Origin of the sequence: Microcoleus sp. K4-B3 (genome assembly GCF_036704615.1) — a bacterium.
GTDB lineage: Bacteria > Cyanobacteriota > Cyanobacteriia > Cyanobacteriales > Microcoleaceae > Microcoleus.
Map to the genome: position 1 here is coordinate 1 of NZ_JAUBSF010000043.1, position 50,766 is coordinate 50,766.

At 46.1% G+C, this 50,766-nt stretch carries 46 protein-coding genes, 1 tRNA gene and 1 pseudogene; 24 read left to right on the plus strand and 24 right to left on the minus strand.

Annotated features, from left to right (window positions below; translation table 11 throughout):
- The first annotated feature begins 187 nt into the window (after positions 1 to 187).
- Positions 188 to 535, plus strand: coding sequence for a hypothetical protein (locus tag QUA78_RS18325; protein ID WP_333305078.1), 348 nt, complete (start codon positions 188 to 190; stop codon positions 533 to 535).
- Between the two features lie 175 nt (positions 536 to 710).
- Here QUA78_RS18325 and QUA78_RS18330 read toward each other — a convergent pair whose 3' ends face one another.
- Together QUA78_RS18330 and QUA78_RS18335 are read right to left on the minus strand one after the other, a co-directional pair.
- Positions 711 to 1,268: a single-stranded DNA-binding protein gene (locus tag QUA78_RS18330; RefSeq protein WP_333305076.1), complete on the minus strand. Its 558-nt coding sequence runs from the start codon at positions 1,266 to 1,268 to the stop codon at positions 711 to 713.
- A 162-nt stretch (positions 1,269 to 1,430) separates the two neighbouring features.
- A complete protein-coding gene (locus QUA78_RS18335) occupies positions 1,431 to 3,974 on the minus strand; it encodes a mannose-1-phosphate guanyltransferase (protein WP_333305073.1) in 2,544 nt (847 codons plus the stop codon).
- Between the two features lie 575 nt (positions 3,975 to 4,549).
- On the opposite strand from QUA78_RS18335, the gene QUA78_RS18340 reads away from it, so the two are divergent.
- Positions 4,550 to 4,747, plus strand: a complete 198-nt coding sequence (locus tag QUA78_RS18340) for a hypothetical protein (protein ID WP_333305070.1) — start codon at positions 4,550 to 4,552, stop codon at positions 4,745 to 4,747.
- Between the two features lie 7 nt (positions 4,748 to 4,754).
- Entirely contained in the window at positions 4,755 to 5,492 is a 738-nt protein-coding gene (locus QUA78_RS18345) for a class I SAM-dependent methyltransferase (RefSeq protein WP_333305068.1), read from the plus strand.
- A 242-nt stretch (positions 5,493 to 5,734) separates the two neighbouring features.
- On the opposite strand, the gene QUA78_RS18350 is transcribed toward QUA78_RS18345, so the two are convergent.
- Both QUA78_RS18350 and QUA78_RS18355 read right to left on the minus strand, forming a co-directional pair.
- Positions 5,735 to 7,462 (minus strand): hypothetical protein, encoded by a 1,728-nt coding sequence (locus QUA78_RS18350; protein WP_333305066.1) that lies wholly within the window; start codon positions 7,460 to 7,462, stop codon positions 5,735 to 5,737.
- Between the two features lie 687 nt (positions 7,463 to 8,149).
- Positions 8,150 to 8,629 (minus strand): NUDIX domain-containing protein, encoded by a 480-nt coding sequence (locus QUA78_RS18355; protein ID WP_172185172.1) that lies wholly within the window; start codon positions 8,627 to 8,629, stop codon positions 8,150 to 8,152.
- A 145-nt stretch (positions 8,630 to 8,774) separates the two neighbouring features.
- Between QUA78_RS18355 and QUA78_RS18360 the strand changes: the two genes are divergently transcribed.
- The 4 genes from QUA78_RS18360 (at position 8,775) to QUA78_RS18375 (ending at position 10,588) form a co-directional block, all read left to right on the plus strand.
- The gene (locus tag QUA78_RS18360) at positions 8,775 to 9,476 is read left to right on the plus strand and encodes an alpha/beta fold hydrolase (protein WP_333240144.1); all 702 of its coding nucleotides are present in this window, start codon (positions 8,775 to 8,777) and stop codon (positions 9,474 to 9,476) included.
- A gap of 238 nt (positions 9,477 to 9,714) precedes the next feature.
- The gene (locus tag QUA78_RS18365; protein WP_333305064.1) at positions 9,715 to 9,921 is read left to right on the plus strand and encodes a hypothetical protein; all 207 of its coding nucleotides are present in this window, start codon (positions 9,715 to 9,717) and stop codon (positions 9,919 to 9,921) included.
- A 50-nt stretch (positions 9,922 to 9,971) separates the two neighbouring features.
- The gene (locus tag QUA78_RS18370; RefSeq protein ID WP_333053935.1) at positions 9,972 to 10,202 is read left to right on the plus strand and encodes a type II toxin-antitoxin system Phd/YefM family antitoxin; all 231 of its coding nucleotides are present in this window, start codon (positions 9,972 to 9,974) and stop codon (positions 10,200 to 10,202) included.
- Entirely contained in the window at positions 10,199 to 10,588 is a 390-nt protein-coding gene (locus QUA78_RS18375) for a PIN domain-containing protein (protein ID WP_333047789.1), read from the plus strand. Before QUA78_RS18370 ends, QUA78_RS18375 begins: the two co-directional genes overlap by 4 nt.
- Before the next feature lie 185 nt (positions 10,589 to 10,773).
- Here QUA78_RS18375 and QUA78_RS18380 read toward each other — a convergent pair whose 3' ends face one another.
- Together QUA78_RS18380 and QUA78_RS18385 are read right to left on the minus strand one after the other, a co-directional pair.
- Positions 10,774 to 11,121 carry a hypothetical protein gene (locus tag QUA78_RS18380; RefSeq protein WP_333305061.1) on the minus strand — a complete coding sequence of 116 codons (348 nt, stop codon included), beginning with the start codon at positions 11,119 to 11,121 and terminating at the stop codon, positions 10,774 to 10,776.
- A gap of 50 nt (positions 11,122 to 11,171) precedes the next feature.
- Positions 11,172 to 11,654: a tetratricopeptide repeat protein gene (locus QUA78_RS18385; RefSeq protein WP_333305059.1), complete on the minus strand. Its 483-nt coding sequence runs from the start codon at positions 11,652 to 11,654 to the stop codon at positions 11,172 to 11,174.
- 198 nt (positions 11,655 to 11,852) lie between these two features.
- Between QUA78_RS18385 and QUA78_RS18390 the strand changes: the two genes are divergently transcribed.
- Positions 11,853 to 13,235, plus strand: coding sequence for an NB-ARC domain-containing protein (locus QUA78_RS18390; protein ID WP_333305057.1), 1,383 nt, complete (start codon positions 11,853 to 11,855; stop codon positions 13,233 to 13,235).
- Positions 13,236 to 13,401: 166 nt separating this feature from the next.
- On the opposite strand, the gene fba is transcribed toward QUA78_RS18390, so the two are convergent.
- The 5 genes from fba to QUA78_RS18415 form a co-directional block, all read right to left on the minus strand.
- Positions 13,402 to 14,481 carry a class II fructose-bisphosphate aldolase gene (gene fba / locus QUA78_RS18395; RefSeq protein WP_333398955.1) on the minus strand — a complete coding sequence of 360 codons (1,080 nt, stop codon included), beginning with the start codon at positions 14,479 to 14,481 and terminating at the stop codon, positions 13,402 to 13,404.
- 193 nt (positions 14,482 to 14,674) lie between these two features.
- A tRNA-Lys gene (locus QUA78_RS18400) sits at positions 14,675 to 14,746 on the minus strand.
- A 67-nt stretch (positions 14,747 to 14,813) separates the two neighbouring features.
- A complete protein-coding gene (locus tag QUA78_RS18405; protein ID WP_445302422.1) occupies positions 14,814 to 15,683 on the minus strand; it encodes an aldose epimerase family protein in 870 nt (289 codons plus the stop codon).
- 134 nt (positions 15,684 to 15,817) lie between these two features.
- A complete protein-coding gene (locus QUA78_RS18410; protein ID WP_333307012.1) occupies positions 15,818 to 17,896 on the minus strand; it encodes a CapA family protein in 2,079 nt (692 codons plus the stop codon).
- Positions 17,897 to 17,908: 12 nt separating this feature from the next.
- Entirely contained in the window at positions 17,909 to 18,064 is a 156-nt protein-coding gene (locus QUA78_RS18415) for a hypothetical protein (RefSeq protein ID WP_333307009.1), read from the minus strand.
- A gap of 766 nt (positions 18,065 to 18,830) precedes the next feature.
- Here QUA78_RS18415 and QUA78_RS18420 point away from each other — a divergent pair.
- Entirely contained in the window at positions 18,831 to 19,142 is a 312-nt protein-coding gene (locus QUA78_RS18420; protein ID WP_006633466.1) for a DUF6679 family protein, read from the plus strand.
- A 328-nt stretch (positions 19,143 to 19,470) separates the two neighbouring features.
- Here QUA78_RS18420 and QUA78_RS18425 read toward each other — a convergent pair whose 3' ends face one another.
- Positions 19,471 to 21,093, minus strand: coding sequence for an MBL fold metallo-hydrolase (locus tag QUA78_RS18425; RefSeq protein ID WP_333305093.1), 1,623 nt, complete (start codon positions 21,091 to 21,093; stop codon positions 19,471 to 19,473).
- Between the two features lie 49 nt (positions 21,094 to 21,142).
- A complete protein-coding gene (locus QUA78_RS18430; RefSeq protein ID WP_333305081.1) occupies positions 21,143 to 21,421 on the minus strand; it encodes a hypothetical protein in 279 nt (92 codons plus the stop codon).
- Positions 21,422 to 22,640: 1,219 nt separating this feature from the next.
- On the opposite strand from QUA78_RS18430, the gene QUA78_RS18435 reads away from it, so the two are divergent.
- From QUA78_RS18435 to QUA78_RS18475, 9 genes are all read left to right on the plus strand, one after another.
- On the plus strand, positions 22,641 to 23,009 hold the full coding sequence (locus tag QUA78_RS18435; RefSeq protein ID WP_333398956.1) for a hypothetical protein: 369 nt from the start codon (positions 22,641 to 22,643) through the stop codon (positions 23,007 to 23,009).
- A 264-nt stretch (positions 23,010 to 23,273) separates the two neighbouring features.
- Positions 23,274 to 23,567, plus strand: coding sequence for an IS110 family transposase (locus tag QUA78_RS18440; RefSeq protein WP_333305084.1), 294 nt, complete (start codon positions 23,274 to 23,276; stop codon positions 23,565 to 23,567).
- A gap of 178 nt (positions 23,568 to 23,745) precedes the next feature.
- Positions 23,746 to 24,285 (plus strand): IS110 family transposase, encoded by a 540-nt coding sequence (locus QUA78_RS18445; RefSeq protein WP_333305095.1) that lies wholly within the window; start codon positions 23,746 to 23,748, stop codon positions 24,283 to 24,285.
- Between the two features lie 428 nt (positions 24,286 to 24,713).
- Positions 24,714 to 25,904, plus strand: a complete 1,191-nt coding sequence (locus QUA78_RS18450) for a glycosyltransferase (protein WP_333305087.1) — start codon at positions 24,714 to 24,716, stop codon at positions 25,902 to 25,904.
- A gap of 74 nt (positions 25,905 to 25,978) precedes the next feature.
- Entirely contained in the window at positions 25,979 to 27,397 is a 1,419-nt protein-coding gene (locus QUA78_RS18455) for a glycosyltransferase (protein WP_333305089.1), read from the plus strand.
- 30 nt (positions 27,398 to 27,427) lie between these two features.
- Complete coding sequence (locus tag QUA78_RS18460) at positions 27,428 to 27,958, plus strand: hypothetical protein (RefSeq protein WP_333305091.1); 531 nt, start codon at positions 27,428 to 27,430, stop codon at positions 27,956 to 27,958.
- Complete coding sequence (locus tag QUA78_RS18465; protein ID WP_333398957.1) at positions 27,937 to 28,746, plus strand: ABC transporter permease; 810 nt, start codon at positions 27,937 to 27,939, stop codon at positions 28,744 to 28,746. Before QUA78_RS18460 ends, QUA78_RS18465 begins: the two co-directional genes overlap by 22 nt.
- The gene (locus QUA78_RS18470) at positions 28,747 to 30,819 is read left to right on the plus strand and encodes a Wzt carbohydrate-binding domain-containing protein (protein ID WP_333398958.1); all 2,073 of its coding nucleotides are present in this window, start codon (positions 28,747 to 28,749) and stop codon (positions 30,817 to 30,819) included.
- A 167-nt stretch (positions 30,820 to 30,986) separates the two neighbouring features.
- On the plus strand, positions 30,987 to 33,413 hold the full coding sequence (locus QUA78_RS18475; protein WP_333304509.1) for a sulfotransferase: 2,427 nt from the start codon (positions 30,987 to 30,989) through the stop codon (positions 33,411 to 33,413).
- A 56-nt stretch (positions 33,414 to 33,469) separates the two neighbouring features.
- Here QUA78_RS18475 and QUA78_RS18480 read toward each other — a convergent pair whose 3' ends face one another.
- From QUA78_RS18480 to QUA78_RS18510, 8 genes are all read right to left on the minus strand, one after another.
- Positions 33,470 to 34,690 carry an NAD(P)/FAD-dependent oxidoreductase gene (locus QUA78_RS18480; RefSeq protein WP_333304510.1) on the minus strand — a complete coding sequence of 407 codons (1,221 nt, stop codon included), beginning with the start codon at positions 34,688 to 34,690 and terminating at the stop codon, positions 33,470 to 33,472.
- Between the two features lie 7 nt (positions 34,691 to 34,697).
- A complete protein-coding gene (locus tag QUA78_RS18485; RefSeq protein WP_333304511.1) occupies positions 34,698 to 35,066 on the minus strand; it encodes an aspartyl protease in 369 nt (122 codons plus the stop codon).
- Positions 35,063 to 35,380 carry a hypothetical protein gene (locus tag QUA78_RS18490; protein WP_333304512.1) on the minus strand — a complete coding sequence of 106 codons (318 nt, stop codon included), beginning with the start codon at positions 35,378 to 35,380 and terminating at the stop codon, positions 35,063 to 35,065. Before QUA78_RS18490 ends, QUA78_RS18485 begins: the two co-directional genes overlap by 4 nt.
- Before the next feature lie 151 nt (positions 35,381 to 35,531).
- Entirely contained in the window at positions 35,532 to 36,230 is a 699-nt protein-coding gene (locus tag QUA78_RS18495) for a hypothetical protein (RefSeq protein WP_333304513.1), read from the minus strand.
- Positions 36,231 to 36,421: 191 nt separating this feature from the next.
- The gene (dxs, locus tag QUA78_RS18500; protein ID WP_333304514.1) at positions 36,422 to 38,329 is read right to left on the minus strand and encodes a 1-deoxy-D-xylulose-5-phosphate synthase; all 1,908 of its coding nucleotides are present in this window, start codon (positions 38,327 to 38,329) and stop codon (positions 36,422 to 36,424) included.
- Between the two features lie 245 nt (positions 38,330 to 38,574).
- Positions 38,575 to 39,180: a DUF6887 family protein gene (locus QUA78_RS18505; protein ID WP_333304515.1), complete on the minus strand. Its 606-nt coding sequence runs from the start codon at positions 39,178 to 39,180 to the stop codon at positions 38,575 to 38,577.
- Positions 39,177 to 39,359, minus strand: coding sequence for a DUF6888 family protein (locus QUA78_RS32925; protein ID WP_445302388.1), 183 nt, complete (start codon positions 39,357 to 39,359; stop codon positions 39,177 to 39,179). The genes QUA78_RS18505 and QUA78_RS32925 overlap by 4 nt, the downstream gene beginning before the upstream one ends.
- 168 nt (positions 39,360 to 39,527) lie before the next feature.
- A complete protein-coding gene (locus QUA78_RS18510; protein ID WP_333304516.1) occupies positions 39,528 to 39,743 on the minus strand; it encodes a hypothetical protein in 216 nt (71 codons plus the stop codon).
- Positions 39,744 to 39,875: 132 nt separating this feature from the next.
- On the opposite strand from QUA78_RS18510, the gene QUA78_RS18515 reads away from it, so the two are divergent.
- Positions 39,876 to 40,088: a helix-turn-helix transcriptional regulator gene (locus QUA78_RS18515; RefSeq protein WP_332958208.1), complete on the plus strand. Its 213-nt coding sequence runs from the start codon at positions 39,876 to 39,878 to the stop codon at positions 40,086 to 40,088.
- Between the two features lie 17 nt (positions 40,089 to 40,105).
- Positions 40,106 to 40,318, plus strand: a complete 213-nt coding sequence (locus tag QUA78_RS18520; protein WP_333304517.1) for a helix-turn-helix transcriptional regulator — start codon at positions 40,106 to 40,108, stop codon at positions 40,316 to 40,318.
- A 122-nt stretch (positions 40,319 to 40,440) separates the two neighbouring features.
- On the opposite strand, the gene QUA78_RS18525 is transcribed toward QUA78_RS18520, so the two are convergent.
- Positions 40,441 to 42,588, minus strand: a complete 2,148-nt coding sequence (locus QUA78_RS18525; RefSeq protein ID WP_333304519.1) for a thioredoxin domain-containing protein — start codon at positions 42,586 to 42,588, stop codon at positions 40,441 to 40,443.
- A 1,316-nt stretch (positions 42,589 to 43,904) separates the two neighbouring features.
- Here QUA78_RS18525 and QUA78_RS18530 point away from each other — a divergent pair.
- Positions 43,905 to 44,570, plus strand: coding sequence for a PEP-CTERM sorting domain-containing protein (locus tag QUA78_RS18530; RefSeq protein WP_333304521.1), 666 nt, complete (start codon positions 43,905 to 43,907; stop codon positions 44,568 to 44,570).
- A 961-nt stretch (positions 44,571 to 45,531) separates the two neighbouring features.
- Positions 45,532 to 46,449: a cyanoexosortase A gene (gene crtA / locus QUA78_RS18535; RefSeq protein ID WP_333398959.1), complete on the plus strand. Its 918-nt coding sequence runs from the start codon at positions 45,532 to 45,534 to the stop codon at positions 46,447 to 46,449.
- A gap of 236 nt (positions 46,450 to 46,685) precedes the next feature.
- On the opposite strand, the pseudogene QUA78_RS18540 reads toward crtA, so the two are convergent.
- Positions 46,686 to 46,931, minus strand: a pseudogene (locus QUA78_RS18540) (DUF255 domain-containing protein); the annotation flags it as partial.
- A 127-nt stretch (positions 46,932 to 47,058) separates the two neighbouring features.
- Between QUA78_RS18540 and QUA78_RS18545 the strand changes: the two are divergent.
- Both QUA78_RS18545 and QUA78_RS18550 read left to right on the plus strand, forming a co-directional pair.
- Positions 47,059 to 48,633 (plus strand): outer membrane protein assembly factor BamB family protein, encoded by a 1,575-nt coding sequence (locus tag QUA78_RS18545; protein WP_333307030.1) that lies wholly within the window; start codon positions 47,059 to 47,061, stop codon positions 48,631 to 48,633.
- Positions 48,630 to 49,274: a 2TM domain-containing protein gene (locus tag QUA78_RS18550; RefSeq protein ID WP_333307028.1), complete on the plus strand. Its 645-nt coding sequence runs from the start codon at positions 48,630 to 48,632 to the stop codon at positions 49,272 to 49,274. Before QUA78_RS18545 ends, QUA78_RS18550 begins: the two co-directional genes overlap by 4 nt.
- 189 nt (positions 49,275 to 49,463) lie before the next feature.
- Here QUA78_RS18550 and QUA78_RS18555 read toward each other — a convergent pair whose 3' ends face one another.
- Positions 49,464 to 50,363, minus strand: coding sequence for a hypothetical protein (locus tag QUA78_RS18555; protein ID WP_333307026.1), 900 nt, complete (start codon positions 50,361 to 50,363; stop codon positions 49,464 to 49,466).
- Between the last annotated feature and the right edge of the window lie 403 nt (positions 50,364 to 50,766).

The window sequence follows — 50,766 nt, forward strand, 5'->3', positions numbered from 1 at the left end:
ACCCTCATTCTCTCCTGGCGCGGTGGCTCTAGTTCTTCTTTTGCCACCGTTCTCTCTTTTTTAGTCTAAACTCCAGTTAGAGAGAAGCAAGACCGATGCAGAAATACGTCCTAAGAGTTTTGCGATCGCCCCTAGCGTCAGGTATGATTCTTGTTAATTATTGCGCTCCGCTCAAGAGAAAAAATTTATGTCAGATATGTCCGGTCAAGACCCCTCGGAAATTAAAATGGCGACGGTTGATGAAGAACAAAAAGGCGCAACGTTTAGCGGTACGGTCATCCTTGCTATCGATGTCGAGGGTAGTGGGGAAGTCCTTTTCTTCAGAGACTTTTTGATTGAAGATTATAAAGGCGAACTTACCGCTTATCTGGCAACAGATGGCAATATAACGAAAAGCATCGATCTAGGCGAACTTAAGCATAAGAGCAGCAGCTTTAAGCTGCCAATTCCGCTGGGGACGGATACATCACCCTACAATACAGTCGTGCTGCGCGACGAAAAAAGCAAGAAAAAAATTGTGACGATCGAGCTGTAAAATTTGCAATTTAGCTCGTAGTTCAGCCAAATTCGTTAGCGCAGCCCTCGAAGAGGATCGCCCTTTTTTTCCTGAAGTACGCGCGTGCGAAGCTATCCCGTAGGGAATCGCCCTTAAATTAAGGTGCGTCACTTTCGATCCAACAGTCGAGTTGTAAAGTGATGCACCCTAATTTTTAAAACGGAATCGGATCGTAATCTGGATTTTCCGGCTCGTTAGAGGAACCTGACGGGCGATCGGACTCAGAATTTGACGGCTGATGCGAGTTCCAATCCGAACTAGACGTGCGGTTAGCGCCGCCTGGAGCGCTGTTAGGACTGCGGCCGCGCGAACTCATAGGAACCACGTTGCTCGGCACATTAGCAGGCGCGCTGTCGCGAATTTGAGCCGGTTCGGGGGCGGTTCTACTTGGGGGAGCAGCACTCATTGCATCGGCGCCGACACTGTAAATCCTTTGAGCTGTCAGTTCAGCGCGCTTTTCTTTAATACCGTCTCTTTCGATCGTATTCATGCTCAGCCGTCCCTCAATAATCACGCGATCGCCCTCGTGATATTTCTCGTGAATTTCTTGAGCAAAATTTCCCCATCCTATCACCTTCAAATGTTCGGGCGGATCTTCAGGTTTTGGGCCTGGAAACTGCACCAGCATCTCAGCGATTTGAAGTTGATTGTCAGGAGTATAACGGAGTTGCGGTTGTTGAATTATTTCCGCCATCAAAATGCAGCTATTCATAACTTAAATGGGAATTGGGAATTGGGCATTGGGAATTGGGCATTGGGCATCGGGTTAGTTGTTAGTTGTTAGTTGTTATTTATTGTTAGTTATTGGTTAAAATGACTCAATAATAACCAATAACCAATAACTAACAACAAATAACTAACAACAAATAATCAATTACCCGTTACCAAATTTATCTTGGCGAACCGCCGCCTCAGCTTGACTGACAAAATCGTGAACGAGGGTGCGGTACTCCTTCAAAGTTTCAGATACCCAATCTCGATCCTCGCTGTTGGCGAAGATATGAACGGTCGGTTCGCTCGCATCGGGCAAAACTAATACCCAATTGTCGTCGCTGTAGTTAAAAATCTTCACTCCATCTATTAATTCTAAACGATCGGGCGAATGAGTTTCTACTAAATGTCGCATCAGCGAACCTTTGATAGTCCAAGGACAGCGGACGCTGTAACTGCGGTGGGTGACGCGGGGAAGTTCGGCCTTGATCTGTCCGAGCGATCGCTCCTGAATCGTCATCATTTCTATCACTTTAGCAATGCAGAACATTCCGTCAAATCCGGGATGCAATTGCGGGAAAATAAAACCCATAAGACCGCTGCCACCCAAAACCACATTCGGGTTCCTGTTAGCGGCTTCCATCAAAGCAGTTGGGTTCGCCTTCGTGCGGATTACCTTGCTTTGATAGCGGCGGGCGATCGCCTCCACAGCAGAAGAGGCATTCACCGGCACTACTACTGTACCTTTGGGCTCAGAAGTCAGCATCAAATTTACCATCAACGCCGTCAGCATTTCCCCGCGAATCGCTATCCCAGACTCATCTACCAAAATGAGCTGTTCGCCGTTAGCCGACACCTGCACTCCAAAATTAGCGCTGAGTGCTTTCACCACCCGGCCGAGTTGGTCGAGCAAATATTCCCGTTCGCCGTTGCTTAGAGAAGTCTGCTTGAGACTGGCATTGAGCACCACCGCATCGCAGCCAAACTTAGCGAGCATTTGCGGCAGAATTGCTCCGGAAACTGCGTAAACGTAATCGATTACCACCTTAGTATTGCTGTAGCGTATTGCCTCAACATTCATCTGCCGCTCAAAAATGCGGTTGTAAACGTCGAGAGCTTGGTTAAAGTACGACATCTCTCCAATTTCCGGAATTAGAGCCCGCCGCAAATCTTCCTTAAAATAAGCGCCCTCGATTTTTTTCTCAGCCCCTTTAGTAATATTGATGCCTTTGATATCGAAGAATTCAATTAGAATGTGGTCGGAGCGATCGGGCGAAATGCGAACGTGAATGCCGCCAGCAATCGACAGCGTAGACGAAACCGTGCGCGCGATCGGAATTGCCGTCGATTCCAAATTGATCACATTAATTCCTACCGACATCAAACCCGCAATCAAAGACCTTGAAACCATCCCCGAAATGCTCCGCTGGTCGCGAGAAACCGATACCGAAGTCCCAGGTTTCAAAGTCGAGCCGTAAGCCGCGCCCAATTTCACCGCAAATTCCGGGGTAACATCCACATTTGCCAGTCCTTGAACGCCGCGCTGACCGAACAAATTCCGCTTAGCTTGTTCTCCCCAAATTAAATTTTGATTTAACAGAGCGCCGGATTCAATATTTTTGCTCGGCCAGACGCGCACGCTTGGCCCCACTTGCGCTTCTTCTCCCACGATTGACATGGAACCGACGATCGCACCTTCCAATACATGAGCGCGCCTGTCTACGCGGGTACTCCGGCAAATCACGCAGGCCCTAAGGTGAGCGTCTTCGCCGACAATTGCTCCGTTCCAGACGATGGGACGTTTGAGGTTGGCATCGGCCCCGACTGTCACGTTATCTCCGATCACCGTACCGGCATCGATTTTAACTCGGGCTCCAATCCGACAATTGTTGCCGATCATGGCCGGTACTTCGACGATCGCGCTATCGTCAATAAAAGTATTCTGACCTACCCAAAGTCCCGATCGAACTTGGTTGTAGTAGGTCAAATCCAGTTTGACCTTTCCCCGCAGCGCGTCGTACTGAGCTTCCCGGTAAACATCAAGCTGGCCGACATCGCACCAGTAACCCTCGGCGATGTAACCGTACATCGGCTCGTTTTTTTCCAGCAGCAAGGGAAACAAGTCTTTCGAGAAGTCGCACTCTTTATTTGCAGGCAGGTAGTCCAATACTTCCGGTTCTAAAATGTAGGTGCCGGTATTGACGGTATCGGAGAAAATTTCACTGCTAGAAGGCTTTTCCAGAAAGCGGCTGATGCGGTAATTTTCCTCGGTAATCACGACCCCGAATTCCATCGGATTGCGAACGCGAGTTAAAATTAACGTGGCTTTGGATTGCTTGCTGCGGTGAAATTCGATCGCTTCCGTCAAGTCGAAGTCTGTGATGCTGTCGCCGCTGATGACCAGAAAAGTTCGATCGAGCAATTCAGCAATATTTTTGACGCAACCAGCCGTACCCAGCGGTTGGTCTTCCTCCACAGCGTAAGTCATTTGAACGCCAAACTCTGCCCCGTCAGTAAAATATTCGCGCATGACATCGGGAAGGTAGTGCAGCGTCGCAATAATTTCCGTAATCTGATGCCTTTTTAGCAAATTGATAATGTGTTCTGCGATCGGGCGATTGAGAATCGGCACCATCGGTTTGGGCAAATCGCACGTCAGGGGTCTGAGCCTCGTTCCCGACCCCCCAGCCATCAGCACTGCACGCATAAAATCCTCCTTGCTTAGAAAGCTCTCTACCGTCATTGTCCGCTAGAAAAAGTTTGCCTGCTGTAATTCGTGGGCCGCCGGCTATCAGTTCTTAGTTAAATATCTTCGAGTAGTTACACGTCTGGGAAATCCCGTTCGACCAGGCCGTCCCCCAACAGCAACCGATTTCAACCCAATTAGAACTTGCGGCGTCGCACCAATCCCCCGGTCGAGTTCGGATTTGTAGGGGATGTTGGGTAATACCAGTTTAAAAAAAGAATGCAACTGTAGGTCAGCTCCAAACCCTTATCTCATAAGTCATTCCCAATTCTTTAATTCTTCAATTCTTCAATCTAAAATGGTATGCGTCCTCAGAATCATCGACTTTTGGCAGAAGTCCCTTCTTGCTTGCTCGGTGAAAGCTATTTTGGGGGTGTTATTTTTAAGTTTGTGACCGGCGGGGATTTTGAAGTCTCTTTCTGAAGGTGGAATTGCTACAGGTATCGGTGCGGCTTGGCGTCTGATAAATGATAGATTAAGAGTAGCGCTTTGACTAGCTGACCCAAAATCCTATCCATTGCTTAGGGGTTTTTTAAATGAGTACGTTAATTAGCTTGGCATTGCTAGTCGCTTACGGCGGCGGTATTTGGAAATTTTGGAATGGTTTCGATCGCACTAACTTCGACAGAAGTTTTGCAAATCGCCTGAAGCTGTCCCTGCTCTGGCCCGCGTTAATTTTTAATAAGCCTTACCGCCAAAACTTTACAAAAGCTCTCAAAGCCTCTAAAAGGTAATTCAAGAATGTCTAAAAAGTCCGATCGCCCAGTCGCGGGCCAGGAGCAGACTTGGTTTGCTAAAGGAAAATCAGATAGCTGGCAAGTTTTACTGTCGCAAGTGGCCTCTCGGTTCGATCGCGAATACCGAGGAGAAGCTTTCGCTTTACCCGAAGAAGTCGAAGCAATGCCGATTTTCTTGGAATCAGTCGCAGGAACTCTCCAAGCAAAAACAGTTTCTCCCTTCTGGAAAATTGCCAAACCTCAAAAAAATCAGCGCTGTTTAGACATTGGCTGCGGAGTCAGCTTTCTCATCTACCCTTGGCGGGATTGGGAAGCATATTTTTACGGTCAAGAAATCAGCAGCGCAGCGCGAGACGCTTTAAACGCTCGCGGCCCTCAGCTCAATTCTAAGCTGTTCAAAGGCGTAGAATGGGCTCCCGCTCACCAGTTGAATTACGAAGAGGCTCAGTTCGATTTATGTCTCGCTACAGGCTTTAGCTGTTACTATCCCATAGACTATTGGAGTATTGTTATGGGAGAAGTAAAGCGGGTACTAAAACCGGGCGGCCATTTTGTTTTTGATGTCCTCAATCCCAATTCTCCTCTAGCAGAAGATTGGGCAATTTTGGAGACTTATCGAGCCGGAGAAGTATTTTTAGAGACAATAGAAGATTGGGAAAAAATGATGAAAGCTGCTGGCGCTAAGGTAGTAAAAAAGCAAAGTGGCGACTTATTTCAAATGTATAAAGTTCAATACAATTGAGAGGTTAAGGTAATAGGTAATTACGTTTGCAGTCAAAACGACCGTCGTCAAAAGTCCGGGTCTGGCAGACGAAAAACAATTTCATTATCAGTTAAGAAAGTAGGGTGCGTCAGCAAGTAGAAATTTGTTTGAGAAGTAACAAATTTCTACTTGCTGACGCACCCTACTAACTACTAACTCATAATAGTGAAGCAAGCAGATTGGATATTACCAATTACCAATTCCCAATTACCCATTAGCCATTAATTTTCGGTAGCGGCGGGAGAGGGCGTAGCTTCCGGCGACGGCGACGGCGATACTTCGGCGGCGGGAGATGGGGCAGCTTCCGGCGACGGCGACGGCGACACTTCGGCGGCGGGAGATGGCGCAGCTTCCGGCGACGGCTGCGGGGACACTTCGGGGGCAGGAGATGGCGCAGCTTCCGGCGACGGCGACACTTCGGCGGCGGGAGATGGCGCAGCTTCCGGCGGGGACTCTTCGGCGGGCTGCGGTTGAGGAGAAGGTGACTGTTCGGCGGCTGGTTTCGGTTGAGGTGAGGGCGACGGTTGGGCGGCGGGCTTTTGTACCGGCGGCGAGGGTTGGGCCCCTGGCTTCGGTTTGTTTGACGGGGCCGGCGGCTTCTCAAACTGCGGTTTCACTTCAGCAGGCGCTGGGGAGGGCTGCTGGTCTGTGGGTCGGGGCCCTGTCGGGGTTACTGTTGGCCGCTGCTGGCCTGCTGGGTTGGGCCTGGTTGGGGCTGTGGATGGGGTGACAGGAATGCCGCTGCAAACTTTTTCGTCGTATTTAAATGGGATAGCTACTTGGTAAAGCTTGTGCGTGCTGGCTGCAGAAAATGTTAGAGAAGGGTTAATAATCGCAGTTTTAGCAGCATTGTCGAGAATGCTGTAACCCGTCGGGACGATCGCTTGAGGCTCGGCCTTGAGCAAGCCTTGAGGGCTGACAACTGCTCCGAAAACTGCTACTCCTTCGAGTTTTTGCGAGCAAGCTGCTACGGGATAAGGAACATTCACAGGAGTCGGCCCCGTCATTTCCAAGTCAGGATAAGCCTTTTTGAATCTCTCAAACAAAGCAACATAGGTATTTGCAGCCGCAAGCTGTGTCTCTCTGTCGGTGGGTAAGTTTGAACCCGGTTGTCCGGACTGTTCTAGCTGTCGCTGTCCATCTTCAAATTGTTGTCTCTTGATTCTTTCTTCGGGAGTTTCTGCGATGAGATTCCTTTTATTCGGATCTTTTTGAGTCAACTTTGGTACTCCATCGGGTCCGACATTCCTGCCAGCAATTGGGAATTCCGGGGTAAAGACTGGAGCTCCGTCTGGAAATAGTGGGAGTCCGCCTCTACTGGCTATGATCTTTTTGAGCGTCTCTGCTTCATCTTCCGAGGCGCCGCCGGGAAGCTGGGGCACTTCTGTCAGGGATGGCGGCGGCGGGATATTGCGATCGAAATTACCGGGCAAGGGCGGGAAAATCAAACCGCTGGGAGGTACTGGCGGGACGAAAGTGGGTGTTGGCTGGGAGGGGGCTCTGAATGTTGGGGATGGAGTTTTCGGAGGCGGCGGGGCTGTTGGGGCGGCAGAGGACGGGAGAGGGGAATAAGGGAGAGGGGAAAAGAATCCAGGAGGGGGCATTCCCGGCGGTAGGGCGGGCAAGTTGATAGCTGGAGGTGCGGGGGGCAAGGGCGCCGCTAACTTGGGCGAGGCTGGCAAGGGAACTGGTGCGATCGAAAACGGCTGGTTGGACGAGCGCGGTGGTATGCTTTGTGGCAGGCGGCCGGCCTCTGTGGGAGTTAGTTCTACCAAACCGACAGAACCGGGGATATTTTTTGAGGAATTTCCACCATACATGAGGCTTGAGAGCGTCGGGGCGCTTACTCCGAGCACTCCGTGAAGGCTGACAGAAGCTAGGGCTGCCCACCAATAAGGCTGGCGCAGCGGTTCAGAAAGGGTGTTTGCTAGGGAGGAAGAGTCAGTCATTTAAATTTTAGATTTTAGATTTTAGATTTTAGATTGGGGGATTGGGAGATGGTTAGATTTTAGATTGGGGGATTGGGAGATGGTTAGATTTTAGATTTTAGATTGGGGGATTGGGGGATTGGGGGATTGAGTGATTGGCGGATTGGTAATTTATATTGTTGTGGTTGTGATTGAGTGTGAATTCGTTTTAATGAGGAGAGGTTGGGAATTCAAAGGTATAATTTTAGCACGGTCGGTATCGAAATTGCCCGATCGACTTTTATTGAGATTTCGCGACCCTCACATCAAGCACTCAAGCGTAGAAAGCGGGTTTCTTGACAGGTTCAACCTGAGAACCGAGATTTTTCTTCGCTGTTGTAGCAACTGCCAATAGGGTTAGGACGTTCTTAATTGCTGAAAGCATTGTTTTTCTTCCCGAATGCCTTTTGCCGAACCCTATACTCGGTTTCTCAGCTATTGTTGAGAATGGTGAGCGGGGCGTCAGACGGGCCGGACTGGGGCGAGCAAAAAACAAACTGCGCCGCTGCTATACCGTCTTTTTCCGGGATCTGGAGCGCCACTAATTCATTAAACACGATCGATCCGTTCGATCGACCCCTGTTTCCAATTCGGTTACACAACCGGATTCATCCGTGGAAGTAATTATTCAATCCAAAATCCAAAATCCAAAATCCAAAATCGATGGATTCACCAGCGATAGCGGTAATTTTTAAAAGGAGCTCCCTCAATGGTGAGCAAGTCGATGGGATAAATGGGAGCGCCGCTTGCCATATATTGAAACATTTCCCGAACTTCCTCTCCCCGTAGAGACAACTGGTCTAATTCCTTGAGAGAATACCAGCCAGCGCACAAAGTATGCTCATCCGGCTTGCTCTTGGGCGGCGTCTTATCTTCTGGACGAGCCACAAAAATGACTCGGAGGCGCACATTGCCCCTAGGCATCACTGTGTGCTCTACCCTGAGAATTCCCTCAACGATGACGGAAATGCCCGCTTCCTCGATGGTATTGCGCATAGCAGCTTCGAGCAAAGTCTCCCCTTTTTCCACTCGCCCTGCTGGGAGATACCACTGCTGCTCGTACTTGCGCTCTTGTACCAGTAGAAAACGGTCTTCTAAGTGAACGACAACTAGGGTAAAATACCATGTTTGAATCGGCTCGCGAGCCATAGAAGTAGATATTCCCTAAGCAAAAGGTTTAACGGGCGGCAGATGTTAGCAATCCAAAGGATGCTTCGGCAAGCGTCTTTGAACTTGAAAAACAGATCGTAGCACTCCGGCCGCAAAATCTAAAATCTAAAATCTAAAATTGACAATGCCATTACCAACCGTGATTTTACCAGGATATTTTGCTGCTGCTTCCGACTATCGCGAATTAGAAAAATCTCTGGTCGATCGAGGTTTCCCAACAGTAACAGTACCTCTGGGCAAGGGAGATTGGTTGCCGACTTTTGGCGGGCGATCGATGGTGCCAATTTTGCGACAGCTCGATCGCACGGTCAAACAAATGTTACAGCAATACGGCGTTCCCCAGATCAATCTCGTCGGTCATTCCGCCGGCGGCTGGATTTCTCGCATCTATTTGGGCGAAAAGCCTTACACGATTCACGGCGACGTGCTTGAGGACGCGGGTTTGTGGGAAGCTCACCCTTATGTGAATACTTTAATCACTTTAGGTACGCCGCACGTCTCTCAAGAGCGCTGGACGCGCAAAAATCTAGATTTTGTTAAAATTCATTATCCGGGGGCTTTTCACCCGCAGGTGCGCTACGTGTGCGCTGCTGGGAAGGCTGTTTTTGGCAAGCGGGGTTTAGGGACTTGGCTGGCTTATAAAAGTTACGAGTTGACTGTGGGGAAGGGCGAAACTTGGGGAGATGGAATTACGCCGGTGGAAGCTGCTGTTTTGGACGGGGCAGAAAATCTGGTGTTGGAGGGGGTTTGGCATTCGCCTCGTTCTCCGGGGAAGTGGTACGGTTCGCCGGAGGTTTTGCCGGCTTGGATTGGGTATTTGTGTTAGCAATGAACCGCGAAGACGCGAAGGACGCGAAGGAAGAAGTAGAAGGTTTAAGGGGCGAATTTAGTTATAATTTGATATTAGGAGCGAGTTTAGTGCTGCAAAACTCGCCCCCGCGATGCTCTATGTTTACTTAAATGTTTATCGCTAACTGAATAGATAAAAAAATATTTTATGTGGCATTATCGGTAAGATTCAGAAGTCACGGCGAACCACACAATCAAATTAGAGGTTGGCTGGGGTGGAATTGGGCGACAATGCTACTGTGCGCTTGGACGCAGATAACGAATTTGAGCCGGATGCTTTGTTGAGAATTGATGCCGGAGGTCGATCGCAAATTAGGGATGATGATTATGTGCGATCGCACTCTGTACAATCATCGCATTGTTTGGTATTTGGTGCCAGGGGCGATCGCTCTTTTTTCACTCAAGCATCGCTTTCCGTCTAATCCTCACATTATCATAGTAGAAATAGAATAAGATTGTGAAAGGTGAACAAATGGCACAAATTACCACGACTGAATTACCTCAAACCCTCCAGACTCTACTTATAGAGGTCGAACGTACCAAAACCCCCCTCACCATCATCCATGAAGGGAAACCATTAGTGATTATCTATCCTGCCACTACCCAAACCCCACGCCCCGTGTTTGGCACAATGAAAGGAAGCGGTGAAATATTAGGAGATTTAATTGCTCCTGTCGCCGAACTATGGGAAGTTTTAGAATGAAACTTTTACTTGATACCCACATTTGGCTTTGGTATTTACTCGGCGATCAACGCCTATCGCTTCAACTTCAAACCGCGATCGCCGATCCTAATACTGAACTTTGGCTGAGTCCAATTAGCATTTGGGAGACGCTCATTCTTGCAGAAAAAGGAAGGATATCTTTACAGCCAGATCCGGTTACATGGGTTAACTTAGCTTTAAAAACTCTGGAAACTCGTGAAGCCCAAATGAATCACGCCATTGCCATTTTAAGTCGCGAGATTTCACTACCCCATCAAGACCCCGGAGACCGATTTATTGCCGCCACAGCCATTTACTATGGGTTAAAATTAGCTACAGTTGATGCCAACCTTACAGGTAATTCGGTGCTACAAACACTCAGTTAGGCAATATTCTATATTTCTGTAGGCGATCGCCCTTTTTTTGCTGGGGCGATTCCCGTAAGGATAGCTATGCTTCACGCCCTCTGTGCAATCATCGGCTTTTGAAATGGTGGAAATGGATAAAATTGTAAGTGGAAAAAGAGGTTGGGTAACACGAGAGTTAATAGAATATGCTTGGTGGGGCGGTGCTAGACTTCTTTGGGAAATTGCTCTGGATTGTTATCTCTCAGGGCTTCTATTAGTTGAGATATGGTTTCTCTATCAGGTGACTCCAAAATAATATTAACAACGAAGCTGTGATGCCGCACAACAACCTTTTCTATTTCCATAACTCTTGCTTCAAAAGAGAAAGGTTGGTTTTGTAATTTATAATCTGTTTCAACTCCTACCTTCCATTCCTGGATATGAACGACATCTCCTTGAGATAAATTGGGCTCAAAAGTATAGGAATCGACTAGAAGTTTGCCTCCTACTTCATTTCCCATATTTGTAAGTAACCACAGGGTGTAAGAAACTTTAATAATTGGTTGAGACATAATTACCACTTTCAGTGCTTTTGAGATAGACAGCTTTCAGTCAACTCGATTCAGTTATGTGCTTCCTGAAAAGCTTGAATTGCAAGCCTTTGTTGTTCTTCAGAAAGGTAATTGATTGATGTAAGCAGTGCAGTTTCTAGTAAGTCATCACCGTACACACTCTGACTGATTCCTCCCACTATCGGATTAAAGGTGAACTGTCCCTTCTCGTATGCAGAAAGAAAACGACGATAGCTAGAAATAGCTCCTTGATAGTCACCAGTCTCAATGCTAGTGCTGCCTATAGAAAGGAAAGCTTTTCCATAGTCAGGAAACTTCTGGATAATTTCTTCATATTGCTTGATTGCATCCTGCAATCTTCCTAACCTCTTGAGAGTGCCAGCACGATTGTTGTAATACATTGGCTTATTACCATCGACTGCTATAGCTTGATCGAAGAGGTATAAAGCATCCTGAAACCTTCCCATTCTTGCATTTGCATTTCCTTGGCTGTACAAGAGTTCTGCCTTAGCTACGCTATCATAGCTTGTCATGGTAAACACCTTTATTTATGCTTTGTAGTTCTCCTCATGATCCTTCTAAATTAAAACTTTGTCTAGTCAAAAAATGTTCTATTTTGCCGACAACTTTCTCACGTTTTCGCTCCATTTCATCTACTTTTGTACGAAAATGTACGAAAATGTTGGCAGTTGTGAGCTACAATACACAAAACTCTCGCATCTCCCTGCCAGATGAATCTTAAAGAAATGTTAAATGTCGCCGATCGCATAGTTTTCGAGAAAACAGGTCAGCACCTTGACGATTTACAAGCAGCGGTACTGCGGGGAACTCTACAACGCGAGACATACAAAGAAATAGCCAAAGATTTTAACTGTTCTGAAAGTCGCATCAGGGAAATCGGATCGGAATTATGGCAGATACTTTCAGAGGAGTTTGGGCAAAAAGTCAGTAAATCCAATTTTCGCTCCACAATGGAGAGGTTGCAAAACTCTAATGTTGTAAACTTTGCACAAGATGTTGTAGTGAGCAGTATTTTCAACATTTGCGGACAAGCTAGACACCCACCAGAACTACCAAACTCACAGCCACCAAATCAAGAAACATCTAACTCAAAACAAACTAAAACTATACATCAAGATTTAAGCGAAATGCCGGAGTTGGGTGATTTCTTCGATCGCACTCCTGAACTCCACACCCTCACCACCTGGATTTTACAACAACGCTGTCGGCTCATCACCCTCACCGGCATCAGCGGTATCGGCAAAACCACCCTAGCAGTCCAACTCGTACAACAAATTAAAAACGAGTTTGAGTACGCAGTTTGGTACACTCTAGACGAATTCTCCACCATAGAAAAATTTCAATCTAACCTAATACAGCTTTTTTCCCAGTCAGAAAAACCAGATTCATCCCCAACCAACCAAAAACGCTTACCGCTGATTAAGTATTTACAAAACCATCGCTGTTTAATCGTCTTAGATGATGTTCACAACTTTTTCTGTAGCGGCGAATTGGCTGGAAAATATAAACCAGAATCCGAAGAATATCGCACTTTATTCAAACAAATAGAAAAATTATCCCATCAAAGCTGCTTGATGTTAATGGGTTGGGAACAACCGAGAGAAGTGGCTCAAGTTAAAAGCCAAAATACTTCTATTCGCACCTTACAAGTCAAAGGTTTAGACATCGCCGCCGCACGGGAAATACTCAGAGATTATGGGTTAGAAGAAAGCGACAACAGTGAAGCACTCATTCATCGTTACCAAGGCAACCCCCTATGGTTAAAAAGTGTGGCGACTCTGATTCAAGACTTGGGAGGAGGCGTGACAGAGTTATTACCAAATGATACCATATTGTTGCCGGAAGATTTGAAAGATGTTTTACAGCAGCAGTTCGATCGCCTATCGGAACAGGAAAAACAAGTAATCTCCTTGTTAGCGAAAGAAAGCCAGCCAATCAACCGGGCAAAATTGCTAGAAAATGAAATAATTCCGGCTTCAGATTTGCCCAATGCGCTGCAATCTCTATCGCGGCGCTGCTTGATTGAACAACAAGCAAATTTTTACACGATTTCACCTGTACTGAGGCAATATGCGATCGCCTCTGCGGTGTAATTGATATCTCTTAGTCTGCGGATGCAGACTTAATTTGTATAGCAATTTCAATCGCCGAGTGATTAAATACATAAAATCGCACAAACAAAAACCGGGCAACTTCAAAGCTACCCGGCAATCCTAACTTTAGACCTCAGACAAATCTAAAATCTAAAACCTAAAATTCTTAAACAGCTACAGTCTTCTTAGCAGAAGAGCTCAATTCGCCCTTAGCATACTTAGCTGCAAAATCGTCCAAAGACATTTGCTTAATCTTTGTACCGTTACCGGCACAGCCGAAAGAGTTGTAGCGATCGCTACAAACCTTCTGCATATACTTGATCGACGGCTTCAAGAAGTGACGGGGGTCAAACTCATCAGGCTTGGCAAACAAAGCTTCGCGCACCGCAGCGGTAATTGCCAAACGGTTGTCAGTATCGATATTGATCTTGCGAACGCCGCACTTGATGCCCTTTTGGATTTCTTCCACAGGTACGCCGTAGGTTTCGCGGATTTTGCCGCCGTTGCTGTTGATAATTTCCAGCAATTCTTGGGGCACAGAAGAAGAACCGTGCATTACCAAGTGAGTATTCGGCAAGCGGCGGTGAATTTCTTCAATGCGGCTGATTGCCAAAATTTCGCCAGTCGGCTTGCGAGTGAACTTGTAAGCGCCGTGAGAAGTGCCGATCGCGACTGCTAGAGCATCAACGCCGGTTTGCTCGACGAAATCCACAGCTTGTTCAGGATCTGTCAGCAACTGATCGTGAGAAAGCGCACCTTCAAAGCCGTGGCCGTCTTCTGCTTCGCCCATTCCTGTTTCCAGAGAACCCAAGCAACCCAGTTCGCCTTCAACGCTAACGCCGATCGAATGAGCCACTTTCACCACTTCGCGAGTAACTTCAACGTTGTACTCGTAGCTGGCGGGAGTCTTAGCATCCGCTTCCAGAGAACCGTCCATCATCACGCTGGTGAAACCTTGGCGCATGGCAGAATAGCAAGTGCCGGGGGCATTGCCGTGGTCTTGGTGCATGGAAATGGGGATGTGAGGATAGGTTTCAACTGCTGCCAAAATCAAGTGGCGCAGAAAATTTTCGCCAGCGTAGGAGCGAGCGCCGCGAGAAGCTTGCAGAATCACAGGGCTGTTGGTTTCGTCAGCAGCGCGCATGATCGCTTGGATTTGCTCCATGTTGTTGACGTTGTAAGCCGGTAGGCCGTAACCATTTTCAGCCGCGTGGTCGAGCAGCAATCGCATAGGTACAAGCGCCATAGATATTCCTCCTAATTATTTGTGATTTCTGGGCAGTGGATTTTGGACAGTCTCAATTCTTACGATAATATTAAGACAATTTGCCACCGATCGCGCACTATCTTTCCATATTTACTTAAAAGTTCAAAAAACAAAATTTTGAGTTCCGAGCATTCTGCTCAAAACTCAAAATTCTTAACTCACAAATTTTTTATGGGTCGCCCGGGATTTGAACCCGAGACCAATCGGTTAAAAGCCGAATGCTCTACCGCTGAGCTAGCGACCCGCGAAAACATTGTTACCGCACACAATTTCTAATAGTAGCACCCCTCATTTGAAATAGCAAGTGTTTTTTAAATAAAATTTGCAGTCATGCGAACCAGCATCTCGCAAGTCGCTCCCGGCTGCAAATAAATCAAGTGTTCGCCAGTGTTGAGGGCATTTCGAGGAGCAGTCCAAGGTTCCAAACAGTAAAAATCATTGCCCTTCACCATCCAGAAAACCAACTTCCCATAGCTGGAGTTGTAACTGAGGGTGAGCCGTAAGCCCTGGGCAGCGTCAGTGACAGTAGCAGCAAGACCAGTGAGTTCGTCAAAGGAAACATCAATTTCATCCAGCGTCTCGTCAAAAACCCCGGTGAAGTAACCTTTTTGGTGGGTGTTACGATCTCTGTACTGCATCCCCGGAATCTCAAACCGGAGCTTAGATTTGTCCGTCGCCAAAAAGTAGGGGTGGAAACCACTAGAAAACGGCATGGGTTCGGCAGACAGATTGGTGTATCGCTGAAAAATTTCCAAAGAATTGCCTTTAATCTGATAAGTGAAGGCGAGTTGGAAATCAAAGGGATAAACAGCCAGCGTCTTGTCGCTGCTGTCGAGAATCAGGGTAAGAGCGGCGCAACCCTCCGTAACTTGTTCGCCTATTCTCCAAGGCAAGTCTCGGGCAAAGCCGTGCTGTTTGAGCTTATGCTGCACTCCCTTGTGGGTGTAAGTATTGTCGGGGAGATTGCTGCAGATGGGAAACAGTATGGGAATCCCGCCGCGTACAGTCAGATCGGGATTGGCGAACCGTTCCGCGTCCAAGTATAAGATTTCTTTGCCTTCAACCAGCCAGCTAGTGGCTATACCGCCCCGTTCCGGCACAACTTCTAGAGTAGAGTTAGCGGTTTCGTCGCAAAGGATATAGGTTTTGTACTGCTTTTGCTTGAGCGCGATCGCAAACACATTTGTCATCGGTAGTAGGTCATTGATCATTGGTTGTCAGTAAATCAGTCGTTAATAATTGGTCGCTGGTATGTTGATGTTCACCCATTACCGCTCCTATCCTCCCCCTGCATCCTCGCTCCGACCCCCAGCGGCTAACCAATGCTTCCAGCTATAGAAGGCAGGGCGATCCGCTGCTTGGATCGGTTACTGCTTGTACCTGGAACGATCGCGGAGGTCGGCTGCTCTTTGAGTGCGACTTCAAAAGATACAGCCCGAGTGGGGGGAAGATAGCTTTGGGGACTCGGCACTGCTCCTTGACTGGGAGATGGAGGCGCAATAAACGGTTCTTTGATGAATGGCTCTTTCGTAAACGGCTCTGCTTCCCGGCTGGGATTTTGAGGTTGAGTCGGGTAGATGCGCGGCGGCAAATTTTGATTCGCAGGCGGGTTGGACTCAATTGCAGGCCCCGTCCCGTTCGGGAACAATGAAGAGTTGTCCGGCTGTTTGGGCGCAGCCGGCAAAGCCGGCAAAATCAAAGTTGGTTTGGGTTGTCCGGGGCCTTGCAGAGTGCTTTCACCGGAGGTTCCCCCGGAACCCTGCCCGGGCTGGTAAGTACCGCTCTTTGCTGCTCCGGGCAACGGAGAATTTGGAGTTTTTGGTGCTGCTCCTGGCTGGACTAGGGCATCAAGAACTACAGAAGATCGCATCGGTCGATCGAAAATACTAGAAATTTGCTCAACGTGTTTGAGGATGCGATCTGCTGCGGCTCCCTCCACCACCTTCGGCTGAAACTTTTTTACCTCCACAGGCAGAAACTCTACCTTCATACTCCTGTCTTTGAGCGATACTTTCAGGACTGCGGTATCATAATCCCTGCGAGCATTCCCGCCGAATATAAAATTACCGAGCGAGTAAACAATCGGGCGGCCCTTGTAAATTTCTGCACCTTGCAGGACTTGGGGGTGGTGTCCCACTACCAAATCAGCTCCTTGGTCGATCGTGAACCGAGCCAAATCAATCTGCCAGTCCCCCGGATAATCTGCCAATTCGACTCCCCAGTGGTAATTAACAATAATCCAGTCTACCTGACCCCTGAGAGCTCGAATATCCTCTGCCACGCGATTGTTGCGGCGGGGGTTAGTACCCGCTTTGCCTTGGTCCGCGGCGTGAAGGTCGGCATCGTAATAACTGAGGTAGGCGAGCCGCTGACCCTTAACCTCAATAATATCTGGACGCCTTGCTTCTTTAATATCTCTGCCGGCTCCCAGGTGTTGAAGCCGACTATTATCTAAAGTATTTATAGTCTCCACCAGCCCCGGTTCCTCGTAATCCATAGCGTGGCTATTTGCCAGATTGACAATATCCACTCCTCCTGCTGTTAATACTTTCACCGATTCTGGATCGGCTTTAAAATTTAATTGTTTTTTGCCCGATCCCAATGTAGAGCGAGTCAGAGAGTTTTCTAGGTTAACCATTGCCACATCTGCTTGCCGGTACTCGTCCATATTGGCGAAAGCCCAATGGTAATCCTTGCCCGCAGATGCTCCGAGTGCATCCGATAGATTCACATTTCCTCCGAACATCAGCGTTACGGTTGGGTCGTAAGGATTAGCAACTTGCTTTTGCTGTACTACTGGTACCACTTCTAAGGCCGCTTGCACCGTATCCGCACGTTTTGGAGGCGGCCCCGACATTACGCCAGCTTGCTGATACCCGGATACTGGGGATACTAACCGCAGGGTAAGAGCCTCGTGGTAGCTCACCCAACACCCTAAAATAAATGAGGCAAGTGCCGAGCCCACTAGCAGCAGAGAACGATACGTTTTAAATTTAACCCAATCGACGGCCTGTAGGGAACGGTAACGCCGCCGCTGGCGGTTTGCCGGAGTGACAATTCGCACTGACTGTTTCCAGAGAATGTCTGGTTCCCCAGCCAAGCGCGCGTGAATTCGCACTCCTTGTACTGCTGGCGAGTTGAGTCTCCAGAGTTGGTGGCAAATAAATTTGACTAAGCCTTCCCGGAGAGTGCTCCCCAGTAATCTAGTATCTGGCGCAAATTCGCGCTGAAATTCTACGAGGATTTGGACGCAGCCGGCCTGAGCCTGTTCGACGCGGGCATAAATCCCTTCGGGTCGCAGCAAGCTGTCAATCCAGTAATTGAGGGCTTGAAAGTTGCCCGATCGCGCTAGATCCAAGATAGACGGCTGCGACCAATTTTCTGCGTACACCATCAATTAGCCTCCTTAATACCCACGAGCGATGACTCCTATTTGTTTTGAACGGAACCGCAATTCTTTTAGCTTAACCGCCACAGGTTCCGCTGCCCGTTTTGAAGCTTGTTGTTGGCCGCCACCATTTTCTACATTCAGGGGCTGCCTGCTGTCAGTGATTTTTATCACACTCGGGTCAATCGATTTTAAATTTTAGATTTTAGATTTTAGATTGAGTTCAGAGGGGGTGCTGGGGGCTAGAAAAAACCTCCAAGCAACAGGTTTCTGAGCGAATTGAGGCACAAGAGAGGGAGATTTCTGAGGCAGAGTCTGTTTTTATTGTCGCTGTTTGAGTGTCGCTTTGGAGCTTTCGCTTTGACATTGGAGATTTGAGATTGAGCCAAGAGGCGTTAGCGGGCGATCGAACAAACGTCGAAACAAGAGGTTTCTGGGGGAATTGAGGCACAAGAGAGGGAGATTTCTGAGGCAGAGTCTGTTTTTATTGTCGCTGTTTGAGTGTCGCTTTGGAGCTTTCGCTTTGACATTGGAGATTTGAGATTGAGCCAAGAGGCGTTAGCGGGCGATCGAACAAACGTCGAAACAAGAGGTTTCTGGGGGAATTGAGGCACAAGAGAGGGAGATTTCTGAGGCAGAGTCTGTTTTTATTGTCGCTGTTAATCGCGATCGCGGGAGTCAAGTTCTGATGCTCCGATCTGTGCTGGCAAATGCCTCCCGCGAGGGATGCCACTGGCTGCACAACCTGTAATTGGATAAATGGCGTACTAGATAGATTTGGTGGTAAAATCAAGTTTGGTAACTCCCATCGGTACAAAAGTTTCGGAAAACGTGAAAATGGCCAGTCCATACGGCTGTGCCTTCCGATGTAAAACCCAAAGTACGTTACGGTAAACAGGTCATATTTTAAGCAAGTTAAACTGCGCAGGAGAACTGACAAATGCTACAGCGCAAAATCTATCAACTCTGTTGTGATGGTCGTGAGGTTTCTATTTTTCTTCGAGATCAGCAACGTTGGATAGAGCGCGCTCGTATCCTAGATATTGAAGGGGATCTAGTCACGCTGCGCTACGAAACCGACGAAGAAGACGAAATCAGCTCCTGGGAAGAAATGGTGCGTCTCGAAAGTATTGGAGCTGTGTCCCAGAAGTTGGCTTCGGTGTCCAGAACTAACTGCGAGCCCCTAGTTTCTGACGATTGTCCCGAAGCCGAACAAATTCGCAATCACTACCCGGACTCGAATTTGGAATAGTTTTGAGCTCGCGCTTGAGGCACAAGGAAAACTTGAGAGAAAAGAAAACGACTTTTCTCCCTTTTTCCTGGAGGAATTACGCAAAAAACCCGGTTTAGACCAAAAATATTCTGGGTTGCGACCAAAAAATAAGGTATTTTGCCTTTAAATTTAAGCTTTATGGCGGGCTCTCCTGCCCACCCCACAAGAGCTTAAGTACACAGTAGTTGAAAAATTATTCAATGCGCGATACCTTACCCCTGGTTAAACGGGGTTTTTTGTCTGGGTACGTCCAGGACTGTTTTTTTGTTTTCTTTGCCTGCTGGCTGGTTTCGAGGTGCCCGACAGCTTATTCGCCGTCTGTTTCCCCATCTAGGAAAAGTTCGGACTCCGGTATCGCTTTAAACACCGGACAGAAACCGTCGGGGGTAACTTTAAAGCCAAACAAAGCAGATAATTGGTTCCAACAGCGCTGGCCGCGGTAGTGCTGGCAATTGCCGCAGCATTCGAGGTTTGCCTGAACGGCGCTGCCTTGAAAAAGCAGTTCCCGCTGGGAGATGCCCCGCAGTACCAGTTCTTCGCCTTGCCACCGCGCTTCTACCAGACCGGTATCGGCAAAATTGGCCCACCGAGGGTCGGCTGTAATCGGACTCGGCAAGCTAATTGCTACCTCTGTCCCCAATTCGCTGAGTTCTCCCTCATAGTTAGTTTCCGGGATAGCGGGCTGCAAAAACATTTCCCCGATCGGCAGTTCTACAAGTGTTCCGACCGCCGGAGTGTGCAACTGGTAGCGGTTTCGCAGCTCGTCCAAGTTAGCCAAGTCAGCCAAATATGCAGGGGAACCGTGGAGCAAAATTACGTGCTGGGGACGCAAATTGTGGATGAGCTGGGTAGTCCCAGGGCCGTCGCAGTGTTCGGCTAGCAGATAAGTTTCGACGCTTATGACTCCAGATTCGGGCCAGTTGCTGACGGGATATCCGGGTTTTTGAGGTGCGAGCAAAATCCAAGGATTTGTGCGATCGGCAACATACAAAGCCAAATCAGCAATTTGGTCAGTAATCACAATACACGGGGTGGAACCCAATCCGAGGCGCTGTTCGGCAGACAGTCGGCGGACGCGGGGTTTCACCCTTTCGTCCCAAAACAAAGGTTGGTGCAGAGCAAAATTTTGAACGGCGGTGGGAAATTGGGGCAACAGTTCCAGATAAGCGTCGCACCCGTCGGCGACAGTGCCGTCCACCCAAATATCCAAGTCGCGGCCAGTAAAGTAGTGGTGACTGCGGAGCAGCATCAGCAGTTCTTGGCCCAAACCGAGTGCCGGCGCGGGCAGCAGTACCGAGTACCCGTCGGCGATGGCGCGGTGGATGCGATCGGCTAACTGATTTTCTAGTTGTCGGCGGTGAGGGTGGCGCGCCGTGCCGTAACTGCCTTCCAAAATTAAAACATCGGGTTTCATGCCCCTGAGTTCTCCCAGCGGCAAACCTTCCACCAAACGAGAATTGGACAGGAAAAAGTCGCCGGTGTAAACCAGGGTGTAGGTGCGGTGGGGGGCGGCATAAGTCAGGATCACAGTCGCCGCTCCGGGCAAATGGCCCGACGGGAACAACTGCACGCTAAGTCCCGGGCGCAGTTCGATCGGCGACTGCCAGGGCAGTGCCTGACAGAACCGAGACTCTGGCTGCTGAGACCGGGATGGCCAGTTGAGCGGTAGCAGCCGCGTTGTCACTTCGCTGGCGTAAATTGGCAAGTGGGGGAAAGATTGATGGAGTGCTAGCAAACCTCTGGCGTGGTCAGAGTGGGCGTGGGTGCACACCACAAAATCGGCTGGCAGCGATCGATTTAGTGTCGCTGACAGGGGTGCAATATCCTCTATACCGCAGTCGAGTAAAATGCGGTGCGGCCCCATTCGGACTAGCAGACAGACCCCTTCCTGTGCGTGGCCTGCGCCGTAAGGTAAACAATCGAGATCCATCACTGCGGTTAGCTCCCTGCTTTGCACGCAACTTGCAGTATCGCCACATTTAAACATCGGTTGCGACTGCATTCATTCGATCGAGTTCACTCCCGGACACAGAAACCGGGTTTGATGGACGAAAACACTTTGTTGCCGCCCTCGCTCCGGGTAAAAAAACCCGGTTTCTGTAAAGTTGTGGTGCGTAAGCCTTGGAGTTAAATGTTTGCTCGAAGGCTCCGGCTCCCGTGCAAGGAAAGTAATTGCACTTAAGATTTGATGCAGCGCCAGGAAAGCGATTTTCCGAAGGCATTGGCCTGACGGGCATTCGGCCTTCGACAAAGTTCATGCTACTGGTTCTGGCATCAAAAGTTACATTTTATTGCACCATGTAAGACCAGCGAACTCGATCTCATATTCTGAGTTTTAAACCTTTTTCCACAATTTGCGCCTGCTAAAAGCTCGTCTTTTTTATGAGAAGATTTTAATTCAGATGCCCAAACATCTTGATAAAACTTTACAAATCTTCATTTTTTGGGTTTTGAGGGCGGTGTATAGTCCAATCTGAAAAACTTGGAGAACAAGAATGGTGCTAGCTCACTGCTTTTGTCAGGGCAGAGAGAGGCTTTATGAGTTCGATCGGTTTCTTTGTAAAAGTTTGATACATTCTTCTAAGCAAACCTTGTCGCTATCCAGGAGAGAGTTTAAATGGATTTTTGACCCCGCCCAAAAACGGATACAAGTTTCCGACAGTAGTCGCCAGCCACCCAAAGTTGTAGACTCTTGTTCTAGCTCCGAGATTCATCGGGAGTAAATCTCAAATCGTTCGACTCAGCGCAACTCGGCTGAGTGCTCGCCGAACGTCTTAGTAGCGTGGCTAGACTGAGCGTCGAACGTCTCGCCGAAGTCTCAAACCTCAAATCTCAAATCGACTGACTGGCCCATAATAGGTTTGTTTACTCCGCTCATTGACTAGGGCACAAAACGATAAGTTCTTTTGTTTTACCCCCAAAATAGCCACATCAATTCCGACAATAGATGATATTCATCCTGTAAAAATACCACTAACTTGCCAGAAGTAATCTCGGCTCGGTGAGTCTCCAACCAGCCTGTAATATCCTGTTTTTTTTTATCATTGCTGTGTCTTATTTAGGGTTGCGTTTTTGAGTTTTTTTCAGCTAATTCGTGCCTGGTTAAACTGTGGGGAATAGCTTTGTTTGGAGTCAAACACCACATCGTAGTTCTCCACTATTTATCCTTGCAGTTGTGTGATATTCCAGTTTTTTGACGGCAGCCAGCAAACGACTGCTGCGCTTTGCGCAGATTATAGATAACCGACTGAACCTCGTCGATCTACCAGTTTTAACCTAGATATACCTGTAGTTTATAGAATTTAGTCTATTCGCCAATGAACCCGCAACAGACTTCTAGAGCCTCCTGAATATCTCGGTGTTTATAGCTTTAGAGAAACATTTGAACTGAAGAAGCTCGCTTCAACTCACGTGGGCCTGGATTGGACTAGATCAACTCATTGAGGTAGGCTAAGTAAGTGGGTACAAATAAACATAATGTGGGGAGGGTGGTTTTGCACTCATAAAGTGGCTTGTATAGGAGTGATTCTTAGCTACACCCGCCCCTTGTATCTTAAAAGAGTCAAGCAGGCGATCGCACCGACAAGCAGGCGATCGAACCGTCAATTAGGCGATCGCACCGACAAGCAGGCGATCGAACCGTCAATCAGGCGATCGCGCCTTTTTCAAAGTAAATCTAAAGAAAAAAGAAAAGTTTCGTACCAAGATGCAAGTTTCAGGAGAAAGTGCTCTTCAAGGACATCAAAAATCGGTAAATTTTGCCCGCCCCGATCGACTTTCGCAAGTCTGTTGTGTAGATCGGCTCCCATTACTAATGACACGCACATCAAACTGGACATTATCTGAGGCTCTCGCTCTGATCGAGAAAGCCTGCATTCACAAGGTTAGTATTCAATTGCCTGTCAGGTTATTTCATAAATCGGAGTAAATCGGGAGTCCAAAATGACACCAACAGTTTTAGGCATAAACATCAGTAAAAAAGACTTTCATGTCTCATTACTGAGTGAAACTCGTGCGACTAAGCCCAAAAAGTTTACGAACAATACTCAAGGGTTTGAGAGTTGAGATAGCTGGCTTAAACAACTTCGTGTACTCAAACTCCCTGATTGCATGGAAGCTACTAGCATTTACGGGGAAGCCTTAGCCGAATTCCTCCATTTGGCTCGTTATCAGGTTAGTATCGTCAATCCTGCCAGGATTAAAGGGTTTGCTAAAAGCGAACTTTTGCGAACCAAAGCCGACTCCGTAGATGCGACACTGATTGCTCGTTTTTGTGCATCTGTTAAACCCTCATTCTCGACACCTACTGCACCTAAAGTTAAGGAATTACAAGCTGGCTTTGCGACGGCTCGAATCTGCGATCGAAATGTCAACTCAATAACAGAACCGCCTGGAAACAGTTAGATCAACTGTTGCTGCCCTTACGCGAGCGCATTTGGAGTATCTAAAATAGCAATAACAACTGATCGAATAACTGATTAGTGACCATTTTGACCAACACCCCCATTTTTTAAAAAAGGGTGAAATCTTGACATCAATCCCCGGAATTGGTGAACAAACGGCATCCCTATGATTACCGTAAATTGGTGAGGTTTTTGATTATGAGAATGGCTGTAAATTAGCAGCTTATGCAGGCTTCACTCCCTGCGAATGCAATTCTGGGACTTCTATTAAAGGCAAAACTCGTTTGTCATACGCCGGCAATATCCGACTGCGAAAAGCTTTGTATTTGCTGGCTGTGGTGGCGATGCCCTGCAACCCGTTACTCAAAGCAAATCGCTGTGCGATTATTGGGTTGTGGAAAGGTCAAAATGCAGGTGATTGGTGCAATGATATCGGAAGTTGGTGCATTGGCTTTGGGGATTTTAAAATCCCCAAAGCCTTTCGATCCCAATTATGCGATCGCTACCGCTTGACAGGTCAAGACAGTATCTACAAGACCCTAGAAAATATTATTGTTTTTGGTGCCGTTCTACTTGGCATGGGGATTTATTCCCAAAAATTAGTATTTTATTTGCTGCCTCTATATTATCGCAACAGACTTGGGATTGCTAGAGAAATACTACTCGCGAAAGTTGGAATTGCGAGAGTTTTTAATTGTTTGGTATGTTGTCGAGCATAGTACCCGATCGCAATTAAAGCTGAAATGAGGAGCGATCCCACAAACCCGGTTTTCTTAAAAAATCGGGTTTTTAGATGTGGCATTAATGGCGAGGCTTGCTAGCGCAACGGCTGCCAATAGCACCTGCAATTGACACAAGCCTCAACGAGCGCTAGTTTTTGACGGCAAATATAATGTACGAAAAAAACTTGACATCAGCAGGTCATCGAAAGTTAAAATATGAATAACAGCAATAACAAAAATGAGGCTTTATGTTTGATTCGCAAGCCGGGAGCAACAAGTATAGCATTAATAAATTGCTATCCTCTAAAACAATTTTGGCAAAAAAACATCCGAGAAAATACGGATTATTTATGAGTTTTTCACAATCTAAAATTTAGAATCTACAATCTACAATCTACGATCTAAAATCTAAGATGGCATAACTCATGGCAACAGCTATTCTTGACCTGGAAATCTCCAAACTCCCGCCCGAAATTACGGTTGAGGAGCGTTACAGCAAAGCCTTGGTTTTAATTCGACTGCACGGAAAACCGATCGGCCAAGCTCTACTTTCGGTAGTCAGAGGTAGCATTGAGGGATCTCAATTGCGGGAAACACTGATGAATGCTGCGGGGGAGAATCTTTGGAAAAATTGGCTCTACGATTCCCTCGCATGGGACGAACGCGGGCCCCTGCAGGCAATGCCGATCGCCACAGTAGCGGTTTGCACGCGCGATCGCCCGGAAGATTTGCGGCGCACTCTTGAAGCGTTTATGCAGCTCCCAGACGACGGTCAGGAATACTTAGTAATTGACAATTGTCCCGCCACGGACGCTACCGAGGAACTGGTCAAAAATTACCCAAAAGTCCGCTATGTTCGCGAAGACGTACCGGGTTCCAGCGCTGCCCGCAACCGAGCTTTACGCGAAGCTAAACACGAATTCGTAGCCTTTACAGATGACGACGCGGCCCCCGATCCCAACTGGCTGCGATCGCTCTTGTGGAATTTTAGCGATCCGCGAGTGATGTGCGTCACGGGGCTGCTGATGCCCTTGGAACTAGAAACCGAAGCGCAAGAATGGTTCGAGCGCTATAGCCCCCACGGGCGGGGCTTCGAGCGCCGAATTTTTGACGGGGCGCACTGCAACCCGCTGGTTGTCGCTCCTGTGGGGGTTTCGGCGAGTATGGCTTTGCGCAAAAGTTCGATCGACTGTATCGGCTTGTTTGACGAGGCTTTAGGGGCGGGAACGCCCACTGTCGGAGGGGAAGACTGTGAACTCTTTGCCCGCATTTTGCGCGCGGGCTACTGCATCGTCTACGAGCCGAGAGCCTTGAGCTGGCACCGCCATCGGCGCACCTGGGAAGAATTGCAAAAAACGCTCCAAGGCTACGGCATCGGAGTCTATGCTTTCTGGACGCGGATGTTTGTAATCAACAGAGAATTCAGTGTGCTGCGGTTAGCTTGGGGATGGTTGCATTCCAAGCAAATTCCTGAATTATTTGCTTCTTTGCGAAAGCAACCCGAGTCGATTCCGAGCGATTTGCTGTTGGCTCAACTGCGGGGCTGTGTCAGTGGGCCGATGGCTTATTTTGCTTCTCGGAAGTGGTTGCAAGAAATTAAGGGGAGCAATGAATAGGGAGTTTTAGATTATTTTTAACCGCAGATGAAAGCAGATGAAATGTAGATGAAGTTAATTTTGGTAATGTAAATATGGAAAATTTGACTGTTAGCGTAATTATTCCCACTCACAATCGAAGTTCTTCGCTGCGGCGGGCTTTGGATGCTTTGCACTCGCAAACTTATCCGATCGAGCTGATCGAAGTTATTGTAGTGGCAGATAGCTGCATTGACAATACTTTGGCAATGCTACAAGACTACAAAGCTCCGTTTAAACTGCACGCGATCGAGGTAAATTGCCGGAGTGCTGCCATCGCCCGCAATACGGGAGCGGCTTCGGCTACGGGGCAATTGCTGCTGTTTCTCGACGACGATATCGAAGCGCTGCCGCCTTTGGTTGAAAGCCACGCGCGCGCTCACCGAGAGCGTCCGGGAGCGGCTGTCATGGGCCCATATCCGCCTAAGTTGCACGGAGGAACTAGACTTTTTGACGTGGAAGTGCGATCGTGGTGGGAAGACAAGTTTTATCAGATGAGCCAGCCCGGTCACCGATTTACTTATAAAGATTTGCTCAGCGGCAACCTTTCTTTGGATGCAGAACTGTTTGCTCGTCTCGATGGCTTTGATTCGGCTTTCGGGAACTGCGGCGGGGAAGATTACGAGTTTGGGGTGCGTTTGCTGAAAGCTGATGTACCTGTTGTTGTGGCTGCTGAAGCAGTGGGCTATCATTACGAACACGAAACCAACAATCTCGATCGCTCTTTCGGCAGATTTCGTCAGGAAGGGCGATCGGATGTTTTGATCGGCCACCGACACCCGGAAATTAAACCGATACTGCCGATAGCAGCCTACGAAACTGCTTACTCCCTGGTAGATAAAATTCTGGTAGCTGTCACGTTTTTCTGCCCGGCTGCTGTGGATTGGCTGGCCCTGGGACTGAGGAAATCCCTTGATTTACTCGAAAGCTTGCGGATGCGGGGAACTTGGCGGTGGTTGCGGGCAAAATTGCGCGGTTATTGGTATTTGCGGGGTGTTATCGATGAGTTGAAAAGTAGATCGGCAATTTCTAGTTTTATGCAAGGAACCCCGGCCCGCGGCGATTTGGGCGGACATGAAATTAACATCGATTTGGAGCAAGGTTGGGAAGCCGCAGAAAGCCTGCTGGAGGCGGAACGACCGGCTGGGGTTTACCTGTATTACGGTCAACAGAAAGTAGGCCACATTTTTCCGCAAGCGGGCGCGGAACCGCTGCGGGGCGCTCACTTGCGATCGATTCTGGCGCTTCACTTTGCCGAACCCTTGGCTCGGGCGATTGGGGTTAACGGTATGCCCCGCAAGGCTGAAACGATCGAAGAAAAGCCTTTAGTTGCTTTGAAAATGTACGAATTAGTAATTAATAAGTATGTCGGGGACTTTAAACTCAAAACTCCAACCTCAAAAGTTGGGAAATTGGAAAATTGGGAAATTGCAACTCAAAACTCCCAACTCAAAACTCAGAACTTTTCTCTCTAGTTCCCGCTAGACTATTTTTAGGAGCAACTTATGGCAATAAAAGTGATGGAAATTGAGTTGGCCGAACAGATTAATCCCATTCGGAAACTAGGAAAATATGAAGGATTTCGCATTTTAGTTCGCTACCGGGGACGACCTCTGGGCTGGGCTTATGTTAGTAACAGTCCCTGGGAACAAACAATTGCGATCGATCGAGTGCGACAAACAATTGTGGATCAGTTAGGCAAAGAGTTCGTGCGATCGACTTTGGTAGAGTTCTTCGGCCAGGAACCAGCAGCAGTTTCCCATCGCCACCTGCCGTCAATGAGCGTTGTCATCTGCACGCGCAACCGCACTGTGCCGCGGCTGGAAATTTGGAATTTTGTTTGCTCTCAGTGGCTGAACAGGTTGCTATTGGGTCGCTTGATGATTCCTGGCCGGTTGATCGGCAAATTGGTAGTGAGCGAGTTGCTGGGAGTTCTGCAAAGTTCTTTTGCTTACAGGGAAGCGCACTTGCAAGCCCAGTGTTTGGCTGCTGTTCTTGGGGTTGAACCGCTGGTATGTGCCGGAGGTGTGCGGTGAGAAATGCGGGAACGCTGGTTTATCGGCGCAAAATTGCTCATTGGTTCGATTTACTGCGGGTGTTGGTCGATCGCGATATGAAATTACTTTACAAGCGATCGACCTTGGGGATTGCTTGGACTTTAATCAGTCCGCTGTTACAGTTGGCTGTATTTTCCTTTTTGTTTCGCTCTGTCGTACCCCTTAATATTCCAAAATTTTCTTCCTTTGCTTTCAGCGGCTTGTTAATCTGGAATTGGTCTCAAACGGTATTATTTAAATCAACGGCATTAATTACCAATCATAAGCCACTAATCAGGCAGCCAAATTTCCCCCCGGCAATTTTGCCGGTAGTCGCGACGACGACGGGGCTCATTCACTTTTTCTTAGCATTGCCGGTGTTACTTATCTTTCTGGCAATTGATGGCGTTCCTCTGAATGCAGTGCTCTTGTTGTTGCCGCTGCTGATGATTATTCAGTTTGTCCTGACAGTTAGTTTTGCTTATCCCCTTGCCGCTTTGAATGTCACTTTCCGCGACACTCAGCACACTTTGGGAGTAGTTTTGCAGATGCTGTTTTACCTGACTCCGATTTTCTACGACATCAGCAGCGTCCCGGAAAAATTTAAGATTTTTTATTACTTAAATCCAATGGTGCCCCTGATTGAAGCTTACCGCGCCATACTTCTTAAAGGTATGCAGCCGGATTGGTCGGCTCTGTTAATTTTGAGCTTGGCTGTGACGGCTCTTTTACCCATCGGACTGGGAATTTTTAGACGGCAAAGCGCTCATTTTGTGGAGGAAGTGTAAATGCGTGAAGCAATTATTGTCAAAGGTTTGGGTAAGCGTTTTAACCGCTACTCTACCGCGAAACCTTATACGATTATGGAAGCCGCTTTGTCCGGTTGGTGGAAGCTGAAGCCGGAGGCGAGTTTTTGGGCGCTGCGGAATATAAATTTTACTGTTTCTCCTGGCGAAATGCTGGGAATTCTTGGCAAGAATGGCGCGGGGAAATCAACGCTGCTGCAACTTGTCGGCGGTATTTGCCGGGCTGAGGAAGGATCTATTAAAGTTAACGGCAGAATTGGCGGCTTGTTGGATTTGGGTGCGAGTTTTCACTCGGATCTAACGGGCAGAGAAAACGTGTTTGTGGGTGCGGTGGTGGCCGGTTTGACTCGCCGGGAAGTGGCGCGCAGGTTTGACGATATTGTGGAATTTGCAGAGTTAAAACAGTTTATTGACAGCCCGACGCGGACTTACAGTACGGGGATGAAAATGCGGCTGGCTTTTTCGGTGGCGGTGCATACCGATCCCGAAGTGCTGTTAGTTGATGAACATTTGTCGGTTGGTGATGTGGCTTTTCAAACTAAATGTTTGAATAAGATAACTGAGTTTAAGAATCAAGGATGTGCGATTGTTTTGATTTCTCACACCGCGTCGCAAATTCAGAAAATGTGCGATCGGGCTTTGTGGCTGAAATCAGGTGAAATCGTGGCTTATGGCGAACCAGAAGTGGTAGTCGGTCAGTATTTGTCAGAAATGCGATCGTCCACATCAAATCGCACTCCCCTGCGTGCTGCTGAAGCTACAAGTAGCGGCTCGTCACAGCGAGGTAATCAGAATCGCTTCGGTTCTATGGAAGTAGAAATTACCGATGTCAAAGTGTCGCCTAATACGGAAATAGATAGCGGTGATGCTATTAGCATTGAAATTCATTATTCGGTCTCGCAGGAAATTTCTGCTGCTATTTTTGCCGTAACAATCAGCAGGGAAGATGGTCAAAGCTGTTTTGAGACTAATACTAATCAAATGGGCAGACTGCTGCCGCTGGTGAAAGGGAAAGGCAAAATCCGGCTGCAAATCGACAGGCTGGATTTAGGAAACGGTCAGTATTACGTGAATGCTGGGGTTTACGAGGAAACTTTGGCTTACGCCTACGATTATCATTGGCAGGTTTATCCGCTGTACGTGCGATCGACTGTCAACCAAAAAACGATTCTTTGTCCGCCCTACCGCTGGGAATTTGAGGGCAAAATGCCGCTTCGGGATTTACCTGAACTAGCCTCTCTAACTTACGATTTGGATAAGAATAATCCCGGCTACGCCAAGATTTCGACTCAATTGGAAAATAAGCAAAAACCTGAGTTTTTAATTGTTGGCGCTCAAAACTGCGACACGGAATCTCTATACGGTTATCTCGCGCATCACTTGCAAATTATTAAAGAAGGTTCCCGGGACATTCACTTTTTTGATTTGAATTTTGAGCGTGGTGTTGAGTGGTACAGCAAGCAGTTGACGCGGAGTGTCGCGGGTGAGAAGGTGCTGCTGTGGGAGATGACTCCTTACTATATTTATCATCCTTTGGTGGCGGAGCGAGTTTACAAGTGTTTCCCAGATGTTAAGCTGATTGTGATGCTGCAAAACCCGGTAAAACGAGCATGGATGCACTATCATTTAGAAGTGGCGAGTGGCTGCGAAAAGTTGGATTTTGAAAAGGCGATCGCTTCTGAACCTGATAGACTCAAAGGTGAGATTGAAAAAATCCAAGTTGATGAAAATTATTACAGTTTTAATCACCAGCATTATTCCTATTTGTCGCGGGGAATTTATGTAGAACAAATCAAAAATTGGCTCGACTATTTTCCGAGGGAACAGTTGCTAATTCTCAAGACCGAAGATTTTTACGCAAATACCGACAAAGTATTTTCGGAAGTATTGAATTTTTTGGATCTTAGTGCGAGTGCAATTAAAGAATATCAAATAAATCATATCGATCGCTACAGCCAAATGCCGCCAGAAATCGAACAAAAATTGATAAATTATTTCCAGCCTTACAATCAAGAACTTTCGGATTTGTTGAAAGAAAACTTTAATTGGAGTTAGGAAAAAACTTTTTGCCCATATAGGAACAAAAAAGACAGAGATTTACCAATGATTTCTAATAAATGATACATGAATCATAGCTGTTTCTTCTTTTCATCTGTGCAGTTAGCGCTCTCTGCTTTTAATCAAAAAAAATCTAATTCACAAACCATTTATCAGCTATAAAAATGAAACGGATATTTTTACTAGGCTGTCCGAGAAGCGGCACAACCATGCTTCAAAGTTTATTAGCCGCTCATCCTGAAGTTATTTCTTTTCCTGAATCTAAGTTTTTTCACTATTTACTGTACAATAAGTTTGCGGGAAAGTTGCCAGGTAGGATGGAAGCTTTTTTTAAGGATGAGATTAATCGCCCTGAACTTTTGCAAGATTTTGATGATAGTCAAACTGTGGCCACTAAAGTTAGTTGGTTTGTCGGAGTTTTGGATGGTTTGGCGGCGGAACAAAACAAAAGTATTTGGTTGGAAAAAACGCCGGAACACATATATTTTATTGAGGATATACAGCGCTTTTTGCCGGATGCTAAATTTATACATATTTTGAGAAACAGTATGGATACAATAGCTTCTCTGCATGAGGCTACTAGCAGTTCTCATGATTTGTGGGGGCCTGGTTGGGATTTAAACCACTGTATTACTCGGTGGAAAGAGGCGATGTTAATTAGTCACAAATATGCTAAAAAATCTAATCATATATTAGTCAAATATGAAGAAATTGTAGATAATAAAGTAAAAAAATTAAAAGAAATTTGTAATTTTATGGGCGTTGCCTATGATGAAAAAATGCTGGAACTTTATCAAGAAAAAGCCGTTAACCTCAGTTTAAATCTACCTTGGCACCAAGGGATTGAGAGAGAGGTTCAAAGTAATAAGGTTCACAAATATCATAAAATTTTTACTAAAAATGAAATTAAATCTATTTTAGATAAGATTAAGCGAGTCAAGGGTGAAATTGCCTGGAAAGTTACGGTAGAAGTGAGCGAACCAATTTCCGATATTTGCGATATTCCGCAAATATGCGATCGCCTGTGCTGTACGATCGAACTAGAAGGAATTAAACTCGGTATTCTTGAATTGCCAGTCTGCGATGGCACGGTTGCCGGTGCGGTGTTGGCGGATGCGATCGCAGCCGAGTTTGCTGGGCAAATTCTCGATCGCTTCTTTCAACGCAATCGCAGCGAAAAAGGCAATAGATTGTGGCAAACTTTGCTGGAACCATTGCACAAAAAAAATGACTGGACGCTATTTTTGCAAGAATTATGGGGGCGTCCGCATTGGCATTTGGAGGATTTCTACAAGCCAGAAATAGCCGAAGAAGTCCCAACAATTACGCTCGAAAAAGATTTAATTGCTTTAGAAGTTAGCGAGGAATTTACTAATATACAAGTTGATCTTTCTGAAATTGACGTGCTGGTGAAAGTAGGCGGCGTTGCTGTCGGTATTGTCACTATTGCGGTGGAAAATAATTTTGTTTCTGCTCAAAAATTGCGATCGACAATTACTCAAAATAGCGGTTTTGAGTTGTGCGTCGCCAGCGTGCGAGAAGCTTTGCTGGGAAAACCGCTCAACGGCAAGCAATCGCTGCGATCGCGCTTAGCCTCTTGTGCTCAACAAAGGTCGGATTTGCCCGAGAGTTTGAATGCAGCGGGTGCTGGGGGCATTTACCCGCCAAATGCGTTGATGTTCGGTAGGCGATCGGGTGCGATCGGGACGAGTGTCAGCCGCCGGGCCGCACTCCCAGCGGCGGCGCTGCGGGAAATCGCGTCAGCGGCGGCAATTGCGGGGGAAACAACAATGGAAATTGCCCCAGAAAACTCGTTTCCAAAGCAAGTATTTTACGCACCGGAAATTATTGGGCGAAAATCGCCGTCTGGGGAAGTTTCTCATTCAGTGAAACCTCAACTTTTTGACAATCATAGCGTTACACAAAGGCTGCCCATTCTCGCCTACCGTCGCATTTCTCCTGACGGTTTAGACGCAGTTACCCCCCAGGTTTTGGAACAACAGTTGCAGTATCTCAAAGATCGCGGTTATTATAGTGCTAGTTGGGAAGATTGGCGAAGTGCGAAACTGGATAAAACTCCTTTACCCGGTAAAGCTGTATCGATGACTTTTGACGGAGGCTATCTCGACTTTTTTCAATATGCTTGGCCTCTGCTAAAACGCTTTGATTTTACAGCGACTGTTTTTCTGGTAGCGGAGTCGATAGGAAAGACAAATAGTTGGGAAAAAGCCGAATTTGAAGAAGTGCAGTTAATGGGATGGCCGGAAATTCGCCAACTGCAGGATGCAGGGATTGAATTCGGTTCTATGTCTGCTACTTATCAACCTCTAACTGCATTGTCGCCGACAGAAATTGTGCGGGAGGGGGCGAAATCCCGTGCTATCTTGGAAGGGGGATTAGAGAAATCTGTTAAATGTTTTGCCTATCCTTACGGGGATGTCGATCCAATTGTAGCGCATTTAATTGGAGCGACTGGGTATACTTTTGGTGTATCATATAGGTCAAATTTTAGCAGTTTTGACGATGCTTTACTGTCGCTGCCGCGCATTCAAGTTACAGCAGAAAATTTTTTATGGCAATTAGGTTTGTAGGGTGCGTCAGCCAGCGAGATTTTTCCCTCAACTAACAATTTCTCAACTGACGTACCTTACAAGTGAAATCGCTTAATCAATCCCTTGATTTTCCGCTGCAAATAACCGCCTAACCCTCTGGAAATCTTCTCAAACTTATAATAAAATAAAATATCCATAACATCTTCTGTTTTCATATACTTTAAATAAGAAATCATTTTATCTGTCAGTTCATCATTAACATCATCGATATATTTTCTCACAGCCAACCTTTCCGAAATATTCCATTTTTTATCAAACTTGCGGTGCATTTCCGTCTCATAATCCCGAAAATCTGAGATTTTCCCCTCCAAATACCTTTGAATATATTTCCCCGCAATTTCCGCACCATCCATCCCGTGTCTAATTCCTTCGCCACCCAAAAAATTTACTGTCGAGACACTATCGCCGATCGCAATTATATTATTTCTACAATAAATATCTTTCAAACCAGGACTATACTTCAGCGTCGAACCGTGTTTGTCAATAATTTGATAATTTTTAGACTTCAGATATTCATCAATCAGTAAATCAATATATTTTTTCAGCGGTGACAAATGCCTCAACGTTTTCGGATCTAAAAAAATGCGGCCCGCACCAACTTTCAGCCTGTTTTGTTCCATTGGGAATATCCAGGAATAACCCTTCGGCATCCATTTATCGCCCAAAAAGAAGATTAAATCACCCCTGTATTTATTGTAAACTTCTGGCTCTACTTCAATTAAATATTCTATTCCGGTTCCAGACAAAAAATCGGGCTTATCCTTCTCTTTTTCGTACATAATCGCCCTAGCAAAGCCAGTAGCATCAACCAATACTTTCGTGCTAACTTTGATAACTTGACCGTCGGATAACTGTTTAAATTCTACTGTTGTTTCGCCTTTGGCTTGTGAATGTCCGGTGTAGCGATAACCAAGCCAAACTTCACCGCCAAATCGCTCAACTTCGCTGGCTAGAAATGCTCTAAATTTAGCAAAGTTGAGAACAACTCCCAAGCTTTGGGGAGACTCCCAACTTTGACTGACTTTGCTAGTTTCAATAGTAAGTTTGTGCCAAAAACTGCCGATAACGGATTGGGGTAAATCGAATTTAGAGAGGGTTTCTAGAGGCGTGGCGGCGCTGGAAAAGTCATTTTTATTAAAATTGTCGTTTTGCTCTGCCAGCAAGACTTTGTGGCCGGATTTGGCTAGGATTCTCGCGCAGTGGCCTCCTGCTGGGCCGGCTCCTACTATTACTATGTCAAAACTTTTTAAATTCATTTTGCTTTTAACTAGCTTCCAATGTCAAAATACCGGCAGACATATCAACTACTAACCGCCGAGTTTTCAGCCACTGGCGGCCGATTAAAATTTCCGGTACTCCGTCACCCACATGAACGGGAATGTCAAACTCTTGCTCATCTATGCGTACTTTTCCTGCATAAATATCGAAATTGAATTCTCCCTTAGCTGTCCGCATTTTTTGTCGCCTAATATAAATCCAATCCAGCCCTTCTAAATCCTGACTGTCCATTGCTAGCCAGCCAGAAAAACCTGTATCTAGCAGGGCATCAACAGGTAATTCTAAGCCGTTATTAGCAATCAATTCTACTTCAAAAAATAGCTCGTCTTCATCACCAAATCTTCCTGCAATCATATCGTGCCGCACGCCCCTGTATGGTTGATGCGGAAAAGAAACGGGATAGCATTTGGGTGTTTCTGGCGGCACATTTTGGTAGCCACCATATCATCTTTGTCGATAAAATAGTCTCCGCTGTCGGGTTCAACTGCCATGTACCAGTTGTAGTGGGTTTTAATCAATTCTGGTTTTAGGCGATCGAAAATAGGTTTGCAACGCTGATAAAATGCTTCTCTTTCAGCGCGCCACTGAGTTTTTTTTTCTTCTGACCACTGAATTTCTGGGAACAGTCTTCCCCGCCGCACGGTACGATTTGGTTTCACGTTAGTCATTGTTTTTTATACCTTATATTTTAATGTTTATGCAATCTGATTGTACCATAAACTTCTCTTTCATTGTTGGTTTTCCTTTGTGTCAGATGATACTATGTTGTCGCTCGTCAAAAACTATGAGAAATGACTGAAAGCAGTGATTCCTAGTTGGCTAAATTTTTCCTTGAAGCTGATTGGCTTCAAACAACAGTCGCTTGACTTCTTCCTCAGTTAAACTATCTCTGTTCAACCGATTCACATAGTCAGCTAAATAGGCAGCGGTTACATAACTGCTGAAAAAAATTACTTTCTTGTTAGCACCCCCCGAAATTGGTTCATCAGAATTTTTACCGACTGTAAAAACACAATTTTCTTCGGGATTACCGTAAGTATTTTTTGGAGCTTCTTCTGATTCGTACCAAAAAACTTTGTACTTTTTGGAAACTGGGGGCTTTACAACCAAAACGTTAATATTGGAAGGCAAATCATCATCCAAGATCGTTTTGCCTTGCGACAGCCAATCCATAAGCGCTTTTTTATCCCCAGACACTTCATAAACAGCATCGTCATCAGGATAATCATCGTAAGTCCCAATCAAACTGCTAATGAAATTGCTAGTAATTTGATCGTTGCTTTGCAGATGAAAATATTTAAGCTTCGATAAAATATCTTGGCAATAAACCAAGATTTTCCATGCGTCAATGATGCTTGCGTGAGCTGATATAAGTCTGCGTTCTACGCTTCTCTTGCGTCCAATTCCAAGGTAGACAGCATGAGCATCGCTGGAAGTAGAAGCAGCGATAAAACATCCAATATTAAGGCTGTTACCGTAATTTGAATCGAATCTTTTTCGACGGTTAGCTTCTCCCACAAAATCCTCCTATTCGATCTATGGCTATCAACTAATGACCTTAACTATATAGTAGGACTAATGAGTTCTTCAGTCCTATGCAAGAGGACTTTAGCTTTGAGGCAGGGGTTTAAACCCCTGCCGGACTGAGGGAAATAGGGTGTTTGTTGACACCAATGGTGGAGCAGTGCGAACCCTACAATTCTAGCTATTTACACGCTAACGGGTGACTGTTTGCGGCTGAATGTTGCTAAGATGCGATCGCACATTTGCGACGGATTTAATCCTAAAGTTGCAAAGGATTGTTCAGGTGTTGCATGATCCACCAATGTATCAGGTACACCCAAGCGCATCAGTGGAACTAGGACATTATTGTCTAGCAAAGCTTCGGCTACTGCTGAACCAAAGCCGCCCATTAAACAGCCTTCTTCCATTGTGACAACTTGGCCAATTCGCTGTGCTAAAGGCAAGATTAATTCGGTGTCCAAAGGCTTGACAAAACGCGCATTGATTACAGTTGCTTCAATGCCGTGCTCGCTCAGCATCTCTGCAGTTTGCATCGCCGGATAAACCATTGAACCGTAACCCAATATCAGCAAATCATCGCCGTTGCGGAGGATTTCGGCTTTGCCGATCGGCAATTCTTCCCAACCTTCCTCCATCAGAGGCACGCCGTAACCGTTGCCGCGCGGGTAACGCATGGCGATCGGGCCGCTGGTGTGGTTGATTCCTGTGACTATCATCCGCTGCATTTCTGCCTCGTCTTTGGGCGCCATAATTGTCATATTTGGCAGACAGCGCAAGTAGGAAATGTCGTACATTCCTTGGTGGGTGGGGCCGTCAGCGCCGACAATTCCGGCTCGATCCAAACAGAAGAAAACGGGCAAATTTTGGATGCAGACATCGTGAATTATTTGGTCGTATGCCCGCTGCAAAAATGTCGAGTAAATTGCTACAACGGGGCGCATTCCTTCGCAGGCTAAACCCGCCGATAAAGTCACGGCGTGCTGTTCGGCAATACCGACATCGATGTACTGTTTTGGCAGTTTTTCCTGAAGTTTGTCAAGGCCGGTTCCGGTTGCCATTGCAGCGGTAATGCCGACAATTTTGGGATTATTTTCTGCTAGCTTTACCAGGGCGTGGGTAAAGACTTTCGAGTAAGCTGGAGGCTTGGGTTTGGTGGAGGGAATGCCTTTGCCGGTGGCTAAGTTAAAGGGATTTTGGGCGTGATATCCTACTTGGTCTTTTTCGGCGATCGCGTATCCTTTACCCTTCACCGTCACCACGTGAACTAGCACCGGCCCTTGGATAGTATGACCTTGTTTGAAAGTGGCAATTAACTCTTCCAAATTGTGTCCGTCTACCGGGCCCATGTAGGTAAAGCCCAATTCTTCAATTACGGCTCCTACTTTGGAAACTGCCAAGCGTTTCATGCTTTCTTTGAGGCGTTCCATTTCTGGGGTAAAAGTTTCGCCGACAAAGGGAATGTGTTTGAATTGTTCCTCTAAGTTATCTTTGAGAAATTGCACCGGCTGCGAGAGTCGCATCTTGTTCAAATAGCGGGTAATCGCGCCGACATTGGGCGAGATTGACATCTCGTTGTCGTTGAGCACTACCATCAGATTGGTTTTCGGCATATGGCCCGCGTGGTTGATTGCTTCGAGTGCCATGCCGCCAGTCAATGCGCCGTCGCCGATGACTGCTACTGTTTTAAAGTTTTCGCCCTTGAGGTCGCGCGCCATCGCCATTCCTAGGGCAGCGGAAATGCTCGTAGAAGCGTGGCCGGCACCAAAATGGTCAAATTGGCTCTCGCAGCGCTTGAGATAGCCTGCAACGCCGTCTTTTTGGCGCAGGGTGTGGAATTGGTTGTAGCGGCCGGTTATCAATTTGTGAGGATAAGCTTGGTGGCCGACATCCCAGGTAACTTTGTCGCGATCGAGGTCGAGTGTTTGGTAGAGTGCTAAAGTCAGTTCGACTACACCCAAGCCGGGGCCGAGGTGGCCGCCGCTGGCTGCTACAGTTTCTAAATGCTTTTCTCGAATTTGTCGGGCAATTTGTTCGAGTTGATGAATCGAGAGGCCGTGTAATTGGTTTGGGTGAGTCAGTTCGCTCAGATGCATATTTTAAAATCTTGCTCCTGTGAATCAGGACGAATCCTTAACAGCTATAGGTTGAGCCTGCGACGCTGGGGACGCGCAAACGTTAGAATAGTTTAGCTGTTATTTGGGAAAAACTGTGAGGCGTAACAATTTTATTATTTCTGACCTGGTAATTATAGTAAATAAATATTACAGAGTCAATATAAAAAATGCTTATATTGTAATTTGCTAATCGCTAATGAGATCGGAAATATTGCCGCTTAAAACTATTGGGAGGTCAAATTCAACTCTAAAAATGTTGAGGATTCAATGGGATTATTTTGTCCAAAATTTTGTAGATTGCTGAAGGTCAAGGCATCTCTCAGTTGAGCTACTATCTCTCGATCGGGTGATTCTAGCAGGATATCCACAGAGAAATGTTGATGCCGGACTACGGTTTTTTGCACGTCAATGACAGTTGTATCAAAAGAAAAAGCTCTATTTTCTAGTCCTGTGTCCGCTGCAATTCCTACTTTCCAATCTTTGATGCAGACGGTATCTCCCTCGATCAATTGGGGGTCAAATGTGTAAGTATCAATTGCAATGGTTTCTCGGGTTAAACTATCTCCGCGATTAATCAGAAGATAGAGATTGTAGTAAACTACCCGAACGGGTTGAGCGGTTGTTGACAGATCGATTTTATCGGTCAACATTGCTGTCACCTCGCTTTCTGGATCGGCAAGCTCAAAAGGATAAGGTTGGCTTGCAGCATTAGTATCGCGGCGGTCGAGCAAAACTTGCAGTGCCAGCCGGAATTCTTCGCCGTTGTTTCTATGCTCTGAAAGGTAGTGTTTCAATTCCGCATTCGTCATCAGGTGTAAGTTTTGCGTCATAGAACACAGCTCCAATTTCCATTTTCATCTATTAGTATCCCAATTTCATCACTCACCCCAGCCTGGATGTAGAGTGTTTTTAAGTGGCGATCGTAACGAAAAACATTGATTGGCTGATACAAATTTGAAAGCAACTGACAGAGGAATATCGCTGTGTTGGATTGTTTCTGCGTTGGCAAGTCACAACTCCTCGTTTATTGTAACGCTAATTGTAATGTTGGGTGCGGCAAGCGTGCAGAATGGCGAGAATTTTTAGCAGAGAGGAAAGGACGATCGCCCTTCACGATTTATTACTTTCCAATTCAAACACAAAAGGGCGATCGCACTTATCCATTACAGCATTCGCTCTAATTCAGTCGAACTTCTGGCAATTTCTCGGCCCCAGTCGTATCAAATACGATCGCGTGTTTGGCCGCCGGCAACAACCGCCGTAAAATTTGCATATATCCCTCAGCATCGCCTCGGCGGTGGAACCTCGCCACAACCAATCGCTGCATATTTGGCAATTGCCGCACGATACACCAGGGATGAGTGTTTAATTTGGGCTTCGATGTTGGTATCATAGGGTAATCCTTCCCCACGTTCGTGGGGTGTGGTAGAAAAGGCGATCGCCCTTAAGTTCTCTAGGCTAGGAGGGCGATCGTTTTGAATTATTTAGATGTTAAGGTTAAATCTAACCAGTTGTCAAGGGCAAAATGGGGCGAGTTAGACTAAAGATTCGAGAGTTGGCAGAAGAAAAGGGCTGGACGCTGCAAGACGTGGCCGAGCGCTCAGGGGTTAATTACAATACGCTGAAAGGGTACGCTAGACGCGATGATGGCATGAGTATGGTAGATCTGAGTGCCGTTCAGAAGATCGCCCTTGCTTTTGACGTAATGATTGAAGATTTGGTCGAGTTTTTAGAATAGTAGGGGCGATCGCACTAATGGGCTACGTTAGGCTGCGGATTCGAGAACTAGCTGAGCAAAAAGGTTGGACGTTTAAAGAAGTTGCCGATCGATCGGGAGTGAATTACAACACTGTTAGAAGCTACGTTCAGCGCGATTCTTTGAACACGGCGGATATTTCTGCTGTCTACAAAATCGCCCGCGCCTTCGACGTGACAATGGAAGACTTAGTTGAGATTTTGGAAGATTGAGGAGCGGATTGAAGATGTACTTCCTTCCCGGTAGAAGATAATCTACTTCTTCCTCCAGCTTCCTCCTTCTTCCTTCGCGTCCTTCGCGTCTTCGCGGTTCAATAATATAGACAGTATTGGTGCTAAACTCGCGTTTGACTTTGCAAAATTTCTGCCAACAGCCGCTCTTGACTTTTCGCCGGTTCCTTGCAAGTCAAACACTCGCAAACTAACCCGACAACCCCTTCAGGCAAATCAGCCTCAATCTGACAGACAGCAGTCGGATAATACTGCGAAATCAACCCAGAAATTCGATCTGGAGTCGTGCGAATTAGGGTAGAATGCTGATACCAATCGAGAGCAGAAAGCAAACTCGGACAAGCTTGCGGAGAATCTTGTACAATACTGCTGAAAGCTTGCAAACCTTGCTCCGCGCGATCGAGATATTCCAAATTTTGCCCCAACAGTGCGAGACGAACCAAAGAGGCGATCGCAATTCCATTCGCCGCCGGAGTTGCATTGTCTATATAGCTGCGTTCCCGCACCAACAAATCTCCGCTAGCATCCTTAGCAGTATTGTAATATCCTCCCAATTCCACGCTCCACAAAAACTCATCAAACTCTTCTTGCACCTGCACAGCTTTCTCCAACCAAAACTGAGAATTCGGCAACTGTTTTGCTTCTTCCCCGTTTCCTAAAGTCAAACTCGCTTGATGCAAATCCAACAATGCTTTCACAAACAAAGCATAATCTTCCGACTGCGCGGTTACAGCAGATTGTCCGTCATAATTCAACCGCTGAAACCGCCCATCCGTCCACTGATTGTCTAAAATAAAATTAGCAGTTGTCACAGCTAATTCCAGATATTCCCAATTCCCAAAAACCGCCGCAGCGCGGGCTAAACCCGAAATCATTAAGCTATTCCAAGCAGCAATCATTTTCGTGTCAGTAACGGCGGGAATTCTACCCGGCCAACTGTCATTTTTAGCTTCTTGATTGTTGCGCGCTGGCGGAAAGGTTTTTACAGTATCGGGATTGCCACCGTAGCGAACTTGAAAGAGTTTAGCCAAAGCCTTTTCTACCGTCTCGCTCAGTTTTCCCGGATGGCGGCGCTGCAATACATTTTTGCCTTCAAAATTGCCGCTACGGCTAACAGTAAATTGTGCTTGAATTTCCGCCAATTCCTCAGCAGTTAATAGTGCTTCGAGTTCGGCATAAGTCCAGACATAAAATGCTCCTTCTTCCGGTTCTGACCCCCCCGTTGCCCCCCCTTGGTAAGGGGGGGTTGGATTTTCTGCCCCCCCTTGGTAAGGGGGGGTTGGGGGGGTAAAGCTGTCCGCATCCTGTGCAGCATAAAAATAGCCTGTTGGCGCAATCATTTCTCGCTTCAACCATTCTACTGTCCCCGCGATCGCAGTTTCAAAAGCCGGTTCTTGTATTCCCGCGCTCCACAAATTCGCTAAATACTCAACAATTTGACCGTTGTCGTAGAGCATTTTTTCAAAGTGCGGCACAGTCCAAGTCGCGTCAACCGTGTAGCGGTGAAATCCGCCTGCTACGTGGTCGTAAATGCCGCCCAATGCTAAGTCTAATCCGCGCTGAGTGCAGACTTGTTTGCTGTCGTATTTTGATTCAAAATTAAATCGCGTTCCCCGCAGTGCTAGCTCAGCATAAGGCATCATCGGAAAACTGGGGCCGGGGTTGCTGCCGGCAATAATTCCGGTGTTGAGTTCTAAGCCTTTTTGAAAAATTTCGCGATTTAATTCGGCGGTTATTCCTGACAGCGCTGCCGACTGTTGGAGGTTGCCTAAAATCTCTGCTTTGAAGGCTTCTACTTTGCCTTTTTCTGTATCGTAAAAGCGGCGAATTGCTTGCAAAACTTCTAAAAATCCGGGCCGCCCGTAGCGAGGTTCTACGGGGAAATAAGTGCCTCCGTAGAAGGGAACTCGCTCGTCGGGAGTGAGAAAAACGTTGAGAGGCCAACCGCCTTGGCCGGTCATCATTTGCAAGGTTTGCATATAAATGCTGTCAATATCCGGCCGTTCTTCGCGATCGACTTTTATCGGTATAAAGTGCGAATTCATGTATTGGGCGATCGCGCCATCGGAAAATGCTTCTCCTTCCATCACCGTACACCAGTGGCAGCTAGAGTAGCCAATTGACAGGAAAATCGGTTTATTTTCGCGCCGGGCCGTTTCTAAGGCTTCGTCGCACCAAGGCCACCAGTCGATCGGATTTTCGGCGTGTTTGCGGAGGTAAAGGCTTTGGGATTGAGCAAGACGGTTGACCATAATCAAATCCACTTGAACTTTTGCTGGGTAAGCTTGTCAGTTCTCTAGCAGTTTAGCGCGAGATGTTTTAGTTGAGTTGCTGCGGATAATCATGTTTTCATACGATCGCTGATAATTTAGATGTCAAATGAGTCGATTATCTCGGAGAACCTTCAATCAACGGGTTGGAAAATTTTTGCTGACTGCGGCGGTTTCTCCTGCTGTCCTCAAGCAGTGCCAAACTGAATCTGGGAATTGACGGGGTGACAAAGCCGCTGAAACCTTTATATTTAGAGGGTTTAGGCTCTTGAACCTCCCTCAAGAGAGTAGTAATTATCACAAGTTTATTGACAATTTTGATGGTAGCGAACGCGAACGATCCTGATTCGACCCTGTAGAAAGTCTAAAAAGTAGCGATCGCACGCCCACATTTTTTTGAGGACAAGCTACTCAAACCCTTACTGCGTCAAGTCTTTCTACTTGCTTGTCACGCCGTTAAATCTTGGAATCGAGCTTCTTCGGAAAAATAATATTCACAAATTTTTAGCGAAAGCAGACCCAGAAATAGAATTATTAGTCCCGACATTTTTAGGTGACGACCAGCGCGCCTTCTACGGTAGACGTGTTCCGAAAACTATGTCCCAGAAAGTCGAGCCGTCCCTTTAGTCGGCCAAAGTTCCGGCGTCACAGATAATAACGAGCACCGAAACGTATCCCTACCTCTTGGTTTGACTCCTGTCGTCGTTTTTTCCTGGAACATTACAGTTTGGCCTACACCGCTACAACTGATTTGGTATGGATGGCTAGTTTTAGTCTCTCTCAATGGCGCTTGTTGCTGAATCGGAAAGCGAGAATCGACGCACCGAATACGATCCAAGATTTTGTCCTGAGTTATAGCCCACATTCCGCAGCCTCAACTGTCACCATCGGTTTTTACCTATTTTTACCCAGCAATCAAGCTATCAATTAAACTTTTCTACCGTACATTAACGGATAAAGGACTTTTTAAGGGCATAATTTAGAGGTTCAAAAGAGTTTTATCAGTAATTATGCTGTATGAAAACCCTGGTTAGGAAGGTGGGTTATAGCTTTTTGAAAGAGAGAAAATTCAGGACTAAAACCCGGGTGACAGCAGCTCTATTTTTTGATGTACGCCATAGAAAATAGCTAGCTAGAGGTCATCAGTTTAGGGATTTTGGCTAAATCAAATCAGCGCCTTTCAAATCTTTATCGAATCTTTATCAAACCTACTTGCATTAACTTGTGCTTCGGTTTACATTGAATATGTGAAGGAAAAAAACCTGCTTCCAGTCAACTTAAAAATAAAGGTGTCAACCATGAAATCCCCATTAAATTTAGTCAAATCTATTTTAGCTGTTGCCGGTGTCGCCGCTCTTAGTGCAGTCTCCGCAGCACCTGCATCTGCCTTCAGCTTTGGTAATATCGCTGGTGGGGATACGCCGGGAGATGCCTATGCAAATAGCTTTTCATTTGACGTAGTTGACGAGGGTACATCAGTTCTTTTTAACATCTTCAACTCTGGAAATACTGCTGCCTCTAGTATGTTTATCGGTAAAGTTCTCTTTGATGATAATGGCTATCTGTCTAATGCCGAGGCTAACATTAATAACACTGGGGATGTAGCCTTTACTGGTGGTGCTAGTAGCGATCAATTGCCTCAAGGTGGTACTGGCTTCACCACAGACTATGCCTTCACAAGGGATAATGGTGGTGGTAATAAATGGGCTGTCCAAGGTAGCGAAAGTTTGGGAGTGAGGTTTACGGGAAATTATGCTAACGTAGTTTCCGCTTTGAATACCGGTGCCTTAAAATTAGGTTTGCACGTTCAAGCCTTACCCAATGGTCAAAGCGATTCTTACATCAGCAGCACTAGCAACACTGAAGCTACTCCTGAACCTTTAACAATGCTTGCTGCTGGAGCCGCTGTTGGGTTTGGTACTATGTTCAAAAAGCAACGCGCTCAGGCTCAAAAAGCTCAATAGCCGATCGTTTGAACTCGTTTTCGATTCTGGCTTGATGCCAAACTGATTATTTTATGAGATAACTAAAAACCTGGTTTCACCAAGAAACCAGGTTTCTTATTATCTGATAGCGCGCAGCCGTGAAAACCTCGGACTTTTAACGCGAGATGAAACGCAGTTGTAGCGTTACCGCTGTTATTAAGATCTATAATTGAGTCCTGGGAATCAAGTTTATCAACTAGGCATTGAAACATCTTAGAGGGCGAGCAATCCCTGCAACGGACTAATCCGAATTGATGCGGAACAGTTAAACGGCGAATCATGGCTGGATGGGTGGCGTAATTACAGCACCCCAGGGTAGTGGTATTGAACGTCAAGTCGCCCCTAGACAGCGGATTTAAGAACTACCGTAAGGCTGTTTCTTAATAATTTCCGATCTAAAGACACTGAGATTCTTTAAAAGGAGATAATCACCATTGATCATTGCTCGAACTCTAACTCGCTCAGCCGTATTTACTCGAACCTCAGTGTCACACCGTGCGCGGTGCCAATTGCGTCAACTCTCAAGAAATGCAAGCATCATTGAGGTTACTTATTTTTAATTTTTGTTGAGTCACTCACTTGTTAGTCTTTGCTTACAGGGGCTGAGTAAGCGACTGCTAGGCACCAAACCAATCATTTTGAGTAGTCATATTTTAACTAAGTATCCTAATGCTGAGCTATGCGTTGCATCTGAGTCTCACCATCCATCAAATTCCAGAGTGTCTACTAACATCAGGTCAAAGATTGACGGGGATTAAAATCCCCCGTGCGATGCACGATCGCGTAGCCGAAGTGTCGTTTCCCGAGGAAGGGATCAAGCCACGGAGTTGTCCACATCCCGTACTATTTTTATGATATCATCTAACAATAGTCCGAACTGTTTTTAGTTCGTAGTCTGAAACCCTCGATTTTGTGTTGGTAGCGAACTTGCCGAATTGCCTTGAAACCCTTATTCTACGGTTGGCAATCAAAAACTGTCCGAAGTATTGATCTAATTAATCAACTAATAACTAATATCAAAATGTTCAAGAGAAAACTTTTTTGGCTCATCATTATCGCCACAGCTTTAGTAACTCTGAATATGACACTCTTGTGGAAACTGGGTGATATTGCTCATTTTTGGATGAGTATAGTTTTTTGGTTCGCTGTGGGTTCCCTGCTTTGGGACAACCAGGATATTCTCAAACAGAGTGAGATAAAAAGTGACCTATTATCGAGAGTAGCAGGGACGCTCTTAATAGCTTTTATTTTATTTAAAAGTGCTGTGGTTTCCAGTAAATTAGATCCTTTTTTAAGACTTGCACCTTTTTTGTCTGGTTTAGGTTTGAGCCTACTTGCGGTAGGTTTTCAGAACTTAAAACTATATTGGCGTGAATTGGTAATACTATTTTTTCATGGCACCCCCAGTGTCATTACGTTACCTTTAGTGGATTTTATTACCTCGCTTACTGCTAAATTTGCTTATTATTCTTTGTGGTATGTCGGTTTTAATGTAACACGTGACGGTAATTATGTTGCTTTACCGACAGGAAGGGTGTTGGTAAATGGGGGTTGTTCGGGTATAGAGGCAATGAATTACTTATTAGGTTTAGCTGTAATTTGTTTGGTGATGTTTCCTACTAAACAAAATAAGGCTTTGGTAATAGCTGTCGCGGTCATTTGTGGTTTTATTATTAATGTTTTTCGAGTGGCGGGAATGGCTTGGTTAGTTGCATCTCATCGCCTAGATTTGTTTAAATATTGGCATGAGGGTGAAGGTTCTTTAGTGGTGGGGATGATTGCGGTGATTTTGTTTGGGATATTTTATCAATTTATGTTGAAACGAGATAGCAAAATTAGTCAAACTTCTGGAAATTAATTAGTTTAAAGTTGAGGTAATATATCTGTTCTTCAATTTCCACTCCAATAGTCAGGAGTCTCGCTCACTCAAATGTCTGGGTGTTGAAATCCGCTAATGTCACTACCGGCATTTTAACTGCGCTTATATCTACCATAGAAAGGATGTCAGGAATTCATAGAAAACTTGTTAGGGCAACAAATCAAAGTCAAATAAGTCAAATTTACGGTTCAGAGGATGTTCAAGGTATTCTGTAAATCGCGATCGACTTTTATCGGTATAAAGTGCGAATTCATGTATTGAGCGATCGCGCCATCGGAAAATGCTTCTCCTTCCATCACCGTACACCAGTGGCAGCTAGAGTAGCCAATTGACAGGAAAATCGGTTTATTTTCGCTCCGGGCCGTTTCTAGGGCTTCGTCGCACCAGGGCCACCAGTCGATCGGATTTTCGGCGTGTTTCTGGAGGTAAAGGCTTTGGGATTGAGCAAGACGGTTGACCATAATCAAATCCACTTTAACTCGTGCTGGGTAAGCTTGTCAGTTATCTAGCAGTTTAGCGCGAGATGTTTTAATTGAGTTGTTGCTGATAATTATGTTTTAATATTATGGCTGATTATCTCGATCTAACATGAGTTTATCATCTCGGAGAACCTTCAATCAACAGCTCGGACAATTTTTGCTGAGCGCCGCTGTTCCTCCTGCTGTTCTCAAACTGTACCAAACTGCCTCTTCGGAACAAGCTTTATTAGAAACTAATATTAACAATTCTCTGGCAAAAGCAGACCCAGAAATAGAATTATTAGTCCCGACATTTTTAGGTAACGACCAGCGCCGCTTCTACGGTAGAGGTGTTCCGAAAAGCTTGAAGTTAATCGACAAATTTCAACTCGGCAGCGGCCGGACTTTTCTGGGAAGGCGGTCTGTAGTTTGGAGCGGTGCCGGTTGGACTGGACAGCCGACAATTACCAGAGACGGGGGAAAAACTTATTTAATTATAGGTGCTTATGACCACAATTTGCGAAAAATAGATATTGCTACCAATAAAGAAGTTTGGCGCTATAAGTTTGATGATATAATCAAAGGTTCATCAACGATTTATATCGATGAAAAAGCCAGCGCCGAAAACAGAATTGTGATTTTGCAGGGAAGCCGCAGTGGCGGTGGTGGCAAAAGTGTCGTGCCGAGTTTTAGGGCAATATCTTTTAGAACTGGCAAGGAACTTTGGAAATTGGACATCAGGAGAACGCCCAGCTACAGCCGCGATAATGACAGCAGCGCTTTGTACCTCGGCGGTGGCGTTTTGTTCAATGCGGGGGAAAATGCGATCGGCTATTTTCTCGATAGTTCGACAAGCAAGGCAAAAATCAAACAAGGAATCAAGCAGCCAAATATCTTGTCGGAAGTACAGCTTTATGCAGCAGGAGATATCAGCAAGCACGGCGGAAACTTGGTAGCGGAATCATCCCCATCAAGGCTCAAAGATAGAATATTTATAGCTGCTGGTTCCGGTCATATTTACGGTATTAGCATTGAAAGTAAAAAGATAGTATGGGATTTTTATACCGGTTCAGATTTGGACGGAAGTGCTGTAATTTCTAAATCTGGAAAACTGTTTTGTGCTATTGAAAAACAATACATTCAGGGCAACGGCGGAGTGCTGAAGCTGAATCCAAACAAGGAACCGAATGCCAGCGTCGAATGGTTTTTGCCGACTGGAAATCGCCGACTTTCTAGCTGGGAAGGCGGGATAATAGGCTCGGTGGGGTTGAATGACGAGTACAATTCAGGGGAGTTTCCGGCGCTGTTTGCCACAAATGCGATCGACGGCAATTTATACATCGGTTCCCAAGATATGATTACAGGTAAAAAAACTGCTGTACCTTGGCGAAATCAGTCTTACGATACTCCGGTAATAGTGTTTAAAAAAGCGATTGGTTCTTCAATTTCTACTCCGATTTTTACCGATGGCAATAAACTAATCACTGCGGGATACAACGGTGTTTATTTGTTCAATTTGAATTGGGAACGAGCGAAGTCTGGGGATGAGAATGCTTTGAGAAATGCTAAAGGCGAGTTTTACCGTTTGAAAGTAATAGAATCAGGGAGATTTAAACCGGGTTTGTCCTTTGAGGCGACGCCTGTAGTTTGGGACGGAATTGTGAGGATTTGTGCGAGGGATGGCTGGATGTATACTTTGGGGTGAACTACCTACACGCTTGGCGACTGTGGGAAGTGCGATCGCCTCCTCATTTTTCGGGTGTTGAAATCCGCCAATGTCACTACCTGCCGTTTAACTGCGGTTATCTCTATCATAGAAATGATGTCAGGAATTATAGGAAACTTGTTATGGCGACAAATGAAAGTCAAATAAATCAAATTTACGGATCAGAGGATGCTCAAGGTATTTTACAGCTTGCGATCGCGCGGCGCCAGGATGAAGGGGAATTATCTAGAGTCCAGCTTTTCGAGATTGCAGCGGAATTGGGCATTTCCGAACAGGATATTCTGGCGGCGGAACAGCAATGGTTAGCAACTAGAGGAGAATTTCAAGAAAAGCTGGTTTTTAACACTTACCGTCGTCGCAAATTGCAGAAAAATGTGACCAAGTACGGCATTATCAATACTTTTTTAGTTTTGTTTAATCTAGCAGCAGCGCACGAGCTTTCTTGGTCGCTTTTTATTTTACTAACGTGGGGATTGGGATTGTCGCTGAATGCTTGGAATGTTTATCAAACTGAAGGGGAAGATTACGAACAAGCGTTTCAGCGGTGGCGTTTAAAGAAACAGGTAGGACAGTCGATCGGCACTGCGACGAATAAGTTTATGAAGTGGTTGCAGTCGTGATTTTATTTTTAAAAAAAAGCGATCGCTTTTTCTTCAAATCAACTCCCGCCAATACAAAGAACTAGCCAACTCTAACACGTCTGCCGGAGAGAAATCGGGCAAATGATTAATAACTGCTGTAATTTTATCCGAGAGTTAAATTAACTCCGACATTCTTAGCCGCCCTTCTATCGCCATTTTTATACATCATTAGTTGGTAATTTTGGCAATTATTTCCAAAATCCTGAGAACAAAATTGTGAGGGAGTAGCCGATCGAAAGCAGCGCGAGATTTCCGGCAAACCTCAGCAAAATCGTCATCCGAAAGTTTATCGTGAAAAGCTTGGACATAATCTCCAATCCGATGCACTTCCGAAAAAGGAACGATAACGCAAAAATCTTCCCATTTCATCCCTCTCAACTCCGGTAAGGATCTATTGGTATCAATGAAAAGCGGAATTCTCCCTGCTGACATCACCTCCCCGAGTTGGTAACAGCCATTATCGTCTCCCCTCATCGCCAAGATATAAGCATTATTCTCGATATTTTCTATATACTCGGCTCTTTGGCGTTTTTTTTCTTCCAATGGAAGAGTAAAAAAATCTCCCTTTCTTTCAATCAAAGATGTTTGTATATTTTTCGCTTTTCGCACTTCATTAATTATTTTTTTTCTGACTAATCGTGCAATCAACCTTCGCATCCCCAAATTCAAATTACGATTAACAAAAAGGTTGCATGCCATCCAGTTAACCAGAGAATCCGAAAAATTAATATAACGTAATATCAGCGAATTTAGTCGGGATGGATATTCAATATTTCCCACAAAGCCGACAGTAGGAATTGATGGTTTTGGTATATTTACCTTCTCTCCCACGTCGTAAATCCATTGGGGCGTGGGTATTGATTTTTCTTTTTTATCATTGTAAGTGGCAGATGCAAAAAATATTTCTCCTTGATAAGGCTGAAACTCCAAACAGTTTGAAAAGGTGACGATATTCCGTTTTGACCCTAATACTTGGTGCCGAAATTTATTTAATTGACCTTCTTTCTTAAGGCCATAATAACTTGAAATAAAATGTGGAGTTACCACAATCTTGCCTGCATCTGCCAAGCTTGTAAATCGGTAAATCTTGACTAGATCCGGCAATTTATCCCTGAGCAAATTCCAAAACTCTAACTCTGGATGAGTGTCCGGCGGGCTGAGGTGCATTAGCAGTGGGGCTGGGCGTACACCAGGAAGTAGTAAATCTTCATTGATCCATATTTCCAGAGGTTTGTTAAGTTGGCTACTCATTTTCTTTTCCCTGACTAAAATTTTTGTTTACTTTCAACCAAAATCTTGACAGGCGGGGGACTCTCCCTGCCGGCAAGAATTTTAACATAGGCAATCAAAATTTTAAGAGCAGGGGGTAGGGATACGCTAATCTAGAGCGTCTTATACCAATTTCATAAAATAGTGCTACAGTTAGTAGAAATGCATTTTGCAATTTAGTAGCCAAAGAGAGGTCAAAACC

What these genes read in the sequence shown, in the direction of transcription:
- QUA78_RS18480 (WP_333304510.1), bottom strand. Translation starts at nt 34,690, where the DNA reads ATGAATTTAAAAAGTTTTGACATAGTAATAGTAGGAGCCGGCCCAGCA.
- QUA78_RS18490 (WP_333304512.1), bottom strand. Translation starts at nt 35,380, where the DNA reads ATGACTAACGTGAAACCAAATCGTACCGTGCGGCGGGGAAGACTGTTC.
- QUA78_RS18530 (WP_333304521.1), top strand. Translation starts at nt 43,905, where the DNA reads ATGAAATCCCCATTAAATTTAGTCAAATCTATTTTAGCTGTTGCCGGT.
- QUA78_RS18515 (WP_332958208.1), top strand. Translation starts at nt 39,876, where the DNA reads ATGGGGCGAGTTAGACTAAAGATTCGAGAGTTGGCAGAAGAAAAGGGC.
- QUA78_RS18455 (WP_333305089.1), top strand. Translation starts at nt 25,979, where the DNA reads ATGGAAAATTTGACTGTTAGCGTAATTATTCCCACTCACAATCGAAGT.
- QUA78_RS18525 (WP_333304519.1), bottom strand. Translation starts at nt 42,588, where the DNA reads ATGGTCAACCGTCTTGCTCAATCCCAAAGCCTTTACCTCCGCAAACAC.
- QUA78_RS18435 (WP_333398956.1), top strand. Translation starts at nt 22,641, where the DNA reads ATGTGGGGAGGGTGGTTTTGCACTCATAAAGTGGCTTGTATAGGAGTG.
- QUA78_RS18505 (WP_333304515.1), bottom strand. Translation starts at nt 39,180, where the DNA reads ATGACGCAAAACTTACACCTGATGACGAATGCGGAATTGAAACACTAC.
- QUA78_RS18520 (WP_333304517.1), top strand. Translation starts at nt 40,106, where the DNA reads ATGGGCTACGTTAGGCTGCGGATTCGAGAACTAGCTGAGCAAAAAGGT.
- QUA78_RS18390 (WP_333305057.1), top strand. Translation starts at nt 11,853, where the DNA reads ATGAATCTTAAAGAAATGTTAAATGTCGCCGATCGCATAGTTTTCGAG.
- QUA78_RS18440 (WP_333305084.1), top strand. Translation starts at nt 23,274, where the DNA reads ATGGAAGCTACTAGCATTTACGGGGAAGCCTTAGCCGAATTCCTCCAT.
- QUA78_RS18370 (WP_333053935.1), top strand. Translation starts at nt 9,972, where the DNA reads ATGGCACAAATTACCACGACTGAATTACCTCAAACCCTCCAGACTCTA.
- QUA78_RS18510 (WP_333304516.1), bottom strand. Translation starts at nt 39,743, where the DNA reads ATGATACCAACATCGAAGCCCAAATTAAACACTCATCCCTGGTGTATC.
- QUA78_RS18360 (WP_333240144.1), top strand. Translation starts at nt 8,775, where the DNA reads ATGCCATTACCAACCGTGATTTTACCAGGATATTTTGCTGCTGCTTCC.
- QUA78_RS18460 (WP_333305091.1), top strand. Translation starts at nt 27,428, where the DNA reads ATGGCAATAAAAGTGATGGAAATTGAGTTGGCCGAACAGATTAATCCC.
- QUA78_RS18430 (WP_333305081.1), bottom strand. Translation starts at nt 21,421, where the DNA reads ATGAACTTTGTCGAAGGCCGAATGCCCGTCAGGCCAATGCCTTCGGAA.
- fba (WP_333398955.1), bottom strand. Translation starts at nt 14,481, where the DNA reads ATGGCGCTTGTACCTATGCGATTGCTGCTCGACCACGCGGCTGAAAAT.
- dxs (WP_333304514.1), bottom strand. Translation starts at nt 38,329, where the DNA reads ATGCATCTGAGCGAACTGACTCACCCAAACCAATTACACGGCCTCTCG.
- QUA78_RS18420 (WP_006633466.1), top strand. Translation starts at nt 18,831, where the DNA reads ATGCTACAGCGCAAAATCTATCAACTCTGTTGTGATGGTCGTGAGGTT.
- QUA78_RS18385 (WP_333305059.1), bottom strand. Translation starts at nt 11,654, where the DNA reads ATGACAAGCTATGATAGCGTAGCTAAGGCAGAACTCTTGTACAGCCAA.
- QUA78_RS18355 (WP_172185172.1), bottom strand. Translation starts at nt 8,629, where the DNA reads ATGGCTCGCGAGCCGATTCAAACATGGTATTTTACCCTAGTTGTCGTT.
- QUA78_RS18325 (WP_333305078.1), top strand. Translation starts at nt 188, where the DNA reads ATGTCAGATATGTCCGGTCAAGACCCCTCGGAAATTAAAATGGCGACG.
- QUA78_RS18470 (WP_333398958.1), top strand. Translation starts at nt 28,747, where the DNA reads ATGCGTGAAGCAATTATTGTCAAAGGTTTGGGTAAGCGTTTTAACCGC.
- QUA78_RS18335 (WP_333305073.1), bottom strand. Translation starts at nt 3,974, where the DNA reads ATGCGTGCAGTGCTGATGGCTGGGGGGTCGGGAACGAGGCTCAGACCC.
- QUA78_RS18375 (WP_333047789.1), top strand. Translation starts at nt 10,199, where the DNA reads ATGAAACTTTTACTTGATACCCACATTTGGCTTTGGTATTTACTCGGC.
- QUA78_RS18450 (WP_333305087.1), top strand. Translation starts at nt 24,714, where the DNA reads ATGGCAACAGCTATTCTTGACCTGGAAATCTCCAAACTCCCGCCCGAA.
- QUA78_RS18475 (WP_333304509.1), top strand. Translation starts at nt 30,987, where the DNA reads ATGAAACGGATATTTTTACTAGGCTGTCCGAGAAGCGGCACAACCATG.
- QUA78_RS18340 (WP_333305070.1), top strand. Translation starts at nt 4,550, where the DNA reads ATGAGTACGTTAATTAGCTTGGCATTGCTAGTCGCTTACGGCGGCGGT.
- QUA78_RS18485 (WP_333304511.1), bottom strand. Translation starts at nt 35,066, where the DNA reads ATGATTGCAGGAAGATTTGGTGATGAAGACGAGCTATTTTTTGAAGTA.
- QUA78_RS18465 (WP_333398957.1), top strand. Translation starts at nt 27,937, where the DNA reads ATGTGCCGGAGGTGTGCGGTGAGAAATGCGGGAACGCTGGTTTATCGG.
- QUA78_RS18380 (WP_333305061.1), bottom strand. Translation starts at nt 11,121, where the DNA reads ATGTCTCAACCAATTATTAAAGTTTCTTACACCCTGTGGTTACTTACA.
- QUA78_RS18425 (WP_333305093.1), bottom strand. Translation starts at nt 21,093, where the DNA reads ATGGATCTCGATTGTTTACCTTACGGCGCAGGCCACGCACAGGAAGGG.
- QUA78_RS18330 (WP_333305076.1), bottom strand. Translation starts at nt 1,268, where the DNA reads ATGAATAGCTGCATTTTGATGGCGGAAATAATTCAACAACCGCAACTC.
- QUA78_RS18410 (WP_333307012.1), bottom strand. Translation starts at nt 17,896, where the DNA reads ATGGTGTACGCAGAAAATTGGTCGCAGCCGTCTATCTTGGATCTAGCG.
- QUA78_RS18345 (WP_333305068.1), top strand. Translation starts at nt 4,755, where the DNA reads ATGTCTAAAAAGTCCGATCGCCCAGTCGCGGGCCAGGAGCAGACTTGG.
- QUA78_RS18350 (WP_333305066.1), bottom strand. Translation starts at nt 7,462, where the DNA reads ATGACTGACTCTTCCTCCCTAGCAAACACCCTTTCTGAACCGCTGCGC.
- QUA78_RS18545 (WP_333307030.1), top strand. Translation starts at nt 47,059, where the DNA reads ATGAGTTTATCATCTCGGAGAACCTTCAATCAACAGCTCGGACAATTT.